This is a genomic window from Stenotrophomonas sp. Ste96, assembly GCF_024519495.1.
Taxonomy (GTDB): Bacteria; Pseudomonadota; Gammaproteobacteria; order Xanthomonadales; family Xanthomonadaceae; genus Stenotrophomonas; species Stenotrophomonas bentonitica_A.
This window is the reverse complement of the sequence record NZ_JALJRX010000009.1, coordinates 1-57,671: the sequence shown is the minus strand read 5'-3', so window position 1 is coordinate 57,671 and position 57,671 is coordinate 1. Positions and strand designations below refer to the sequence as shown.

Here is a 57,671-nt window from a genome sequence, read left to right as displayed (position 1 = left end):
ACGCTGAACCTGGCCAAGAGCGATGAGCCGTTCGAGCTGCCCTCGTGGCCGGACTCGCTGCCGCAGATCGAAATGCCCCTGGCGATCCAGGCCGACACGATCATCATCGATGGCTTCCGCATCACCCAGGCGCAGCAGCCGCTGATCGACATCGCCAAGGTGCGCGGTGGCGTGGAGATCGCCAATGGCGAATTCCGCGCGACCCAGCTCAAGGTCGACAGCGACATGGGCGATTTCCGCGTGGACGGCCGTTACCTGCCACGCAGCGATTACGACACCGACATTACCATCGGCGCGCTGATGCCGGCCCCGCGCGGGCGCACCCCGGCGCGGCTGGGGCTGGTCGCACGCGGCGACCTGGGGCACATGGAAGTGGCGATCGCCGGCAACGCACCGGCGCCGCTGCAGGCCAGCCTGGTCTTTGATGGCCGCACCGATCCGGTCTGGAAACTCACCGCACGCAGCAAGGAACTCGACCTGGCACTGCTGGTGCCGGGGATGGACGCGAGCACCAGCACGCCGATGGCGCTGGATGTGCAGGCCGACGGCAAGGGCGGCCAGGCCAATCTGCAGGGCAGCTTCAAGCAGGGCGACATCGCGGTGGAACTGGCGCCTTCCAAGGTCGGCCTGGCCGACCAGGTGCTGACCGTGGCGCCGCTGCAGGTGAAGGGCTTCGGTGGCCAGGCGAGGCTGGAAGGCATCGCCGATTTCACCGACAAGGAAAACGCGAGCCTGCGGTTCTCCGTCGTCGCCAACGACCTGACCTTCGTGCCCGCCGCCGACACCACCACCCCGGGCGCCGCTGCGCCAGTGCCGGTGACGCTCAAGGAAGCGCGCATGGGCCTGGCCGGCACGCTGAAGGCCTGGGCGGCGGTTGGCCGTGCCTCGGTTGAGCGCGAGAAGCAGGTCGCCGACCTGACGTTCGACGTGCGCGGCAACGACCAGGCCGCCGTGATCAAGCAGCTGCAGGCGAGCACGCCGGGCGGCTCGCTGGATGTCACCGGCCAGGTGGCCTGGGCACCGCAGCTGGATTGGGACGTCGCCGCCAAACTGGCCGGCTTCGATCCGGGTTACTTCGCGCCGGGCTGGGACGGCAAGCTGTCCGGTTCGTTTGCATCGAAGGGCCGCCAGTTGCCGCCGCCGGCCGGCAGTCCGGCCGGTACGGCCGGCAGCTACGAAGCCACCGTCGATGTGCCCGGCATCAAGGGCACGCTGCGCAAGCGCGCGCTGGATGCACAGGGCAGGTTCGCCCTGCGCGGCGAGCAGGGCGAGGGCAACCTCAAGCTCGCGCTGGGCAACAGCCGCCTGACCGCCAAGGGCTCGGTCGGTGACCGCCTGGATATCGATGCACAGCTGGAACCGGTGCAGCTGGCGGACCTGTTGCCCAACAGCACCGGCAGCCTGCGTGGCCACGTGCTGATCAAGGGCGCCCGTACCGCACCGGACATCACCGCCGACCTGGTCGGCAGTGGCCTGCGCTGGGACGACTGGAGCGCCGAGGCAATCAGCATCAAGGGCCGCCTGCCATGGCAGGGCGACAGCGGCACGCTGGCGGTGCAGGGCAGCAAGCTGCAGGTGGGCATGCTGCTGGACACGCTCAACGTGGATGCGCGCGGCAGCCTCTCCAATCTGCGTCTTGATGCACAGACCAAGAACGAGCTGGGTGCTGTCGCGCTGGAAGGTGGCGTGCGCCAGCAGGGCCAGGCCTGGCGCGGTGACCTGACCGCGCTGCGCATCGCACCGATGAAGGGCGATGTCTGGAGCCTGCGTGCGCCGGCCACCTTCAGCGTGCAGGGCAGCAACGTCACCCTGAGCGATGCCTGCCTGGGGGCGGCCACCGGTGGTGCGCTGTGCGCCAGCGCGAACTGGCCGCGCGAAGGCCTGCTCGTACGTGGCGATGCATTGCCGCTGGCGCTGGTGCAGCCCTGGCTGCCGCCGCAGTCCGGCCGCCGCATCTTCCTGCGCGGTGAAGTGAATCTGGACGGGCGCATCCGCCCGCGCGGCAACGCGTGGGAAGGCAGCGCTTCGGTCACCTCGCGCGAAGGCGGCGTGCGCCTGGGCGACAACGCCCGTGGCGAACTGGTGCGCTACGACCAGTTCTCGGTGAACCTGGAGATGACCCCGCAGCAGATCAACGCCAAGCTCGGTGTGGGCTTCCAGGGCGATGGCTTCGTCGATGCCAAGGTGCAGACCGGCTGGGATGCCAACGCACCGCTGACCGGCGAGCTCTACATGAACATCGCGCGCCTGTACTGGCTCGAACTGTTCTCCCCGGACATCGTGCGCCCGACCGGGCTGATCGAAGGCCACGTCAGCCTGCGCGGTACCCGTGGCACGCCCTCGCTGGGGGGCGAAGCCACGTTGAGCAAGTTCAATGGCGAATTCCCCGCGCTGGGCCTGACCTTCGCCGAGGGCAAGGGCAGCTTCACCGCACAGCCGGATGGCTCCGCCAAGATCACCGCCCAGGCCAACTCCGGCAAGGGCACGCTGTACGTCGATGGCGGGCTGTCCTGGTTCGGTGACGCGCAGCCGCTGCAGCTGCATATCCACGGCGAGAACGTGCTGCTGGCCAATACCAGCGAACTGCGCGTGGTGGCCAACCCCAACCTGGACTTCACCCTGGCCGGCAGCGCGATGCAGCTGCGCGGCACGGTGCATGTGCCCGAAGCAGACCTGGACCTGGAGCGCCTGGATCGCGGTACCTCGGTCTCCGAAGACGTGGTGGTGCTGGACCCGGTCGATCCGGAAGAGGGCCCCAGTTCGCCGCTGGACATGGACCTGACCGTCAGCCTGGGCGACCAGGTCAAGATGGCCGGATTCGGGTTGAAGGGCGCCCTGACCGGCAAGATGCAGGTGTGGGCGCGCCCCGGACGCGAGATGACCGCCAACGGCGGGCTCGAAGTCAGTGGCCGCTACAAGGCCTACGGCCAGGATCTGACCATCACCCGCGGCAACTTGAACTGGAACTACAACGCGGTCTCCGATCCGCGCATCAACATCCGTGCCCAGCGCACCGTCGGCGACATCACCGCCGGTATCGATGTGACCGGGCGGGCGCAGTCGCCGCGCGTGGACGTGTGGTCGGACCCGGCCATGTCGCAGTCCGAAGCACTGGCCTACCTGGTGCTGGGTCGCAGCCTCACCGGTGCCAGCAGCGACCAGGCCCAGCAGGTCAACGCGGCCTCGGCGGCGCTGTCGGCCGGCAGTGGCCTGCTCGCTTCCCAGCTGGGGGCCAAGCTCGGCCTGGACGATGCCGGCGTGAGCCAGTCGCGCGCGCTGGGCGGCTCGGTCATCGGCTTCGGCAAGTACATCTCGCCCAAGCTCTACATCGGCTACGGCGTCTCGCTGGTCGGCAGTGGTTCGGTACTGACGCTGAAGTACCTGCTGCGGCGTGGCTTCGATGTGGAGCTGGAATCGAGCACGGTGGAGAACCGTGGGTCGCTGAACTGGCGGCGGGAGAAGTAAGCCGCGGCCGGTGGTTCAGGTGCCCCTGACCATCGGCCGTTGCCCTGCCGGGCCTCAGTGGCTAAGGTCTCGGGCTGTTCTGACGTACCGGAAGTGCCCATGTCTTCACGCAAACCCCTCACCGCCGCGCTGGCGCTTGGCCTGACCCTCGCCGCCGGCGCCCATGCCGACGAAGGCATGTGGATGCCGACCCAGCTGCCGGACCTGGCCAAACCGCTGAAGGCGGCCGGCTTCAAGGGCAACCCGGGCGACCTGGCCAACGTCACCGCGCCGCCGCTGAGCGCGGTGGTGCGGGCCGGTGGCGGCACCGGTTCGTTCGTCTCCGACGACGGCCTGCTGCTGACCAACCACCACGTGGCCATGGGCGTGATCCAGTACAACACCTCGCCCGAGCACAACCTGATCAACGACGGTTTCATCGCCAAGGGCCGCAGCGACGAGCGCGCGGCCAATCCGGATTTCCGCGTGCTGGTCACGGTCGGGTTCGACAAGGTCACCGATGAGGTGCTGCGGGATGCGCGCGGCAAGACCGGGCGGGCGTACTTCGATGCCGTGGACCGCGCCAGCAAGCAGCTGGTGGCCGAGTGCGAGAAGGAAGGCAACGTCCGCTGCAGCGTGGCGGACATGTACTACGGCACCGATTTCTACCGCATCCGCCAGCTCGAGCTGAGCGATGTGCGCCTGGTCTACGCGCCGCCGCGCGCGATCGGCAACTACGGCGATGAGATCGACAACTTCATGTGGCCGCGCCACACCGGCGATTTCACCCTGCTGCGTGCCTACGTCGGCAAGGACGGCAAGCCTGCGCCGTACAGCGTGGACAACGTGCCCTACCACCCGCCGGCGCACCTGAAGATGGCGGTCGACGGCCCGAAGACCGGCGATTACGCGATGTTGGCCGGTTACCCGGGCATCACCTACCGCCATCGCACCGCCGCCGAATTCGCCAGCCAGATCGATGCGGTGCTGCCGCGCCGCGTGTCGGTGTTCCAGCAGATGATCGACACCATCGAGTCGGCCAGTGCCAAGGACGCGCAGGCGCGTACCCGGTACGCCTCGCAGCTGCAGTCGCTGAAGAACAACCGCAAGCGTGCCGCCGGCGAGCTGGAAGGCCTGCTGCGCAGCGATGCCAAGGCCCAGCGCGCCGCGGATGAAGCGGCGATGTTGCAGGCCACCGACGCGCGCTACCAGGGCGACATCCAGTCGCTGCTGACCTCGCTGTCCAGCGGTGCCTCGGTGGGAGAGCGCGACCTGCTGCTCGACCTGGTGGCGGCGCAGAGCCAGCTGCTGCGCTCGGCACTGACCCTGGAGCGCCTGCGCATCGAATCGGCCAAGCCCGACGCCGAGCGCGACAGCGGCTACCAGCAGCGCGATCTGGCGCTGATCGAAGGCGTGCTCAAGCAGGTCCAGCGCCGCTACGATCCGGCCATCGAAAAAGCCCTGCTGACCACGCTGCTGACCCGTTACCAGCAGCTGCCCGACGCGCAGCGCGTGCCCGAGTTCGACGCTGCCTTCGGCCGGACCCCGGCTGCGCTGGCCAAGACCCTGGATACGCTGTACGCCAGCACCCGCCTGGGCGACGAAGCCGAGCGCCTGTCGCGCTTTGCCGCGGCCAAGGAGGGCAAGGCGCTGGCGCGCGATCCGCTGATCGACCTGGCCGGCCCGCTGGTGGCCGCGCAGCTGCGCCTGGATGACGAACGCAAGACCCGCGAAGGCGAGCAGCTGCGCCTGCGCCCGGCCTACATGCAGGCGCTGTTCGCCTGGCGGGCCAAGCAGGGCCGCGCGGTGTACCCCGACGCCAACCGTACGCTGCGCATCAGCTACGGCAAGGTCGAGGCGCTCTCGCCGCGCGATGCCGTGCATTTCGACCCGGTGACCACCGTGGCCGGGATCGTGGAGAAGAACACCAACGCCTACCCGTTCGATGCGCCCAAGCCGCTGCTGGCCGCGATCACCAAGGGCGATTTCGGCTCCACCGCCGACCCGGTGCTCAAGACCCAGACGGTCAACTTCCTGACCAACCTGGACACCACCGGCGGCAACTCCGGCTCGCCGGTGCTCAACGCCAAGGGCGAGCTGATCGGCCTCAACTTCGACAGCAACTGGGAGTCGGTCAGCGCCAGCTGGTGGTTCGACCCGCGCTTCAAGCGCGCGGTGCACGTGGACATGCGCTACCTGCGCTGGCTGCTGGCCAAGGTCTACCCGGCGCCGGAGCTGTTGAAGGAAATGGGCGTCCCCGCCGAGTAAGGGACACCGGCCGGCCCCGTAGCGCCACGACCAACGGTCGTGGCCTACACTGCGGGCTGCTCTTGCGGAAACAACCCTGTGGTTTCTAGCTGGATCCTGCTGCTGGTCTCGGTGGTCTACGCCGCGCTGCTGTTCGCCGTGGCGTGGTGGGGCGACCGCCGCCCGATGTATCCGGACCGGCCATGGCTGCGCCCGGTGGTCTACAGCCTGGCGCTGGCGGTGTACTGCTCGTCGTGGACGTTCTACGGGGCGGTCGGCACGGCGGTGCGCAATGGCATCGGCTATCTGCCGATCTACCTGGGGCCGCTGCTGCTGTGGGTGTTCGGCTGGCGCATCATCGAGCGCCTGGCACTGATCGCACGCAGCCAGAACGTGGTGTCCATCGCCGATTTCATCTCTTCGCGGTTCGGCCGCTCGCGGCGCCTGGCCGCGCTGGTGGCGGTGATCGCACTGATCGGTATCGTGCCGTACCTGGCATTGCAGTACAAAGCCGTGGCGATGAGCCTGCAGGTGCTGACCGGCAACGTCGGCCCGACCGGCTTCTTCACCGACCCGGCGCTGTACGTGGCGCTGCTGATGGCCTTGTTCGCCACGCTGTTCGGCACCCGCCAGGTGGACGCCACCGAGCACCACCACGGCATGATGCTGGCGATCGCGCTGGAATCGATGATCAAGCTGATCGCGATGGTGGCGCTGGGCCTGTTCGCCTACCTGTGGCTCAACGACCGCACCGATGCGGTGATCGAGTCCGCGCATACGCTGTTCACCGGGCTGCCACCGGTCGGCTTCATCTCGCAGACGCTGCTCAGCTTCCTGGCGATCATCTGCCTGCCGCGCCAGTTCCATGTAGCGGTGGTGGAGTGCGGCGACGTGCGCGACATCCGCCGCGCGCGCTGGATGTTCGGGGCCTACCTGGTGATCATTTCGGCGATGGTGATTCCGATCGCCACGGCTGGCGTGACCCTGTTCGGCACAGGCGGCAGCGTCGCCGACGACAGCATGGTACTGGCGCTGCCGCTGGCCGAGGGGCGCAAGTTCCTGGCGCTGGTGGCCTACGTGGGCGGCTTCTCGGCCGCGACCGGGATGGTGATCGTGGCCTCGATCGCGCTGGCCACCATGGTCAGCAACGATCTGGTGATGCCGGTGCTGCTGCGCCGCAGTGGCGACCACCAGGAGGCGGCCGACGTTGCCTCGCGCGTGCTGTGGATCCGGCGCACGGCGATCCTGCTGCTGGCCCTGGTGGCCTACAGCTACTACCGCGGCAGCAGCAACGACAGCACCCTGGCCTCGTACGGGCTGATGGCCTTCGCTGCCGTGGCGCAGTTCGCGCCAGGCTTGATCGGCGGCCTGTACTGGCGGGGAGCGAGCCGCCGGGGCGTGGAGGTCGGCATGCTGTTCGGCTTCGCCACCTGGGTGTACACGTTGCTCTTGCCCGCGCTCACGCATGCCGGCTGGATGGACGAGGCCTGGCTGGTGCACGGGCCGTTCGGGATCGGCTGGCTGCAGCCGCAGCATCTGTTCGGCATGAGCGGCTGGGACCCGTTGACCCACGGCACGTTCTGGTCGCTGCTGGTCAATGTCGCGGCGATGGTGCTGGTTTCCGTGCGCTGGCGCCCGGGCGTGGACGAGCGCCTGCGTGCCGCGCCGTTCCTGGACCCGTACGCGCAGCGGCCTTCGGTGGCCGGTGTGTGGCCCGGCAACGTGCATGTGGGCGACCTGCTGGCGCTGGCCTCACGGGTGGTCGGTGACCGCCATGCGCGCCGGTCCTTCTTCGAGCAGGCGCAGTCGATGGATCGTGAGCTGCAGGCCTCCGCACCGGCGGACCGGGCGTGGGTGCAGTTCACCGAGCGCCTGCTGGCGGCCTCGATCGGCGCCGCCTCCGCGCGCCTGCTGCTGACCAGCCTGCTGCGCGGCTCGGGCATGGACCTGGGGGAAGTGGTGGCGGTGCTCGACGAAGCCGGGCAGGAGCTGCGCTTCAACCGCGAGATTCTTTCCACCACGCTGGAGAACATCAGTGCCGGGGTCAGCGTGGTCGACCCGGACATGCGCCTGACCGCCTGGAACCGCCGTTACCAGCAGATGTTCGGGTACCCCGACGGGATGCTCTACGTCGGCCGCCCGGTGGCCGACCTGATCCGCTACAACGCCGAGCGTGGCGAGCTGGGCGAGGGCGACATCGAGGTGCAGATCAACCGCCGCATCGGCTACATGCGCGCCGGTTCACCGCACATCTTCGAGCGCACCCGCAGCGACGGCAAAGTGATCGAGATGCGCGGCCAGGCATTGCCCGGCGGTGGCTATGTCACCAGCTACAACGACATCACCGACTACAAACACGCCGAGCGCGCGCTGCTGGAAGCCAACGAGACGCTGGAGCAGCGCGTGGCCGAGCGCTCGCACGAGGCCGAGATGGCGCAGCAGTCCAAGACGCGCTTCCTGGCGGCGATCAGCCACGATGTGCTGCAGCCGCTCAATGCCGCGCGCCTGTTCGCCTCGGCGCTGCGTGAGAGCCACCACAACAACGAAGAGCAGCGGCACCTGGCCGAGCGCGTGGATGCCTCGCTGCGCGCGGCCGAGGAGCTACTGGATGGCCTGCTGGATGTCTCCCGCCTGGACGCCGGCGGCCTGCACCCGGTGATCGGCGATTTCGATGTCAGCCTGCTGATGCGCGAGCTGGCGGCGCAGTACTCGCCCGTCGCCGCCGGGCGCGGCCTGCGCATGGATCTGTTCGCGCGCCCGGCCTGGGTGCGCAGCGACCGCCGCCTGCTGCGGCGCGTGCTGCAGAACTTCCTGGCCAACGCACTGCGTTACACCCGCCAGGGGCGCATCGTGCTGGCCGTGCGCCATCGCGGGCCGGAAGTAGAGCTGCAGGTCTGGGATACCGGCCCGGGCATCCCCGAGCACCACATGCAGCAGATCTTCGACGAGTTCCACCGCTACCAGCAGCCGTTCGACTGGGGCGAGCAGGGCCTGGGGCTGGGCCTGTCGATCTGCCAGCGCATCTCGCGCCTGCTCGATCACCGCCTCAACGCCCGCAGCCGCGTGGGCAGCGGCAGCATGTTCTCGATCCTGCTGCCCCTGGTGGCCGCACCGCAGCTGCCGGCCGCGACGTCCTCGCCGGCGCCCAGCCCGGTCACCCGTGCCGATTCGCTGGCCGGGATGCGCGTGCTGTGCGTGGACAACGACCAGGAAATCCTGGACGGCATGCGCGCGCTGCTGGGGCGCTGGCAGGTGCAGGTGATCACTGCCAGTACCGTCGACCAGGCGCTGGAGAAAGTCGTCGAGCGCCCGGATGTGATGCTGGTGGATTACCACCTGCATGACCGCCTGGATGGGCTGGATACGCTGGTGGCGCTGGGCCAGAAGGCCGGCCGTGCGATTCCGGGTGCGCTGCTCACCGCCGATGGGCGCGATGAGCTCAAGCGGATGGCGCGCGACCGTGGCTACCGGTTGTTGACCAAGCCGATCAAGCCGGCCTCGCTGCGCGCCTTCCTGGCGGCCTTCCACGACACCCGCGGCGATCTCTAGCCGCGGGCGTCCTGGGGAGGCGGCGGTAGGCGGTCAGGCCATGGCACCGCTGAGGTGTTCGTACAGGATGGTCGAGCCGATGATGATCAGGATCAGGCCGCCGATGATCTCCGCGCGCTTGCCGACCATGCCGCCCAGCACGCGGCCGAGCATGATGCCCATCGTCACCATGGTCAGCGTGCACAGGCCGATGATCAGCGCCATGACGCCGATATGCACATCGAGGAAGGCCAGGCCGATGCCCACCGCCATCGCATCGATGCTGGTGGCGAAGCCGGTCACCGCCAGGCGCCAGAAGCCATGGTGTTTGCTGGTGTCCTCGTCGTCCGCGCCGTCGTCTGGGCGTAGGCCATTGATGATCATGTGCACGCCCAGCGCACCGAGCAGGCCGAAGGCGATCCAGTGATCGAAGGCCTCCACGTACTGCAGCGCGGCGCGGCCGAGCAGCCAGCCGATCACCGGGGTGATGCCTTCGATGACACCGAAAATGAGGCCGGCGCGCAGCGCGTCGGAGAAACGGGGCTTGCGCATCGCCGCGCCTTTGCCGATCGCCGCGGCGAAGGCATCGGTGGACATGGCAAAGCCGATCAGCAGGATCGAAACAGGCGACATTGGGGTACGCGGCAGGTCGGGCGATATCGAGCAACGGACCGCGAACGCGCCCAACCTGTCGTTGCGCACGCGGACCGCTGGTCTCGCCAACCATGATGGTTGCCCGCACCACGGCGCACTGGCCGAGTATGTTGATGCGGGCGATTCCTGCAGCAGGAATCCGGCTACTCCCCAAGGGGACGCGAAGCTTAGCACCGGGGTTGTGGCGTGGCGCGTTTACCGGCAATTGCGCAGGTCACGCTGGATTTCATAGCCCCGGCTATAAGCCGGGCGGATAGAGCCGACCGTTGGTCGGCAGCACGGCGTGATCGGGCTCTACGCCACCGATCCGCGTGGTGCCCTCACTCCTCTTCGGGCGGCAACACGATCTGCTCGTCATCGATGGCCAGCTTGCCGGCCATCAGCACCGCCTGGGTGCGGTTGGTGACGCCCAGCTTGCGCAGGATCGCGGTGACGTGCGCCTTGATCGTCGCCTCGGAGACATTGAGGTCGTAGGCGATCTGCTTGTTGAGGCGGCCGGCGCCGAGCATCTGCAGCACGCGGAACTGCTGCGGGGTCAGCTCGCGCAGGCGCTGGCCGATCTCGCGCTCTTCGCGGCCGGTCGGTGGCACGTTGTGTGCCTCCGGCGGGGCCCAGGTTTCGCCATCGAGGATGGTGCCCAGCGCATGGCCGATCGTGTCCGAATCGGCGGATTTGGGGATGAAGCCGAACGCACCGTGGTCGAGCGCACGGCGCATCACGGTCGGTTCCTCACGCGCGGAGACCACCACCACCGGCAGCTGCGGGTGCAGGGCACGCATATGGACCAGCGCATTGAAGCCCTGCGCACCGGGCATGTTGAGGTCCATCAGGACCAGGTCGGCGTCGGTGTGCTGGTCGGCCAGCTGGTACAGCGCTTCCACGCTGTCCGCTTCGTACAGCTGCACGCCGGGGATGACACGGCTCACGGCGCCGCGAAGGGCTTCGCGGAACAGCGGGTGGTCATCGGCAATCAGGAGGGTAGGCATGGTGGGGGCCATGTTGCGAAAGGGGTAACACGCTGAAACGGAACGAGTGTATCGAGACGGCAGCCCCCTGAGTCAGGGGGCGGCCGCGCGGCGGCGGGGGTGTGGGTGATCGTGAGAAAGGGCCCACGGTCCGCTTGCGGACCCCTCACTTCACCTTGCGTTCTTCCACCAGCGAGGCCACGACCGACGGATCGGCCAGGGTCGAGGTGTCGCCAAGCTGATCCGGGGCGTTCTCGGCGATCTTGCGCAGGATGCGGCGCATGATCTTGCCCGAGCGCGTCTTCGGCAGGCCCGGGGCCCACTGCAGATGATCGGGCGCGGCGATCGGACCGATCTCCTTGCGCACCCATGCCACCAGCTCCTTGTGCAGTTCATCGCTCGGCGTCTCGTCGGCGATCAGGGTCACGTAGGCATAGATGCCCTGGCCCTTGATGTCGTGCGGGAAGCCGACCACGGCCGCTTCGGCCACCTTGGGATGCGAGACCAGCGCGCTTTCCACTTCGGCGGTACCAATGCGGTGGCCGGAGACGTTGATCACGTCGTCCACGCGGCCGGTGATCCAGTAGTAGCCATCCTCATCACGACGGCAGCCGTCGCCGGTGAAGTAGCTGCCCGGGTAGGTGCGGAAATACGTATCGATGAAACGCTGATGGTCACCGTAGACCGTGCGCATCTGGCCCGGCCACGAATCGCGGATGATCAGGTTGCCTTCGGTGGCCCCTTCCTGGATCTCGCCATCGGCGTTGACCAGGGCCGGCTGCACGCCGAAGAAGGGCAGGGTGGCCGAGCCCGGCTTGAGATCGACCGCGCCGGGCAGCGGCGAGATCAGGATGCCGCCGGTTTCGGTCTGCCACCAGGTATCCACGATCGGGCAGCGGCTGTCGCCGACCACCTCGTAGTACCAGCGCCAGGCTTCGGGATTGATCGGCTCGCCGACGCTGCCGAGCAGGCGCAGCGAACTGCGCGAGGTGCGCTTGACCGGTGCATCGCCTTCGCGCATCAACGCGCGGATTGCGGTGGGGGCGGTGTAGAAGATGGTGACCTGGTGTTTGTCGATCACCTCCCAGAAGCGGGACGTGTTCGGGAAGTTCGGCACGCCTTCGAACATCACCGAGGTTGCGCCATTGGCCAGCGGCCCGTACACGATGTAGCTGTGGCCGGTGACCCAGCCCACGTCGGCGGTGCACCAGTAGATGTCGTCCTCGCGCAGGTCGAACACCGCTTCATGGGTGTAGGCCGCATACAGCAGGTAACCGCCGGTGGTGTGCAGCACGCCCTTGGGCTTGCCGGTGGAGCCGGAGGTGTAGAGGATGAACAGCGGATCCTCGGCATTCATGCGCTCGGGCTCGCACTGGGTCGGCTGCGGGTCCACCACATCGTGGAACCAGCGGTCGCGCGGGGCCTGCATGTCCACCGCGCCGCCGGTGTGGCGCACCACCAGCACCGTTTCCACGGTGGTGGTGCCGGGCAGCTTCAGCGCCGCATCGACGTTGGCCTTGAGCGGGATCTTCTTGCCACCGCGCAGCCCTTCATCGGCAGTGATGATCAGCTTGCTGCCGCAGTCGATGACGCGGTCGGCGATCGAGTTCGGGGCAAAGCCGCCGAACACCACCGAGTGGATCGCACCGATGCGTGCGCAGGCCAGCATGGCCACGGCGGCGTCGACGATCATCGGCAGGTAGATGGTGACCCGGTCGCCCTTCTTGACGCCGAGGTTGCGCAGCGCGTTGCCGAGGCGGCAGGTGCGCTCATACAGCTCGCGGTAGGTCACGCCCTGGGCGGGTGCATCGGGGCTGTCCGGTTCGAACAGCAGGGCGACCTTGTCACCGCGTTTGTCGAGCTGCCGGTCCAAACAGTTGACGCTGGCGTTGAGTTCGCCGTCTTCGAACCACTTGATGCGGAAATCATCGAGCTGGTAGCTGACGTTCTTGATGCGGGTCGGTTTCTTGAACCAGTCCAGGCGCTCGGCGGCCTTGCCCCAGAAGGCGTCCGGGTGCTCCACCGATTCACGGTAGCGCTGCTGGTACGTGTTCCTGTCGATCCGCGATGCCGCGGCGAACGCGGCGTCGACGGGGTAAAGATCAGCCATGGCACCCTCACTTGCACGTTGACTTGGGTTGTGCGGTCGCAGCATAAGCGGCGACCTCTCCCCCTCAGTTTGCCGCATCCACCCGCCTGCGCGGTGTCGAGGTGGTTAGACCATGGTCGAACGCCGCATGCCCTGGTATGAGAGGGCCGTCTAGCCCGGTAGCTCACGACCGTTCGCTGCGGTAGCTCGCGACCATTGGTCGTGAGGCACTGCGTACCGACCAGCGGTCGGTACCTGCGCGGTGCCTGCGGCACCTGCCGGTCGCCTGCCGGCGCCCGGGTCGTACTCGCCCCTTGGGGCGAGTACGACTAATGGCCAATAGCTTCGGTGCGTCAACGCGCCGCACCCTCGGCTCGACCGTGCCCCACGCGCGGCATCACTTTGCCACCCGGGAGAGAGGGCAACATGAGCCACCGTTTGCTGAGGACGACACGCCGGCCGTTGGCCGCCGCCCTGTTCGTCGCACTGATCGCGCCAGGCATGGCGTTCGCTGAAACCGCAAAAGAGAAAGCGCTGGAAGCCCGCGTCGTCGAGCTTGAACGCCAGGTCCAGCTGCTGCTGAACAACCAGCAGCAACAGCAGGCCCAGATCAGCCAGGCCCAGACCGATGTCACCGCCGTGCGCACGGTGCAGGCGCAGCAGCCGGTGGCGGCCACCGTGCCGGCCGGCAAGCAGCCGATCCAGGTCACCACCATCACCCCCGGCGCCGCGCTGGGCACCACGGTCAAGATCGGTGGCTTCATCAAGGCCGACTTCCTGGCCACCCAGACCGGCGATGGCCAGCTGGCCGACGACGCTACCGGTCGCGCGCTGTACCTGCCGGGCCAGACCCCGGTGGCCGGTGCCGGCGGCAGCGGCAAGCGCTCGGACGTGGACTACAACGCCCACGCCAAGTTCTCGCGCTTCAACCTTGGCATCGACAATGTCAGCGAGGCCGGCAACAAGTCCGGTGCGTTCTTCGAGATGGACTTCTTCGGCAACTCGCTGGGCAACCAGACCGCGACCAATACCTACGGTGCGACCCTGCGTCACGCCTACATGTACTGGAACAACTGGATGGCCGGCCAGACCTGGTCGAACTTCATGGATGCGGCCTCGCTGCCGGAAGCGGCCGACTTCGTCGGTCCGACCGATGGCGTGATCTTCGTGCGCCAGGCCCAGATCCGCTACACCCAGGGGGGCTTCAGTGTCGCGCTGGAAAACCCGGAAACCACGCTGCTCACCGGCACCCGCAACCCGGTCACCGGCGTGTGGACCAACGTGGCCAGCAACTCCGACCGTGGCGCACTGCCGGACCTGACGCTGCGGTATGGCTGGAAGGGTGACTGGGGCACCTTCGGGGTCGGCGGCGTGGTTCGCCAGCTCAAGGTCGACAACCAGACCACCGGTGCCGACGCGGACAAGATCGCCGGCGGCCTGACCCTCGGCGGCAAGTGGGTGATGGGCCCGACCGACACCCTGCATTACCAGGTCACCGGCGGCGAAGGCATCGCGCGCTACATCGGCCTGGGTGTCACCGCCGATACCGCGTATGACATCGCCCGTGACGAACTCAACCCGACCGGCGTGCTGGCCGGTTACGTGGGCTGGCGCCACGCCTTCACCCCGAAGCTGCGCACCAACCTGATCTACGCGCGCAGTGATTACGACAACGACGGCAGTCTCGGCCCGCTGGTCACCAAGAGCGTGCAGAGCATCCGCGGCAACGTGTTCTACACGCCGATGCCCAAGGTCGATGTCGGCGCCGAGCTGATGTACGGCGTGCGCGAGATCGAGGATGGCCGCAAGGGCGATATCAGCCGCCTGCAGTTCACTACGAAGTACAGCTTCTAAATGCGTGCCGACCAACGGTCGGCACCTACCAACAACGATTGCTTCGGAGGGGAAGCGTCCCATGTCAACAACACCTGCACCGGCGAAAGCCCAACTCACCCAGGGACACAAGAAGGTCATCTTCGCGTCCAGCCTGGGGACCGTCTTCGAGTGGTACGACTTCTTCCTGTACGGCTCACTCGCCGCGATCATCGCCAAGCAGTTCTTCAGCGGTGTCAATGAAACCACCGGCATGATCTTCGCCCTGCTGGCATTCGCGGCCGGCTTCTTCGTGCGCCCGTTCGGCGCGGCCTTCTTCGGCAGCCTCGGCGACCGCATCGGCCGCAAGTACACCTTCCTGGTCACGATCCTGATCATGGGCATCTCGACCTTCCTGGTCGGCGTGCTGCCAAACTATGCCTCGATCGGGTTCGCCGCCCCGGTGATCCTGATCATCCTGCGCCTGGCCCAGGGCCTGGCGATGGGTGGCGAATACGGTGGTGCCGCGACCTACGTGGCCGAGCACGCACCGGCCGACAAGCGTGGCCTGTACACCAGCTTCATCCAGTGCACCGCCACGCTCGGCCTGTTCATGTCGTTGCTGATCATCCTGGCCTGCCGCTACTTCCTGGGCAATGAAGCGTTCGAAGCCTGGGGCTGGCGTATTCCGTTCCTGGTCTCGATCGTGCTGCTGGGCATCTCGGTGTGGATCCGCCTGCAGCTGAGCGAATCCCCGCTGTTCCAGCAGATGAAGGCTGAAGGCAAGGGCTCCAAGACCCCGTTCCGTGACAGCCTCAAGGACGGCAACCTCAAGCTGATGCTGCTGGTCCTGCTCGGTGCCGCAGCCGGCCAGGCCGTGGTGTGGTACGGCGGCCAGTTCTACGCGCTGTTCTTCCTGAGCAGCATGCTCAAGGTCGACGCCACCACCTCCTATCTGCTGATCGCTGCAGCGCTGGCGCTGGGCGTGCCGTTCTTCATCTTCTTCGGCTGGCTGTCCGACCGTATCGGCCGCAAGAAGATCATCCTGGCCGGCTGTCTGTTGGCCGCGGTCACCTACATCCCGATCTTCAAGGGCCTGACCCACTTCGCCAACCCGGCCATCGAAGAAGCCCGCACCAACTCACCGGCGCTGGTCAATGCCGATCCGAACACCTGCTCGTTCCAGTTCGATCCGGTTGGCCTGCGCAAGTTCACCAGCTCCTGCGACGTGGCCACCGCGGCCCTGACCAAGGCCGGTGTGCCCTATGACGTGAAGCCGGCACCGGCCGGTACGCTGGCAACGGTCAACGTCGGGACCACCGCGGTGACCTCCTACGAGGCTGCAGGCCTGACCAAGGAAGACCTCAAGGCCAAGGGCGATGCCTTCGGCGGCGAGCTCAAGGGTGCATTGGGTGCGGCGGGCTACCCGGCCAAGGCCGACAATGCACGCATCAACATCCCCGGCACGATCTTCATGCTCTGGCTGCTGGTGCTGTACGTGACCATGGTCTACGGCCCGATCGCCGCCTACCTGGTCGAGCTGTTCCCGACCCGCATCCGCTACACCTCGATGTCGCTGCCGTACCACATCGGTAACGGCTGGTTCGGTGGTTTCCTGCCGGCGATCTCGTTCGCACTGGTGGCCGGTACCGGCAACCTCTACTACGGCCTGTGGTACCCGATCATCATCGCGCTGATGACGGTCGTGGTCGGTGGCCTGTTCCTGCATGAAACCAAGGACGTGGACATCACCAAGTAACGGTGATCCACACGGCAGGACGAAGGGGCCGCGATGCGAATCGCGGCCCTTTCTGTGTCCGGGGTAGTGCCGGCCGCTGGCCGGCTCTGCATGAGATTCCGGAGATGCGTGCATGGCTGCCGGCCAGCGGCCGGCACTACCGATCATCACGTTCTGTGCGGCTATAGTCGGCCCATGAGCGATGCCCACACCGATCCTGCCGCGCTTCCCGCGATTCTGCAGCGCCTACGTACCGCCTGGCAGGCCAACCGCCCGACGCTGGAACAGCGCCGCGATGACCTGCAGCGCCTGCGCGCGGCCCTCAAGGCCCGCCTGCCGGAGATGGCCACGGCGATCTCGGCCGACTTCGGCCACCGCTCCACCCACGAATCGCAGATCGCCGACGGCATGACCGTGCTCGGCGACATCGACCATCTGTGCAGCCACCTGCGCGGCTGGATGCGCCCGCGCCGGGTCGGGGTCGGCTGGCGGTTCTGGCCGGCACGCGCCCAGACCCGGCCGGTACCGCTGGGTGTGGTCGGGGTGATCTCGCCCTGGAACTACCCGGTCAACCTGGCATTGATTCCGCTGGCGACCGCGATCGCCGCCGGCAACCATGTGATCCTCAAGCCGTCCGAGCACACGCCGCGCACCAGCGCCTTCCTGCAGTCGCTGCTGGCGGAGGTGTTCCCCTCCGATCGCGTGGCGGTCGTGCAGGGCGATGGAGACCTTGCCAGCGCCGTGGCCGGCTCGCCGCTGGACCACCTGGTGTTCACTGGCTCCACCGCCATCGGCCGCAAGGTCATGGCGGCCGCCGCCGAACACCTGACCCCGCTCACGCTGGAGCTGGGGGGCAAATCTCCGGCCATCGTCTGCAGCGATTACCCGCTGGAGAAGGCGGCCGCGCGGCTGGCCACCGGCAAGTTCTTCAATGCCGGCCAGACCTGCATCGCGCCGGATTACGTGCTGATCGACGGCCATCGCCAGCGCGAACTGGTGCAGCAGCTGCAGACGCAGGTGCAGGCGCGCTATGGCGATTTCAGCGACGCCGCGGATTACACCCGGATCATCCACGACGGCCAGTACCAGCGCCTGCGTGGCTATCTCGAGGAGGCCCGCGCGCGGGGCGTGCCGGTGATCGAACTGGCCACGGTCGATCCCGAGCGTGCGCAGCGCGAGCGGCTGATCGTGCCGACCATCGTGCTCGATCCGCCGGCGGACCTGGCGCTGATGCGCGAAGAGATCTTCGGTCCGATCCTGCCGGTCTGCGCGTATCCGGATTTGGATGCCGCCATCGCAGAGGTGCAGTCCCGTGACCGCCCGTTGGCGCTGTACGTCTTCAGTCACGAACGTGCGCAGGTGGAACGGGTGCTGGCGCAGGTCGTGGCCGGCGGCGTCACCGTCAACGACACCCTGCTGCATTTCGCGGTCAATGGCCTGCCGTTCGGCGGGGTCGGCCCGAGTGGCATGGGCGCGTACCACGCGCGCGCCGGGTTCGACGCGATGAGCAAGCAGCTGCCTATCTTGTGGCAGTCACGTTGGGCGGCCAGCGATCTGCTCAAGCCGCCGTATTCGAAGATCGCCGGGATGTTGAAGGCGATGGTGCGGTGAGGGCCGCCGGCATGGACGCCCGCTACAGACGCCTGAGCGCGGCCAGGAACGCGTCGGGATCCTCCGGGGATACCAGCAGAGTGTAACCGGCCGTCGTCGGCAGGATCACCACCTTCGCGGGATCGGTCACTGCTGCAAATGCTTTCCCCTTGCCGGTGCGGAACCACCCCAGTGAAAGGCCCGGCATGCCGATGCCATTGGTGCGTAGACCCAACGCAGTGTCATCGCTGCCGGGCAGCCGCCGTCGTGCGCCGGCATGATCGATCTGTGCCATCGGAACGGAAACGGAATACGCGCCGCCACCGACGCTCAGGGTCGTGGCGTCCGCCGTCAGCCGGATCGCGCTGAGTTGCCAGACGCCAAGCAGGCCGATGATGACGGCCAGAGAGGTGGCGCCGAGCGCGGCCAACTGGGACATCCTGTCCTGCCCGAGGAAGTAGACCGCCGCGCCGACCAACAGCAGCGGGACGACGCCGATCAGCAGCACCGCAGCGAGTGTCTTGTAATTCAACGCGTGGATCGCGAATTCAGCTGGCATGGATGCGGAACTCCTTCTGGCATATGTCGCGGTCACGGGCGACATCTCGAGAATCTTCCTCCAGTCGACAGCGATGCAAGTGGGGAAGCTCCTCGCTTTCATGTGCGAAAGCACCTACAGAACTGCGAGTCATCTGCAACATTTGCAGTGTGATATTCCCTTGCCCACTGGATAACGTGTTGCGCCGCTGGCCCCGGCACCTCCGCTAGCGAGTGGCGCTGCGGGTCAATCAGGTCATGTGGCGCAAAGCACCCTCAACGCCCCGGCTGCGGCGATCGGTCTTCGTGGAACCACGCATGGGCCGCAGCTTCCAGATCGCCTTCCTCGGCGATCACCGAACCGTCCTCGTCCAGCAGGGTGTAGTGGCGCTGGTCACCGCCCAGCGCAGCGCTGCCATCCAACCCGAGCAGCAGGGTATAGAGGGTGTCGGTGGTGAAGACATCGAGCATCTCCCGCAACAGCTGGGTCTGCTCGGGCGACAGGTCCATCGCGGCGATCCTTGCTGCGCACGCCGTGCCTTCGGTCCATGCCATGGCGAGCAGGTTCGCTTTCTCCGCGTACCACCTTGCTACGAAGGCATCTGCGTTCATTGAATATCTGCGCTACCGGGGGTGGGCCACAGCCTAGCGGCGACGCAGGCGTGTGGCAAAAATCTGGGTGGCCGGACGCGAGAGCCTGCCGGCCAGCAGCCGGCAGGGCGTGCGCCCACCGACCAACGGTCGGTGGCTACCGGTAGAATGCCCGCATGAAAATCGCCTCCTGGAACGTCAATTCGCTCAACGTGCGCCTGCCGCACCTGGAACAATGGCTCACGGCGTTCGCGCCGGACGTGGTCGGCATCCAGGAAACCAAGATGGAGGACCACAAGTTCCCCGATGCGGTGCTGGCCGGGCTGGGCTACCGCAGCGTGTTTGCCGGGCAGAAGACCTACAACGGCGTCGCGCTGCTCTCGCGCGAACCGGCGCAGGACGTGCAGATCGGCATTCCCGGTTTCGAGGATGAGCAGAAGCGCGTCATCGCCGGGACCGTCAACGGCGTGCGCGTCATCAATCTGTACGTTGTCAACGGTCAGGACGTCGGCACCGACAAGTACGCCTACAAGCTGCGCTGGCTGGAGGCCGTGCATGCCTGGGTCGAGGCCGAGCTGGCCAGGTACCCGGAACTGGTGGTGATGGGTGACTTCAACATCGCCCCCGATGCCCGCGACGTGCACGACCCGCTGGTGTGGAACGAGAACCACATCCTGACCTCCACCGCCGAGCGCGGCGCCCTGAACAAGCTGCTGCAGCTGGGCCTGCACGATGCGTTCCGCCTGCACAGCGAGGAAGAAGGCGTGTTCAGCTGGTGGGATTACCGGGCGGCCGGCTTCCGCCGCAACCTGGGCCTGCGCATCGACCTGACCCTGGTCTCCGACGCGCTCAAGGCGCGCGCGCTGGCCTCGGGCATCGACCGCGAACCGCGTACCTGGGAACGCCCCAGCGACCACGCCCCGGCGTGGGTAGAGCTGGCGCCGTAAACAACAAGGCCCGACAGTGCCGGGCCTTGTTGATCGAACGAAGTACGTGAGCGCGTCAGCGGACGCTTCGACGCGTAAACAGATTCACGATCGCGAGCAGGATGACTGCGCCGATCAACGAGAACAGGAACGTGCGGATGGTGATCGCTTCATTGATGCCACCGCCGAACAGCCAACCGGCCAGCAATGCGCCGACGATGCCGACCACGATGTTGAGGATGATGCCTTGCTGCGCGTCCCGCTTCATGATGATGCTGGCAAGCCAGCCCACGATGCCGCCGACGATCAACCAGATGATGATGCCCATAGCGTTGACTCCCTCTGTGCGGATGCGACCTGTGCAGTTGACGGCACACCCCGTGAAGTCGTCGTGCAGCCGGTATGGCGGGGGCGTGGCATGACCCTGCCTGCGACCTTGGACGGCCCCTGGCGCTTCGGCCCGGTCACGGTCTGGCGCCTGCCGCATGTGCCGGGCACCCGCGGCGAGCCCCAGGCCCGGGTCCTGCTGGCCGAGCAGCTGGGCGGGGCGCCGCAGGACCTGCCGCTGCAGCGTGACCCGCGTGGCCGCCCGGCGCTGCATGGTCCGTTGGCCCATGTGGGCACCGGCTGGAGCCACAGCCACGGCCTGCTGCTGGTCGCGATGGGTGAGGGGGTGCGGCTGGGCGTGGACCTGGAACCGCTGCGCCCGCGCCCGCGGATGCTGGAGATCGTGCAGCGCTTCTTCCACCCGGCCGAAATCGCCTGGCTGGAATCGCTGGACGAGAACGCCCGCAACCACTGGTTCTTCCGGGTGTGGTGCGCCAAGGAGGCGCTGCTGAAGGCGCAGGGGCAGGGCATCTCGTTTGGTCTGCACCGGCTGCAGCTGGCCCCCGGCATCGACGGAGGCCTGCACCTGGCCTGGTGCGACCCGGAACTGGGGCCGGCCGAGCGCTGGCACCTGCATGAGTGGCAGGCGGCGGATGATTTCCGCGCGGCGCTGGCCTGGCATGCGATGTGAAATCGAGGGCGTGGCCAATGATTGGGTGTGCGGGCGGAGGCAGCCGACCAACGGTCGGCTCTACCGACCTGCGATAATGGTGCCATGACTGAACACATCCTCCCCGCTGGCGTGGCCGACGCGCTTGAGCGCGGCCTGGCCGCCATGCAGCTGGACGCCGCGCTGGCACCGCCGCTGCTGACCTACCTGACCCTGCTCGACCGCTGGAACCGCACCTACAACCTCACCGCGATCCGCGACCCGCTGGAGATGGTCACCCGCCATCTGCTCGATTCGCTGGCGATGCAGCCGTACCTGGAGAGCGGCACCCTGGCGGACCTGGGCACCGGCCCCGGGCTGCCCGGCATCCCGCTGGCGATCGCGCGCCCGCAGCTGCAGGTGACCCTGGTCGAAAGCAATGGCAAGAAGGCCCGCTTCATGCGCGAGGCCGTGCGCCAGCTGGGCCTGGGCAACGCCCGCGTAGCCGAGTCGCGCGCCGAGGCGCTGGCCGAACCGGCCGCGTATGACCATCTGACCGCGCGCGCGATGGACACCCTGGCCGGGATCATCCGCGTCGGTGGGCACCTGCTGCGCCCGGGCGGCCGCCTGCTGGCGATGAAAGGCGTGTACCCGCACGACGAGATCGCGCAGCTGCCGGCCGGTTGGTCGGTCGAACAGGTGCTGCCGTTGAGCGTCCCTGGATTGACCGGCGAGCGCCATCTGGTGGTGGTCGCCGGCCCGTGAGCCGGTGACTCCCGCGCCCGCATCGCCCGCCCCAGCGTCGTCCCGGCGCCCTCCCGCGGTGGCCCCATGCGGCGCCACCGGCGTGCCCGTGGGCGTCGTTGCGGCATTGCGGCGCATGCCTGCCGCGCATCTCACAGTGCATGACACGCCCCATATACGCATAATGACCAGTCCCACTCCCTGCCGATGAGGCTCACCCGCATGGCCCGCATCATCGCCATCGCCAACCAGAAAGGTGGCGTCGGCAAGACCACGACCGCCGTCAATCTGGCCGCCTCCCTGGCTGCTGCACCCAAGCGCGTGCTTCTTGTCGACCTCGATTCCCAAGGCAATGCGACCATGGGCAGCGGCGTGGACAAGCGCGAAGTCGCCGCCTCCACCTGTGATCTGCTGCTGGGCGAAAGCACCGCGGCCGAGGTCCGGGTCAAGACGCCGGAGGGCTTCGACCTGCTCCCGGGCAACATCGACCTGACCGCCGCCGAGATCCAGCTGATGGACCAGAGCGAGCGCGAGCAGCGCCTCAAGCGCGCGCTGGCCCCGATCCGCGACGAATACGACTACATCCTGATCGACTGCCCGCCGGCGCTGTCGCTGCTGACGCTCAACGCGCTGGCCGCCGCCGATTCGGTGATCGTGCCGATGCAGTGCGAGTACTACGCGCTGGAAGGCCTGAGCGCGCTGGTGGAAACCATCGAAGCGCTGCGCGCCAACCTCAATCCCGCGCTGGAAATCGAGGGCGTGCTGCGCACCATGTTCGATGTGCGCAACAACCTGGCCAATGCCGTGTCGGCCGAGCTGACCGAGCACTTCGGCGAGCAGGTGTTCCGCACCATCGTGCCGCGCAACGTCCGCCTGGCCGAGGCGCCCAGCCATGGCCAGAGCATCGTCGGGTACGACCGTGCCTCGCGCGGTGGCGTTGCCTATCTCGGCCTGGCCGGCGAGATCATCCGTCGCAACAACCAACGCAAGAAGGCCGACAAGGCCATGGAGACCGCCTGATGAGCACCAAGCCTGCCCTCGGCAAGAAACGCGGCCTCGGCCGTGGCCTCGACGCGCTGTTGGGGCCCAAGGGGGCGGTGACACAGGTGCAGGCAGCGGCCGTGGTCGAACCGCAGCCGGGCGAACTCCTGCGCAAGCTGCCGGTGGGCCATCTGCAGCCGGGCAAATACCAGCCGCGCCGCGATATGGACGAAACCAAGCTCGCCGAGCTGGCCGAGTCGATCAAGGCCCAAGGCGTGATCCAGCCAATCCTGGTCCGCCAGCTCGGCCCGGACAGCTTCGAGATCGTGGCCGGCGAACGCCGCTGGCGCGCATCGCAGCTGGCCGGCCTGGACGAAGTGCCGGTGGTGGTGCGCGAGCTGGAAGACCGCACCGTCATCGCGATGGCGCTGATCGAGAACATCCAGCGCGAAGACCTCAACCCGCTCGAGGAAGCCGAAGCCCTGCAGCGGCTGATCAGCGAGTTCGCCCTGACCCATGCCGAGGCCGCCCAGGCCGTGGGCCGCTCGCGTGCGGCGGTGTCCAACCTGCTGCGCCTGCTGGAGCTGCCGATCGCGATCCGCCTGCTGCTGGAAACCCGCCGGCTGGAAATGGGCCATGCCCGCGCCCTGCTGACCCTGGCGCCGGAACTGGCCAGCAAGCTCGCCCAGGAAGCGGCCGACCAGGGCTGGTCGGTACGCGAAGTGGAGCACCGCGCGCAGCAGTTCGCCGCCGGCAAGGTGCCCGGCGCGTTGCGCAAGAAGCCCTCCGCCGCTGCACCGCAGGCCGACATCGCCTCGCTGGAAACCGAACTGTCCGAGTCGCTGGGCGCCCGCGTGGCGATCAACCACGGCCGCGGCGGCAAGGGCAAGCTGATCATCCATTACACCGACCTGGACACGCTGGATGGCGTGCTCGACCGACTTCGCGCACAGAAGGGCTGAGTCCCCCGCAGGCGTCAGAGGATTTCCCCCCAGCAATGAACCCCACCAAGGTCGACCGCAACCATCTGTTGCGTCTGACCGACCTGCCGAATGTCGGGCCGGCCTGTGAGAAAGATCTCCGTCTGATCGGCATCCGCGTGCCAGCGCATCTGCGCGGTCGCGATGCCTATGACATGTACGCGCAGCTGTGCCTGCGCACGGGGGTGATGCACGACCCCTGCGTGATCGATGTATTCCTGTCGGTGCTGCGTTTCATGCAGGGCGAAGCGCCGCGGCCGTGGTGGGATTTCAGCAAGGAACGCAAGGCCACCCTGGCCAAGGAAGCGCCGCTCAGCCTCTGGTGAAGCGGACCACCGGGACGTGTGCAACGCCACGCGGGCGTCCCGGGAAAGCACTGTATTGATACGTGGCAAGTAGGACGGACGGACCCCATGACCATTCTCGTGACCGGCGCTGCCGGCTTCATCGGCGCCAACACCTGCAAGGCCCTGCTCGCGCGCGGTGAGCGCGTCGTCGGCCTGGACAACTACAACGACTACTACGATCCGCAGATCAAGCGTGATCGCGTGGCTGCGCTGTGCCCGCAGGCCGATATCCGCGTGCTCGACCTGACCGACCGCGACGGCCTGGCCGCGCTGTTCGATGAGGTGCAGCCGACCCGGGTCATCCACCTGGCCGCCCAGGCCGGCGTGCGGTACTCGCTGGAAAACCCGCATGCCTACGTCGACAGCAACCTGACCGGCTTCGTCAACATGCTGGAGCTGTGCCGCCACCGCGGCGTGGCCCATCTGGTGTATGCCTCGAGCAGCTCGGTGTACGGCGATTCGGCCACCCCGCCGTTCTCCGAAGACCAGCGCATCGACAAGCCGCGCTCGCTGTACGCCGCGACCAAGGCCGCCAACGAACTGATGGCCTACACCTACGCCCAGCTGTTCGGCCTGCATGCCACCGGCCTGCGCTTCTTCACCGTGTACGGCCCGTGGGGCCGCCCGGACATGGCGCCGCTGCTGTTTTCGCGCGCGGTCCTGGCCGGCCGCCCGATCGACGTGTTCAACGACGGAAAAATGCAGCGCGACTTCACACATGTCTCCGACATCGTGGATGGCATCCTCGGCGCGCTGGCGCATCCGTCCAGCGACACGGTGCCGCACCGGGTGTTCAACCTCGGCAACCACACGCCGATCGAACTGGAGCACTTCATCGGGGTCATCGAGTCCGCCGCCGGACGCCCGGCGCAGAAGGTCTACAAGCCGATGCAGCCCGGCGACATGGTCCGCACGATGGCCGATACCACGCGGGCACATGACGCCTTCGGCTACGAGCCGGCGATGCCGATCGAGCGCGGTCTGCCGCCGGTGGTGGCCTGGTGCCGGGATTATTTCGGGGATCACGCCTGACACACACGCCTCGATTCATCTTCGGATAACCTCGGGTGCGGAAAATGCGCGCTCTTTTTCGATCCTGGCCATTCGCAGAGCCCGACCATGAGCCAACCCCAGTTGTCGGTCGTCGTCCCGGTCTTCAATGAACGCGACAACGTCACGCCCCTGATCAACGAGATCACCACCGCGCTGCGCGGGCAGGTCGATTTCGAAATCGTCTACATCGACGACCACTCGCGCGACGACACCCTGGCGGTCCTGCAGGCCCTGAAGGCCACCACGCCCGAGCTGCGGGTACTGCACCACGTCACCCAGAGCGGGCAGAGCACCGCGGTGCGCAACGGCGTCAAGCACGCCCGCGCGCCCTGGATCGCGACTCTGGACGGTGACGGCCAGAACGATCCGGCCGACATCCCCAAGCTGCTCGCCGCGCGCGCGGCGGCCGCTACCGAGGTCAAGCTGTTCGCCGGGTGGCGTGTAAACCGCCAGGATTCGGGCAGCAAGCGCTGGGCCAGCAAGTGGGCCAATGCGATCCGCGCGCGCATGCTGCACGACGATACCCCCGATACCGGCTGCGGCATCAAGCTGTTCGAGCGTGCGGCGTTCCTGGAGCTGCCGTACTTCGACCACATGCACCGCTACCTGCCCGCGCTGATGCAGCGGGCCGGCTGGAAGAGCACCAGCGTGCCGGTCAACCATCGGCACCGCACCGCGGGTGTGTCCAAGTACAACAACCTGGGCCGCGCGCTGGTCGGCATCCGCGACCTGCGCGGCGTAGCCTGGCTGATCACGCGCAGCAAGCGCACCGCCGTGGAAGAGCGCTGATGGAACTGCACTGGCTCGACCAGCCACTGACGTGGCTTTACTGGACCGGCCTGCACGTCACCGGCTGGAAGTTGATCGGCTACACCGGCGCGCTGATGTTCGGTGGCCGCTGGCTGGTCCAGTTCATCGCCTCGCGCCGTGCCGGCAAGCCGGTGATCCCGCGCCTGTTCTGGTACATGAGCGTGGTCGGCAGCCTGATGACGCTGAGCTACTTCCTGTTCTCGGCCAAGCAGGACTCGGTGGGCGTGCTGCAGAACCTGTTCCCGGCGTTCACCGCGCTGTACAGCCTGAAGCTGGATATCGACCATCGTGGGTGGAAGCGGGACAAGGCGGCGCATTGAGGGCGTGCCGACCGACCAACGGTCGGTGGCTACCTCGCGCCTTCGGCGCTGGGGTCCCAGCCTGCGGCCGGTCCCCGGTCCTGCCCACGACGCGGGCAGGACCTTTGATCCATGCGCGGCCCCTTCGCCGGGTGCCATGATCGGGGTTTGCCGTCCCCCGGGAACCCTGATCGTGAAATCACCGCTCGTTGCTGCGCTGCTGCTCGCCCTGGCCCTTCCTGCCGGCGCCGCCCTGGCCGCGCCTCCAGCTGCCCCGGCCGCCGCCCCGGCCAGCCTGGCCACCGAAAGCCCCGCCGATGCGCAGTTCCGCGCCATCTACGAGAAGGAATGGGCCTGGCGCGAAGCCGGTGGCGGTGAGGCCAGCGAAGACGGCGACGGCCCGGCCAACGCCACCCGCATGCCCGATGTCGGCGCGGCCGCGCAGCAGGGCCGGTTGAAGGTCTGGGACGACGTGCTGGCCCAGCTGGACAAGGTCGACACCCAGGCGCTCTCGGCCGAGAACCGCATCAACTACGCGATCTACCGCGACCAGGTGTTCAACCTGGCCGCCGATGTGCGCCTGCGCGCCTACGAAATGCCGTTCAACGCGGACTCCTCGTTCTGGTCCAACCTGTCCTTCATGGCCCGGCGCGAGATGAAGACCGCGCAGGACTACCGCAACTACATCGCGCGCCTGAACGATGTGCCGCGCTACTTCGACCAGCAGACCGACAACATGCGTGCCGGCCTCAAGCGTGGCTTCAGCGTGCCGCGCGCGGTGCTCGATGGCCGCGAGGTGTCCATCGCCACGGTCTCCGAACTGAAGGACCCGACCCAGTCGCCGCTGTACGCGCCGTTCAAGAAGCTGCCGGCCAGCATCCCGGCCGCCGAGCAGGCACAGCTGCAGGAGCAGGCCCGCCAGGCCATCGGCGGCAGCGTGGTGCCGGCCTTCGCCAAGCTGCGCACCTTCTTCGTCAGCGAGTACGTGCCGCAGGCGCGCACCACCCTGGCCGCCGAAGCGATGCCCGGCGGCAAGGCGTACTACAAGCAGCAGATCCACGAATACACCACGCTGGACCTGACCCCGCAGCAGATCCACGAGATCGGCCTGAAGGAAGTGGCGCGCATCCAGGCCGAGATGGACGGCATCATCAAGCAGGTCGAGTTCAAGGGCAGCTTCGCCGAGTTCCTGACCTTCCTGCGCACCGATCCGCAGTTCTATGCCAAGACCCCGGACGAGCTGCTGCACCGCGCGGCGTGGATCTCCAAGCGCGTGGATGGCGTGATCGGCAAGTACATGACCCTGCCGCGCGCGCGCTTCACCATCGTGCCGGTACCGCCGGACATCGCCCCGTTCTGGACCGCCGGCCGCGGTGGCATGGGCACCTACTGGCTCAACACCTACAACCTGCCGGCACGGCCGCTGTACAACCTGCCGGCGCTGACCCTGCACGAGTCCGATCCGGGCCATGCCCTGCAGGGCGCGCTGGCGGCCGAGCAGGGCGAGCAGCCGGCGTTCCGCCGCAACAACTACATCTCCGCCTACGGCGAAGGGTGGGGCCTGTACTGCGAGAAGCTCGGCGTGGAGATGGGCATCTACGAAACCCCGTACGAGGATTTCGGCCGCCTCACCTACGAGATGTGGCGTGCCGCGCGCCTGGTGATCGATACCGGCGTGCACCACAAGGGCTGGACCCGCGAGCAGGCGCTGTCCTACCTGCGCGACCACACCGCGCTGAGCGAGCATGAAGTGACCACCGAAGTGGACCGCTACATCTCCTGGCCGGGCCAGGCGCTGAGCTACAAGCTCGGTGAGATCGCGATCGTGCGCCTGCGTGCGCAGGCCGAGAAGGAGCTGGGTGACCGCTTCGACGTCAAGGCCTTCCACGACGCCGTGCTGAGCCAGGGCTCGGTGCCGCTGCCGGTGCTGGAGGCGCAGATCCAGGCCTTCATCGCCCAGCGCAAGGCCGCCGCCAGCTGAGGTGCGCGGGGGGCCGGCCCTCGCGCCGGCCCCGCCAACGTGAACCAACCTGCCGGCCTGCGATTGTGTAACGGCTTCACGCCCGGCTACCCTGCGGGCCATGCTCCGTCGTGCCCGCCCGCGTCCGTCCCTGCTGCTCCGCCTGCTGATGCTGGTGGTGGTCGGTGTGGGCGTGTTCGGCAGTTCGCTGGCCTCGGCCCTGGCCGATATCCACCTGAGCGTGCATGCCGACAGCAGCGAGCTGCATGGCAGCGATGACACGGCCGGCACCGCCTCCAGCGACGACGACGGCAACGAAGACTGGCTGCATGCCCTGGTGCATTGCGGCCACTGCCATGGCCACGGCGGCGTGCTGCCGATGGCGGCGATGGCCTGGAGCCTGCCCGCCGCCCCCAGCCACGGCGTCCCTGCCGGGTTGGTCGCGCAACTGCGCACCCAGCCGCCCGAGAACCTGCTGCGTCCTCCGATAGCGATCTGATGCCCTGCGGCCGCGTGCCGCCGTTTGCCATCTGATTGTTTTCTGGAGACTCCCATGTGGATGCGTCTGGCAGCGTTGGCTGCCATTGCGTTCGTGCCGTGCGTATACGCACAGGGCACGACACCTGCTGCACCGTTGACCCTCGACGACGCCATCGCGCGCGTCGCCCAGTACCACCCCGACCTGCGCCTGGCGCAGGCCCAGCGCCCGGTGTGGGAAGCCCGCCGTGACGCGGCCGGCCTGTCGCCGCCGTTGACCGTGGGCGTGGAACTGGAGAACGCGCTCGGCACCGGCGAGGCCCGCGGCGTCGATGCCGCCGAGGTCACCGTCACCCTGGCCGGCGTGCTGGAGCGGGGCGGCAAGCTGGATGCCCGCCGCGCCGTGGCCCAGGCCAACCTCGACAGCCTCGCCCCGCAACGCGAAACCGCGCGGCTGGACCTGATGGCCGAGGTCGCCCGCCGCTACCTGGCGGTGACCGACGCGCGCCAGCAGCTGCGCATCGCCGAGACCGATATCGAACAGCGCAGGCGCGCGGTGGCCGCCGCGCGGCTGCGCCTGCAGGCCGGCGCCTCGCCGGAATCGGTGCTGATGACGGCCCAGGCGATGCTGGCCCAGGCTGAGCTGGACCGCGATCGCGCCACGCAGATGGATCAGTCCGCGCGTGCGGCACTGTCGGCGTTGTGGCGCCAGCGTGATCCTGGCTTCGATGTGGTGAGTGGCGACCCGATGCAGCTGCCCGCGCTGCAGGACTTTGCCGTGCTCGCCGACGAACTCCAGCGCACGCCGGAACTGGCGGTGCTGGCCGGTGAGCGCCGCATCCGCGAAGCGCAGGTGCAGCTGGCCCGAACCGAAGCACGGCCCGACGTCAGCTGGCAGGTGGGCGTGCGCAACAGCCGCGATACCCGCGATACCTCGCTGGTGGCTGGTTTCAGCCTGCCGCTGGGCAGCGTGCGCCGCGCCGAGCCGGAGATCCGCGCGGCCGAGGCCGAGCTGGCGCTCAACAGCGTGGAGCGCGAGGCGCGCGCGCTGCAGCTGTACGCCACGCTCGCTGAAGCGCATGGCCGCTACCTGACCTCGCGATTGGAAGTCACGCGCATGGCGCGCGACGTCCTGCCCCAGCTCAAGCGCGCCGAGAATGCCGCCGAGAAGGCCTGGCGTGCCGGCGCCATCAGCTACATGGAATGGGCCCAGCTGCAGGCGATGCGGATCGAAGCACGCCAGCGCCAGCTGGAAGCGGCCATCGCCGCACAGACCGCCCTCATTGAAATCCAGCGGCTGACCGGCCAGAGCATGGTCGCCGCCACCGACACCGTGTCCACGGAGGACCGCCGATGACCGCTTCCCTGACCCGTACCGTGCTGGCCGGCAGCCTGTTGATCGCGCTGATGGCGCTCGCCGGCTGCGGCAGCAGTGACCCCGCGGCAGCGCCGACCCAGGCCGCTGCGACGGACGCCGGCCATGGCGAGGCCGGGCATGCCGATGATCATGACGACCATGACGCCCCGGAAAGCACCACCATCGCCGCAGCGATGGCCGAACAGGCCGGCATCCGGGTGGCGCCGGTGGTGGCCGGCACCATCGCCGACGAGCACGACGTGCAGGGCCTGCTGACCCCGGTCGATGGCCGTGTCGCGCAGGTGATGGCGCGCTTCCCCGGGCCGATCCGCTCGCTGCGCGCCAATGTCGGCGACCGGGTGCGCGCCGGCCAGGTGCTGGCCAGCATCGAGAGCAACCTGAGTCTCACCACCTACACCGTGACCGCACCGATCGGTGGCGTGGTGCTCGCGCGCCAGGCCCAGGTCGGCGGCGTGGCCGGCGAGGGCACCCCCTTGTTCGAGATCGGTGATCTGTCCACGTTGTGGGTGGACCTGCATATCTTCGGCAACGACACCCAGCACATCACCGCCGGTGTGCCGGTCACGGTGTCGCGGATGACCGACGGCGTCAGCCAGGCCACCACGCTGGAGCGTGTGCTGCCCGGTACCGCCACCGCCAGCCAGAGCACGGTCGCCCGTGCCACGCTGCGCAACGATGACGGTCAATGGCGGCCCGGTGCCGCGGTGAAGGCCCGCATCGTGGTCGCTACCACCTCGGCCGCGCAGGTGGTGCCGCTGAGCGCCCTGCAGACGATGGACGGCAAGGACGTGGTGTTCGTGCGCGAAGGCGAGACCTACACCGCGCGTGCGGTCACGCTCGGTGCGCGCGATGCCGGCAAGGTGGAAGTGCTCGGTGGCCTGACCCTCGGCGAAGAGGTGGTGGTCGAGCAGAGCTACGTGGTCAAGGCCGACATCGGCAAGGCAGGGGCATCGCATGAACATTGACGCCTCGCCACGCCCCGCATCCGGAGGGCGCCGTCATGCTTGAGCGCATCATCCGCGCCGCCATCGCCCATCGCTGGTTGATGATGGCCCTGACGTTGGTGCTGATCGCGCTCGGCAGCTGGAGTTTCACCAAGCTGCCGATCGATGCCACCCCGGACATCACCAACGTCCAGGTGCAGATCAACACCGCCGCGCCGGGCTACTCGCCGCTGGAGACCGAACAGCGCATCACCTATCCGGTGGAAACGGTGATGGCCGGCCTGCCGGCGATGGAGCAGGCCCGTTCGCTGTCACGCTACGGCCTCTCGCAGGTGACCGTGGTGTTCAAGGACGGCACCGATATCTACTTCGCCCGGCAGCAGGTCGCCGAGCGCCTGCAGCAGGTCAAATCGCAGATCCCCGAGGGACTGGATCCGCAGCTGGGGCCGATCTCCACCGGCCTCGGCGAGATCTTCATGTACACCATCGACGCTGATCCCAAGGCGCGCAAGGCCGATGGCACGGCGTACACCGCCACCGACCTGCGCACGCTGCAGGACTGGGTGATCCGCCCGCAGCTGCGCAACGTGCCGGGCGTGACCGAGGTCAACACCATCGGTGGCTTCCAGCGCCAGGTGCACATCACCCCGGACCCGGCACGGCTGCGCGCGCTGGGCTTCACCCTGGAAGATGTCGCCCAGGCGGTGGAAACCAACAACCAGAACGTCGGCGCCGGCTACATCGAACGCAACGGCCAGCAGTTCCTGGTGCGCATCCCCGGGCAGGTCGCCAACCTGGAGGAGATCGGCAACATCGTGCTGGCCCGCCGCGAAGGCGTGCCGATCCATGTGCACGATGTGGCCCAGGTGCAGGACGGCCCGGAACTGCGCAGCGGCGCGGCCACCCAGAACGGCCATGAAGTGGTGATGGGCACGGTGGTGATGCTGATCGGCGCCAACAGCCGTGATGTTGCCCAGGCCGCGGCCGCGCGCCTGCAGCAGGCGCAGGCCAGCTTGCCCGAGGGCGTCACCGTCACCGCCAGCTACGACCGCACCGCGCTGGTCGACCGCACCATCGAGACCGTCGCCAGGAACCTGATCGAAGGCGCCCTGCTGGTGATCGTGGTGCTGTTCCTGCTGCTCGGCAACTTCCGTGCGGCGTTGATCACCGCGGCGGTGATTCCACTGGCGATGCTGTTCACGCTGACCGGCATGGCCCGGGGCGGTGTGTCGGCCAATCTGATGAGCCTGGGCGCGCTGGACTTCGGCCTGATCGTCGATGGTGCGGTGATCATCATCGAGAACTGCCTGCGCCGCTTCGGCGAACGCCAGCACCTGCTCGGCCGCGACATGACCCGCGAAGAACGCTTCGCCGAAACCGCCAGCGCCACCGCCGAAGTGATCCGCCCGAGCCTGTTCGGGCTGGGCATCATCACCGCGGTGTATCTGCCGATCTTCGCGCTCACCGGCGTGGAAGGAAAAATGTTCCACCCGATGGCGATCACCGTGGTGCTGGCCCTGACCGGTGCGATGGTGCTGGCACTGACCTTCGTGCCGGCCGCGATCGCGCTGTTCCTCGGTGGCCGTGTGCAGGAGAAGGAAAACCGCCTGATGGCCTGGGTGCGTCGGCGCTATGAGCCGATGCTGGCCTTCGCCCTGCGGCGCGGCCGCTGGATGGTCGCCGGCGCGCTGGTGCTGGTGATCGGCTGCGGCCTGCTGGCCACGCGGCTGGGCAGCGAGTTCGTGCCGAACCTGGACGAAGGCGATGTCGCCATGCACGCCATGCGCATCCCCGGCACCAGCCTCACCCAGTCCATCGAGATGCAGAAGCAGATCGAGAACCGGCTGGTGCAGTTCGCCGAGGTGGACAAGGTGTTCTCCAAGATCGGCACGCCGGAGGTCGCGTCCGATCCGATGCCGCCCTCGGTCGCCGATACCTTCATCATGATGAAGCCGCGCAAGGCCTGGCCGGATCCGCGCAAGACACGTGCGGCGCTGCTGGCCGAACTGGAAGGCGCGGTCGAACAGTTGCCCGGCAACAACTACGAGTTCACCCAGCCGATCCAGATGCGCACCAACGAGTTGATTTCCGGCGTGCGTGCCGACGTGGCGGTGATGCTGTTCGGCGATGACCTGGAGACGCTGCTGTCGGTCGGCAAGCGCATCGCGGCGGTGGCCGGCAGCGTGCCGGGTGCGGCCGACGTGCGGGTAGAAGAGACGAGCGGCCTGCCACTGCTGACCGTTACCCCCAACCGCACCGCGTTGGCCGGGTATGGCTTGAACCCGGGCCAGGTGCAGTCGACCGTGGCCACTGCGGTGGGTGGCCAGGTGGCAGGGCAGCTGTTCGAAGGCGATCGCCGCTTCGATATCGTGGTGCGCCTGCCCGAAGCGCTGCGCCAGGATCCGGCCGCGCTGGCGGACCTGCCGGTGTCGTTGGAGACTGCACTGGCCGATGACGCTGACGAGTCCAGCCGCCCCGGAAGCTGGACCAGTGGCAGTGCGCGCACGGTGCCGCTGCGTGAGCTGGCGACGCTGAGCAACAGCGAAGGGCCGAACCAGATCAACCGCGAGAACGGCAAACGCCGGATCGTGGTCACCGCCAACGTGCGTGACCGCGACCTTGGTGGATTTGTCGGTGATCTGCAGCAGGCGATCGGGCGCGATGTGCAGGTGCCCAACGGCTACTGGATCGAGTACGGCGGCAGTTTCGAGCAGCTGATCTCGGCCAGCCAGCGCCTGTCCATCGTGGTGCCGGTGACGCTGGCGATCATCTTCGCGCTGCTGTTCTGGGCGTTCGGCTCGGTCAAGGATGCGGCGATCGTGTTCAGCGGCGTGCCGCTGGCGCTTACCGGTGGCGTGCTGGCGTTGGCGCTGCGCGGCATTCCGCTGTCGATCTCGGCCGGTGTCGGCTTCATCGCACTATCCGGCGTGGCGGTACTCAACGGCCTGGTGATGATCAGCTTCGTGCGCAGCCTGCGCGAGCAGGGGATGCCATTGCCGCAGGCGGTACGCGAGGGTGCCTTGGGCCGTCTGCGCCCGGTGCTGATGACCGCATTGGTGGCCTCGCTGGGCTTCGTGCCGATGGCCTTCAACGTGGGCGCCGGCTCGGAGGTGCAGCGTCCGCTGGCGACCGTGGTGATCGGCGGCATCGTCTCGTCCACGCTGCTGACCTTGCTGGTGCTGCCGGTGCTGTATCGCTGGCTGCATCGGAAAGGATGAGGCGGCACAGGTGGTGGGGTAACCCTTCATCGATGGGGTAGCACCCGACCGTTGGTCGGGTGATTCTTCAGACGGCACAGAAAAATATGTGCGCGCCGTGGCCGCTGCTATCGAGGTGACAACCACGCCTCGATGGCAGCGACGCCAGTGCTGACGCCGTTCTCGGCAGTCATCGCGTGACCCAGCGCGGCGGCGCGGGCACGGGTATCGGCACGTTCGGCGAACGCGATGGCCCGCCTCAGTGTCCCTGCGTCCAGGCGCTTCGGCGACAGCGCCGCCGGTGCCACGCCCAACTGCTGCAACCGGTCCGCCCAGAAGAACTGATCCGCGGCGAACGGCATCACCAGCGACGGCACCCCGGCCCGGCAGGCCGAGTGCGTGGTGCCGCTGCCACCGTGGTGGATGACGAGCGAGCAGCGCGGGAACAAGGCCTCATGCGGGGTCGGCCCGATCACGAACACATTGGGCGGCAAGGGAGCGCTGGGCAGCCCGGCCCAGCCCGGGAACAGCAGTACCCGCCGCGGCGCCAAGGCCGCCAGCAGCGCCGGCAGCACCTGGTCGCGATCGAAGCCGGTCATGCTGCCGAACCCGAGGTAGACCGGGGCGGGGCCGGCGTCCAGGAAGGCCTGCAGGGCCGGCGGCGGCTGCCAGCCGTGCTCCGGTGCTCGCCACTGGCCGCAGATTCGGTGGTTGGTGGGCCAGTCCGGCGGCGGGGGCAGCAGGCTGGGCGAGATGCCGTACAGCATCGGCAGATCCCGCCAGGGCGAGGCGCGCCCCGGCATGCCCAATGCCCGTCGCGCGGCGTTGATCGGACCGCGGAAGGTGCGCCATACCGCCTGGTTGACCAAGGTGTAGCTGAGGCGATTGAGCGCGCCGGGCAGGCGCAGCCGTGGCAGGAACGGAGAGGGGAAGCCGGCGGTCGGGGTCAGCGGAATCATCCCGGTGCCGATCACCGGCAGCCCATGGTGTTCGGCCACGGCCAGGCCCACGAACGCGGCCAGCCCGCCGGTCAGCACCGCATCGCACCCGGCGGCCGCCGCGTCGGCCTGGCGCATCCAGCCGGGCACGTGCCGTTGCGCCATCCGCGCCAAGCCCCGCGAGGCCGCAAGGCGGGCGTTGCCGCGCGACACCAGCGCCACCACCTCGTCATGGATGTCGCCCTCCAGCGCGGCATGCGGGACGCCCAGCAGGCGCGCGGTATCCAGCGTGCCGCGCTCGGCCAGCAGCAGCACCTCATGGCCGGCGCCGATCAGCCCATGACAGAGCATCACCAGCGGGCGGGTGTCGCCTTCGGTGCCGTAGGTCAGGGCGAGCAGCTTCATGAAAGGCCGCGGGCGAGGGGGAGGGGAGGCGTTGGGGTCATCTATTCAGTCCGGGTTCGATGCCCGGGCAGCCTAGCGGAGGGGCCGTCATGGAACCGGCATGGCTCCGCCGGGCCATGCCAGCTTGCCGCAGGCCCTTCAAGCGGGCATAATGCGCGGCTCGCTGTGTCCAAAAACCTTTGGATCGGTGGCCGGGAACACGTCATCCGGCCCGCCCTCGACAGCGTAACCCTTTGATTCTCATGACGTGTGGCGGGAAACCGCCGAGGCCGCCGTCGCCCGGGCTATGGGCTGACAACTACTTTATCGAGGTGCGCAATGTCCCGCGTATGCCAAGTTTCCGGCAAGCGAGTGCAGACGGGTAACAACGTCTCGCACGCCAACAACAAGACCCGTCGTCGTTTCCTGCCCAACCTGCACGAGCGCCGCTTCTGGGTTGCCAGCGAGAACCGCTGGGTCAAGCTTCGTGTTTCCGCGCATGCCCTGCGCACCATCGACAAGAACGGCATCGACTCCGTTCTGGCTGAGCTGCGTTCGCGCGGCGAAAAGGTCTGAGGAGTAAACGATCATGGCAGGCAAGCGCGATAAGATCCGTCTGATTTCGACGGCCAACACTGGCCACTTCTACACGACGGACAAGAACAAGAAGAACACCCCCGGGAAGATGGAATTCCTGAAGTACGATCCGGTCGTGCGCAAGCACGTCCTGTACAAGGAAGGCAAGATCAAGTAATCCGCGAGGATGCTTGAGCTTCCCGAAAAAACCCGCCCCTCGTGGCGGGGTTTTTCATGGGCCGTGCCCGGCCCCGCACCCGGCATGAGCGGTTGCATGCAGCGACCCATGGCAGAATGCGGTTCCCCTCCCGACGGGCGACGCGATGCTGTTCGAGTGGCTGCTGGGTTCGTGGTTGTTGATGCTGGATTGGCTGATCCGGCTGGCCGCGCTGTTCTGGATTCCCAGCCGCACCACGCCCGGTGCCGCGCGCAGCTGGCTGCTGCTGGTCGGCTTCGTGCCGCTGCTCGGGCTGCCGCTGTACCTGCTGTTCGGCCACCCTTGGCTGTCGCGCCAGCGCGTGCAGCGCCAGGCCGAGGCGTCCCAGGTGATCCGCGAGGAACAGGCCCTGCAGCCGCCGCTGCGCTGGACGCCCGCGCCGGATACCGCCACCGCCGAGATCGTGCCGCTGATCGAGCGCCAGGGCGATTTCATGCCCATCCACGGCAACGCGGTGGATCTGCTCAACAACTACGACGCTTCGCTGCAGGCGCTGATCGAAGACATCGACCAGGCGCGCGAACGCGTCCACCTGCTGTACTACCTGATGTTCGACGATGCGGTCGGTGAGGCCATCGTGCAGGCACTGCAGCGCGCCGCGGCGCGTGGCGTGCACTGCCGGTTGCTGCTGGATGCTGTCGGCGCCAAGCGCGGGCTGCGCCACTATCGCCACCGCCTGCAGGCGATCGGCGTGGATGTGCGCGCGATGTTGCCCGGTGGCCTGCGCTGGCGCCGCAGTGGCCGCATGGACCTGCGCAACCACCGCAAGATCGCGGTGATCGACAACCGCGTCGGTTACATCGGCTCGCAGAACCTGGCGCGGGCGCAGTTCGTGGCCGGGTTCCCGAACAAGGAACTGGTCGCGCGCGTGCGTGGGCCCGTAGTCGCCCATCTGGAGGCCGTGTTCGCCAGCGACTGGTACATGGAAACCGGACAGCGCCTGGATGTGCTGACCGCAGTGCCGGTGTGCTCGGCCGATGTCCCGACCCAGCTGCTGCCCAGCGGCCCGGCGTATCCCTTCAGCAACGCGCGCGATGCGGTGAACGCGCTGATCCATCTGGCCCGCCGGCGGATCGTGCTGGTCACGCCCTATTTCGTGCCCGACGAAGCGACCTTGAGCGCGCTGCGCATCGCCGCGCTGTCCGGCGTGCAGGTGCAGCTGATCCTGTCGGCCAGCACCAACCAGCGGCTGACCTCCTGGGCGCAGGAGGCCTACTACGACGAGCTGCTGCGCAGTGGCGTGCGCATCGCGCTGTACGCACCCAACTTCCTGCACGCCAAGCACCTGACCGTCGATGAGGATATCGCGCTGGTCGGCTCGATCAATCTTGATATCCGCTCGTTCGCGCTCAATGCCGAGATCGGCATGCTCTGCTACGACGCCGGCATGGTGCGCCAGCTGGCGCAGATCGAAGCGGACTATCTGGAGCAGTCGCGTCAGCTGGATCTGGCGACGTGGCGCCAACGTCCGGCCTGGAAGCGCAGCCGCGAAGGCATCGCGCGGCTGGCCGATGCCTTGATGTAGTCCGCTGTGACGCACGTGGACGGCCGGTCCACGTGCATCGCCTACAATCGGGGCATGACTGCGTCCGATACCCATCGCCAGTGTGATCTGGCCATCGTCGGCGGCGGCGCTGCCGGCGTCCTTGTCGCACTGCAGGCGCTGCGCCATGCCGAGCGGCCGTCACGCATCGTGCTGTTCGAGCCGGCCTCGGTGCTGGCCGAAGGCATCGCCTACGCCACTCCGTGGCCCGAGCATCTGCTCAATGTGCCGGCCGGCAAAATGAGTGGGCTGCCGGACCAGCCCGCGGATTTTCTCGATTACCTGATCGACAGCGAGGCGATCGCCGATGTGCCGCGCGAGGTGCTGGCCGAACAGTTCGTGCCGCGCCGCCATTACGCTGCCTACCTGCGCCAGCGCCTGGAACAGGCGCGCGAACGCAGCGTGGCGGTGCTGGAGGTGGTCGAACAGCCGGTCTTCGCGCTGGTTCCCCACGCACAGGGCGTGCAGCTGCGGCTCGATGACGACGTGACCTGGAGCGCACAGCGCGTGGTGCTGGCCTGCGGCAACAGCATGCGCCCGCTGCCGGTGCCCGGTGCCGACGCACTGCCGCCCGCGCAGGCGGTGGAAGCCTGGGATTACGACGGCGTGCGTGTTCTGGCCGGCGATGACGATCTGGCCATCATCGGCTCGGGCCTGAGCATGGCCGACAGCGTGGTCGCCCTCGCCGCCGCTGGTCACCGTGGGCGCATTTTCGTGCTCTCGCGTCATGCGTTGCTGCCGTTGCCGCAGGCGCATGGCGCATCCGTCACCTTCGATCCGCAGCCACTGCTGGCGATGTCGCTGCGCCAGCGCATGCGGGAGCTGCGTGCGCAGGCCGATGCCGCCGTGGCGCGGGGCATTCCGTGGCAGAGCGTGATGGACCGCATCCGGCCGATGGGCCAGGCGCTGTGGCTGAGCTTGAGCGAGGCCGACCAGCGCCGTTTCCTGCGCCACGTGGTGCGCTATTGGGACGTACACCGCCACCGCATCGCCGAATCGGTGCACGCCCAGGTGGCCGAACTGGAGCGTCGTGGCCAGCTGCAGCGCCACCGCGCCCGCCTGGACACGCTGCTGGTGCAGGAAAGCGGGCTGCAGCTGCACGGCCGCAGCCCGGACGGTGGCCTGCCGCCATTGACCGTGGCCGCGGTGATCAACGCCACCGGGGTGGAGACGCGCGCACTGTCCATGCGCAATCCACTGATCCGGCAGCTGCTGGCCGACGGGCATGCCCGCCCGGGCCCGCATGGCCTGGGCCTGGATACCACGGAGGAGGAGGGCGGCCTGATCGACGGCCGTGGCCAGCCGCAGCCGGCGATCCGGGTGGTCGGCAGCCTGCGCATCGGCACCCTGTGGGAAAGCCTGGCGATCCCGGAGCTGCGGGTGCAGGCCGAACAGGCCGCGCGACGCAGCCTGGGCTGACGGCGACATCCTTCCCGGGGCCGCGCAACCAGCCGCAGAGCCACCTCATGCCTCCCTTTCGAAATCTGCATTGGTGATGGGGTGGAGACGGCTCTAGGCTCGTGTGTTTCACAGAGGGAAATGCCCATGTCGTCCAGCCCCGACCGGACCGCCACCCCTGCCCCTGCGAGGGCCACGCTGCGCGCACTCACCTTGCTGGGCGCCATGCTGGGTCTGGCCGCCTGCCATCGTCAGGCACCTGCTGATGGCGCTGTTGCGACCGCTCGGGGTGCCGAGGCAGCGGCCGCCGCCACCGCGCTGGGCGACATTCCCGCCTGTCCGGCGGGTGCGAGCGTGATGGAGGGATGGAACGATCGTGCCCCGCCGCGGCGTATCTTCGGCAATACGTGGTACGTGGGCACCTGTGGCCTGGCGGCCGTGCTGGTGACGTCCGATCAGGGCCATGTGCTCATCGATGGCGGCACGACACCGGCTGGCCCGCTGATCGAGGCCAATATCCGCACGCTGGGCTTCGACCCGCGCGACGTGACGTACCTGCTGAACTCGCACGAGCATTACGATCACGCCGCCGGCCTGGCGCATCTGCAGGCGGCCACCGGTGCACCGCTGCTGGCGCGGGCCCCTGCCGTGGCCACCCTGCGCAACGGCAGAAGCGACCGCAATGATCCACAGTACCTTGAGGAAGGCGCGGCATTTCCACCGGTAGCGCAGGTTCGGGCCATCGGCGATGACGAGGTCGTCCGCGTCGGTCCGCTGGCATTGACTGCCCACGCCACCCCGGGCCATACGCCGGGCGGAACCAGCTGGACCTGGCGTTCATGCGACGCTGGGCGCTGCCTGGATATCGCTTACACCGACAGCGTCAGTGCGATCTCCGATGCGCAGTACCGCTATATCGATCACCCGCGGATGGTGGAGGCCTTCCGGCGCGGCCTGGACCGCTTGGCCGCGCTTCCCTGCGACGTGCATGTCACGCCGCATCCACTGGGCAGCGACCTGTTCGCCCGTCTGCAGGACGACGCGGCCTCTCCGCTGGTCGATGCCGGCGCCTGCCGCCGCTACGCACAGCAGGGGCGCATCAACCTGGACAAACGGCTTGCCGAGGAAGCGGCCGGACGCGCGCCCTGACGCAGGGGCGGCCCGGAGGGCGTAAAATGGGGACATGGATGTTTCCCACTTGCTCGACGGGTTGAACCCCGCCCAGCGCGAAGCTGTGTCCGCCCCGCCCGGCCACCATCTGGTGCTTGCCGGTGCCGGTTCCGGCAAGACCCGCGTGCTTATCCACCGCATCGCCTGGCTCAATGAAGTCTGCGGCGTGCCGACCCATGGCATTTTTGCGGTGACCTTCACCAACAAGGCCGCCGGGGAGATGCGTCACCGCATCGACCTGCAGCTGCCGCAGGGCAGCCGCGGTGCCTGGATCGGCACCTTCCACGGCCTGGCCCACCGCCTGCTGCGCCTGCATTACCAGGACGCCAAGCTGCCCGACAGCTTCCAGGTGATGGACTCGGACGACCAGCTGCGGCTGGTCAAGCGCGTGGTCCAGCAGCTGGAGATCGACGACGGCAAGTTCCCGCCAAAGCAGATCGCCTGGTGGATCAACGAGCAGAAGGACGAGGGCCGCCGCCCACAGCACATCCAGCCCGAGCCGCATGATGCGTGGCTGGAGACCATGCGCCAGGCCTACGCGGCCTACCAGGAGCGCTGCGACCGTGCCGGCCTGGTCGATTTCGCCGAGCTGCTGCTGCGCGCGCATGAACTGCTGCGCGACAACCCGGCCCTGCTGGCCCACTACCGTTCGCGCTTCCGCGAAATCCTGGTGGACGAGTTCCAGGACACCAACGCCATCCAGTACGCCTTCGTGCGCGTGCTGGCCGGCGACAGCGGCCACGTGTTCGTGGTCGGCGACGACGACCAGGCCATCTACGGCTGGCGCGGCGCCAAGGTCGAGAACGTCCAGCGCTTCCTGAAGGATTTCCCGGGTGCGCAGACCGTGCGCCTGGAGCAGAACTACCGCTCCACCGCCAACATCCTCGGCGCGGCCAATGCGGTGATCGCGCACAACCCGGACCGCATCGGCAAGGAGTTGTGGACCGACAGCGGCGATGGCGATCCGATCGATCTGTACGCGGCCTACAACGAAATGGACGAGGCGCGTTACGTGGTCGAGCGGGCGCGCCAGTGGGTGCGCGATGGCGGCAGCTACGGCGACGTGGCCGTGCTCTACCGCAGCAACGCACAGTCGCGCGCGTTCGAAGAAGCACTGCTCTCCGAGCAGGTGCCGTACCGTGTGTATGGCGGCATGCGCTTCTTCGAGCGCGCCGAAATCAAGGACGCGCTGGCATACCTGCGGTTGATGACCAACCGCAACGATGACGCCGCCTTCGAACGCGCGGTCAACACGCCGACGCGCGGCATCGGCGACCGCACCCTGGATGAAGTGCGCCGGTTGGCGCGCGCCCAGGCGATCTCGCTGTGGGAAGCGACCATGCTGACCACCCAGGGGAATGCGCTGGCCGCACGCGCACGCAACGCGCTGGCCGGTTTCCTGGTGCTGGTCAATCAGCTCCAGGCCGAAGCGGACACGATGACCCTGGCCGAACGCATCGACCACGTGCTGATGCGCTCGGGCCTGCGTGAGCACTGGTCCAAGGAAAGCCGCAATGCGCTGGATTCGGAATCGCGCGCGGACAACCTGGACGAACTGGTCTCGGTGGCCTCGCGCTTCGTGCGTCGCGAGGATGATGTCGAAGAAACCCAGGACATGAGCGAGCTGGTCGCCTTCCTCGCCTACGCCTCGCTGGAGGCTGGCGAAGGCCAGGCCCAGGCTGGCGAAGAGGGCGTGCAGTTGATGACGCTGCACGCCGCCAAGGGCCTGGAATTCCCGCTGGTGTTCCTGGCCGGCATGGAAGACGGCCTGTTCCCGAGTGCACGTTCGCTGGAAGAAAGCGGCCGGCTGGAAGAAGAGCGTCGTCTGGCCTACGTGGGCATCACGCGCGCGCGCCAGAAGCTGGTGCTCTGCTACGCCGAATCGCGCCGCATCCATGGCCAGGACAACTACAACGTGCCCTCGCGTTTCCTGCGCGAGATCCCGCGTGAGCTGGTGAACGAAGTGCGCCCCAAGGTGCAGGTCTCGCGCGGCACCTCGCTGGGCGCCAACCGGGTGATGGGCCATGCGGCGCTGGAAGCACCGCCGCTCAAGCTGGGCGCGATGGTCAACCATCCCAAGTTCGGCGAAGGCATGGTCACCGACTACGAAGGCAGCGGCCAGCACGCCCGCGTGCAGGTGGAATTCATCGAGGCCGGCAGCAAGTGGCTGGTGATGGCGTATGCCAACCTGACGGTGATCTGATCACCGTCGGGGGCCGGGAATTCCTGTAGAGCCGAGCCATGCTCGGCTCCTCAACAGCGGTCGATCGTCAGCCGGTCGTGAACGTCTCCACGGCTGCCACCACCCCGGCGCGTTCCATCAGCTCTTCATGCTGACGGTTTTGGATCAGCACATAGCGCCCTTCCTCCGGCGACAGCACTTCGATCACCTCGTCGCGATAATTGGTGATCTCGATGAAGCCATCGCTCACTCCGTTGAGGTTTTCGATCTCGGCCATCAGTGTCTCAAGACTCACGATGGCCCCGTCCTTGTCCGCTCCGCCGCCAGTCCGGGGGTTGTCGAAATACAGGCTGATCTTCGGTTGCCTGATCCTGCGCCAGTTGTTGACGTCGACGATGTGATGCGTGGACCACTTGAAATCCTCTTCTGATTCGTTGCCGCTGAACTCGCACTGGAAGATCGGCAGACACAGGAACAGGTCGGTTCGATTCGCACTGCGGTTCAGGAGCCCGTGATACGTGCTGGGAACCGCTATCGCGTGGGTGAATCCATAGATGTTTGGTGGAATAGCAAAAATCGTCGGTCTGTCATGAGACAGGTGGGACGGCGCGCTCAGCCCTACGCTGGAAGCGAACTGCGGATCATGGATGTCCTTCGAGGTGATCGCCAGATCATGCCCGTCGGCGTTTCGCAGGCAGCAATAAAGCGTGTACGTCGCAACGACGTATTTGCCAACGTAGCAACCATGGGCTTGGCCGACCTCGCCAAATTCCCTCAACAGCTCATCTCTGGTGATCATGGTTATCTGGACGGTGGGGAAGCCCATGATGGCTGTCGGAACCTTCGTCAGCAATGCAATTTGTTTAGATTGTCCTGTGGAGTCAGATCCCTTTTCCGATGGAAAAGGAATCCGCCCCCGATTACGCTGCGAGCCATGACCCGCAACGTACTTTTCCTTTGCAGCCAGAACCGCCTGCGCAGCCCGACGGCCGAGCAGGTATTTGCCGATTGGCCCGGTATCGAGACCGCCTCGGCAGGGCTGCTGGCCCACGCCGAGGAAGTGCTCAGTTCGGAACTGTTGCAGTGGGCCGACCTGGTCTTCGTGATGGAGAAGGCGCACCGCAACCGGCTGTCCAGTCGCTACAACGCATGGCTGGGCGGCAAGCGGGTAATCTGCCTGGATATCCCGGACGACTACGAGTACATGGACCCGGTGCTGGTGGAGTTGCTCAAACGTAAGGTGGCGCCGTTCCTGCGTTGACCGCGCTGTTGTAGCGCCGAGCCATGCTCGGCTGCTTACTGCCGAAAGGCAGTCGAGCACCGCTCGACTCTACACATGGGAGCCGGCCAGCGGCCGGCACTACAATGGGCGGCATTCCTTTCGCGCAGGCCCCCGCCATGACCGATTCGCCGCTGCACGTCACCGTGAAGTTGAACGCCAAGCTTCAGCCCGAGCATCGCCACGAGCTGTTCGAAGATCCGCTGGATGCCCTGCTGGGCACTGCCGAACTGGGCGAGATCACGGGCGGTGGCACCGCGCTGACCGACGACGGCGAAGTGGACTATGGCGATATCGAGATCGCGCTGAACGATCCGGCCTCGCTGCCCGGCGTGATCGAGCTGCTGCAGCAGCTGGGTGCACCCAAGGGCTCGCTGATCCAGCGCGAAGGCGTTGCCGATCAGCCGTTCGGTGTCACCGAGGGCCTGGCGTTGTACTTGAACGGCACCGACCTCCCCGATGAGGTCTACGAGCAGTGCGATTCGAACTACGTGTTCGAGCAGATCGTCGAGCGTATCGAAGGCCACGGCGAGATCTGCAGCTGGTGGCAGGGCCGGACCGAGACGGCGCTGTATCTGTATGGCGCCTCGTTCGACACGATGCACGAGCGTATCGTCGATCTGCTGGCGAGCTACCCGCTGTGCCAGGGCGCGCGCGTGGTACGCACCGCCTGATCGATCAACACGCCGGCGCGTGGCCTGCCGCATAGCGCAGGCCACGGCGCAGCTGCGCGCGGACATTCGGGTCGGCATACACCGCCGCGTCGTGGCCCAGCCCGGTGTACCAGCTGCGGCCGCCATCGAAGGGCCGGCACCAGGCGATGGGATGATCGGCGCCCATGCTGCCGCCGTCGTAGCGCGATTCGTCCACCGTCGCGATGACCTGCACCATCCCACGGGGATTGCGCCGGTAGTTGTAGAGCTCATCGCGGATCGGCCAGGCCACTCCGGAAGCCTTCCCGTCCCGTTCGGGCTGCACCAACGTGTCCTGCAGACCTTCCGGGTGTTTGTGGAACCACGCGCCCACCAGCTCGCCATACCACGGCCAGTCGTACTCGGTATCCGCGGCAGCGTGTACGCCCATGAAACCGCCGCCGTTGCGGATGAACTGCTCCATCGCGGCCTGCTGCGTGGCGTCGAGCACATCGCCGGTGGTGTTGGCGAAGACCACGGCGCGGTAGCGGGCGAGGGTGTCGGCGCGGAAGTCGCGCGGATCCTCGCTGTGGTCCGCCGTGATCCCGGCCTCGGTGCTCAGCTGGCGCAGCGTCGCCACGGCCACTGGAATCGAGTCGTGGTGGAACTTGGCGGTGCGGGTGAAGATCAGGATGCGGTCGGCGCCGGGTGGGGCGGCAGGCCCGGCCATCGGGAGCAGGAGCAGCGAACACAGCAGGGCGATGAGCAGTCGGCGCATGCGCGGAGTCTGTCACGGGCCGTGGCGCCTGGCGTCCTGCGCTGCAGCACGGGCAACGCATGCGTGCGCGATCGGGCAGGGGGCGGGGCGGGCGGGCACGCTTCATCCCGGATCCTCCCCGGCTCATCCCGGATTTCACGCGCTTCGTCGCGTGCCGCTTGTCGCTTCCAAGGGCGGCGCCCAGAGTCTGCCCCTGTCCGCTGGGAGCGCACTCGTGAACAAGGGAATTCCGTATCTGCTTGCTGCACTGGTCCTGCTGACGTGGTCGGCAGGCTGGGCCGAGCCGGTGCTGGCCCTGGTCCACCACGCGCAGAGCTGCCTGGCCGGCGGCGGCGACTTCGATCTGCTGCGCCTGCGCTGCCAGCCACAGCCCAGCGTGGTGTGCATCGGCCCCGCAACGTTGTGGTTCTGGCTGAGCGGCGTCGTCTTCGCGGTGGTGGCACTGCTGGGCACACGGCGCGGCGCACGCTGACACGCGCGTGGGCAACCGGCATCATCGGGCTCTGTCTGATGGAGGCCACATGGGTCCGAGCGAAAAGGAAAAGATGCTGTCCGGGATGCCGTATCGTCCGGGCGACCCGGAACTGCAGGCCGAGATGGCGGCGGCCAAGGTCTGGATGGTCCGTTACAACGCCGCCCTGGCCGAGAGCCCGGCCGTGCGCCGCGCGCTGTTGCGCGAGCAGCTCGGTGCGGTCGGCGAAGGCGCGGTGATCCGGCCGCCGTTCCACTGCGATTACGGCAGCAACATCCGCCTGGGCCAGGGCGTATTCCTCAACTACAACTGCGTGATCCTGGACGTGGCCGAGGTCAGCATCGGTGATGGCACCCAGATCGGCCCGGCGGTGCAGATCTATGCGGCCGACCATCCGCGCGACCCGCAGGCACGCGCGCAGGGCCTGGAGTCGGCCAGGCCGGTGCGCATCGGCCGCAATGTCTGGATCGGCGGGGGCGCGATCATATTGCCCGGCGTGACCATTGGCGATGACGCGGTGGTCGGTGCCGGCAGCGTGGTCACCCGCGATGTACCGGCCGGTGCGACGGTGGTGGGCAACCCGGCACGGGGAGTGACTGCACGCACCCACGGCGATTGATCCAGCTCAAGGCACCGCGTCCACATCGGGTGTGCAATGGTGATGTTCCCATTGCCACCCCAAGGAGCTCTGCCATGTACAAGCGCATCCTGATCGCCACCGATGGTTCGGAGCTGGCTGAAAAAGGCCTGGCCAAGGGCCTGGAGCTGGCCAGGGACCTCGATGCCGAGGTCGATATCGTGACCGTCTCCGAACCGTGGGCGGTGGGCATGTACGACGCCATGGGCTGGAGCGTGGGCTACATGAACACGCCCGAGTACAAAGCCGACCGCGAAGAGACCGCGCAGAAAGTGTTGCAGCCGGCCAAGGCCGCCGCCGAGGCGCAGGGACTGCGCACCACCACCGTGCACGTGCTTGACCGCTATGCCGCCGACGGCATCATCGATACTGCCACTGAACGCGGCAGCGACCTGATCGTGATGACCTCGCATGGCCGCCGTGGCGTCACCCGCGTGCTGCTCGGCAGCCAGACCGCCGAAGTGCTGGCACGCAGCACCGTACCGGTACTGGTCATCCGGTAATGGGGAAAGCGGTAGTGCCGGCCGCTGGCCGGCTCCCAGGTTGGCCCGATGCACGCGCAGCCGGCCAGCGGCCGGCACTACCTCCTCTTCGTCGCAAAGCGTGCGCGTCCGATCAGTCGCGCAGCTTCAACGTCTGCGATTCATCCAGCGTGCCATCGGGCTGCAGCACCACATAGCGCTCGCCGTGGCGGTCGAACAGTACCGGGATCGGGTCGCGGAACAGCGGGCGGCGCACGAAGCGCAGCTGCCAGCCGAAATGCTCCAGCGTTTCCACCGCCTGGCGCTGCTCCGCCGTCAGGCCGGCGCGCAGTTCAGCCGGGTTCGGGGCAGTGCGGCGTTCGGGTGTGGTCATCGAGCGTAGGCGTGCAGGGACGGGCGTGTTGCCCCGGCCACCGCGTGCGGACACGGGGCGGCCGGGCGGACAACGCCGCGGTTCACCAGCTGTAGAGCTTCCAGTAGACCGGCGAGACGCCGTCCTTGTCACTGTCCATGCGGCCATCGCCGTTCTGGTCATACATGTAGAACGGGGCACCGCGCGACGGGGTCACCTTGACCATCCGCAGCTGGCCACCCACCCGGTATTCCTCGATGGTGTCGCCGTTGTCCTGGACCGTCTTGACCACGTCGGCACCGGTGACATCGACCGGGGGCCTGCCGCCGCCACCGGTGGCACAGCCGGCCAGCGCGAGCAGGCCTGCGAGCAACAGAATCTTCATGGGCCGGGAGTCCTTGGGCGAAGAGGGCCTGATTATGCCCGATGGATCGTGAGCCCGGCGCCGACGACGGTCAGGGCCGGGCGCGTAGAATCGTCGCATGAGCCGATTAGTCCTGATTGACGGGTCCAGTTACCTGTATCGCGCGTTCCACGCGCTTCCGCCGCTGACCAACGCACACGGTGAACCCACCGGCGCGTTGTTCGGTGTGGTCAACATGCTGCGCGCCACCCTGAAGGAGCGCCCCGAGTACGTCGCTTTCGTGGTCGATGCGCCGGGCAAGACCTTCCGTGACGACCTGTACGCCGACTACAAGGCCAACCGCCCGCCGATGCCCGACGACCTGCGCCCGCAGATCGAGCCGATGTGCCGCATCGTCGAAGCGCTGGGCCTGAGCATCCTGCGCATCCCCGGCGTGGAAGCCGATGATGTGATCGGCACGCTGGCCCTGCAGGGCCACCGCGATGGCCTGCAGGTCACCATTTCCACCGGTGACAAGGACTTCGCCCAGCTGGTCCGCCCGGGCATCGAGCTGGTCAACACCATGACCGGCAGCCGCATGGATTCGGACGCGGCGGTGATGGAGAAGTTCGGCGTGCGTGCCGACCAGATCGTCGACCTGCTGGCGCTGATGGGCGACGCGGTGGACAACGTGCCGGGGGTGGAAAAGTGCGGCCCCAAGACCGCCGCCAAGTGGCTGGCCGAGTACCAGCACCTGGACGGCGTGATCGCCGCAGCCCCGACCATGAAGGGCAAGATCGGCGAAAACCTGCGCGCGGCGCTGGAGCGCCTGCCGCTCAACCGCGAGCTGGTCACGATCCGCACCGACGTGCCGCTGGAAGTGACGCCGCAGACGCTGCCGCTGCGCGAGCCGGATGTGCCCTCGCTGAGCGAGCTGTACCTGCGCTACGGTTTCACCCAGGCCCTCAAGGAGCTGGGCGGCCCGGTGCCGGCCCCCGCCGCCGCCAGCGATGCCCCGGTCAGCCTGCGCGGCACCGCGGCCGGCTACGCCCGCGGCACGGCGGAGGAGGCGGTGGTGCCGGTCGACCCGGCGCTCTCCGCCCCCGGTGAGTACGAGATGGTGCTGACCACTGAACAGCTGGACGCCTGGGTGCAGCGCCTGGCCACGGCCGAACTGATCTCCTTCGATACCGAGACCGACGCGCTGGACGCCATGCGCGCCAACCTGGTCGGTATCAGCCTGGCGGTCGAGCCGGGCCGGGCGGCCTACATCCCGGTCGGCCACGATTACCCGGGTGCGCCGGCCCAGCTGCCGCGCGAGCAGGTGCTGGCAGCGCTGCGCCCTGCCCTGGAAGACCCCACCAGGAAGAAGCTTGGCCAGCACGGCAAGTACGACCTGCACGTGCTGCGCCGCCACGGCGTGAACCTGCAGGGGTACCACGACGACACCATGCTGGAGAGCTTCGTGCTCAATTCCACCGCCACGCGCCATGACATGGACTCGCTGGCGATGCGCTACCTGGGCTACACCACGATCAAGTTCGAGGAGGTGGCCGGCAAGGGCGCCAAGCAGATCTCGTTCTCGCAGGTGGGCCTGGACGAAGCGTGCCGTTACGCTGCCGAAGATGCCGACGTGACCCTGCGCCTGCACCACGCGCTGCAGCCACAACTGCAGGCCACGCCCTCGCTGGACGGCGTCTACCGCGACATCGAGATGCCGCTGGTGCCGGTGCTGGCGCGGATCGAAGCCAATGGCGTGCACATCGACATGGCCGAGCTGCGCCGGCAGAGCCAGGACCTGGGCTCGCGCATGCTGGCCGCCCAGCAGAAGGCCACCGAGCTGGCCGGGCGCACCTTCAACCTGGATTCGCCCAAGCAGCTGCAGGCCGTGCTGTTCGACGAACTGCAGCTGCCGGCACTGGTGAAGACGCCCAAGGGCCAGCCCAGCACCAACGAAGAGGCGCTGGAGGCGATCGCCGAGCAGCATGAACTGCCGCGGGTGATCCTGGAGTACCGCGGGCTGGCCAAGCTGCGCAGCACCTACACCGACAAGCTGCCGGAGATGATCAACCAGGACACCGGGCGGGTACACACCAGCTACCACCAGTCCGGCGCCGCCACCGGCCGGCTGTCCTCGTCCGACCCGAACCTGCAGAACATCCCGATCCGCACCGAGGACGGCCGCCGCATCCGCCGCGCCTTCGTCGCCCCGCCGGGCCGCAAGATCCTGGCCTGCGATTACTCGCAGATCGAACTGCGGATCATGGCCCACCTCTCCGAAGACCCCGGCCTGGTGCGGGCCTTCGAGCAGGGCGTGGACGTGCACCGGGCGACCGCGGCCGAAGTCTTCAGCCGCAGCCTGGAGGAGGTCACCTCCAACGAGCGCCGGGCCGCCAAGGCGATCAACTTCGGGCTGATGTACGGCATGAGTGCGTTCGGGCTGGCCCGCAACCTGGGCATCGACCGCGGCCAGGCCCAGGATTACGTGGCGCTGTACTTCAGCCGCTACCCGGGCGTGCGTGATTTCATGGAACGGATGCGCCAGCAGGCCCGGGACCAGGGCTACGTGGAGACCCTGTTCGGCCGTCGGCTGTACCTGAACGACATCAACGCCCGCAACCAGGGCCTGCGCGCCGGGGCGGAACGCGCCGCCATCAATGCCCCCATGCAGGGCACGGCGGCCGACATCATCAAGCGCGCCATGGTGAAGGTGGACAGCTGGCTGCTCGACCACAGCGACCAGGCCAAGATGATTCTGCAGGTACACGATGAACTGGTCTTTGAAACCGAAAGTAGTTTCCTCGATACCTTGCGTTTGAAAGTCGTTGAATTGATGTCGTCAGCGGCCGAACTGCGGGTACCGCTGGTGGTGGATGCCGGCGTCGGTGATAACTGGGATGAGGCACATTGAGGCCTGAATCACAGTCAAAAGGCTGAATCGGTTCATTGCGCCACGATAATCTGACTGTTGGATGAATGTTTCCGGGATGAGGGGCGGATTAATTGGGCCCCTTCACGAACTATCAATGTTCGGAGTGCTTTGATAGACCTCGACAGGCGCAATGCCTGTTGTGGATCTCTCCCATCCCCTGGAGCAGATCTCGGAACGGGGGCTCCTCCCCAAGCGCCCGTTCCCCGGCCCCGCTAACCTCCCCCTGGTTGGCGGGGCTTTTTATTTGTGGCGCCGAAAGCAGCCCGTCCGCGCCGCCCGGCCATTGCCTCGCAGCGGGTGCCGGCCCATGCTGGCTGGACCAGTCCGGGGAAAGGCGATGAGCGACCTGTTTGCATTGGCCATGCCGTGGTGGGAATTCATCCTGCGCGCGGTGGTGGTGTACGTGGTGGTCCTGGGCATGGTCCGGCTGTCCGGCAAGCGCGCGCTGGGCCAGATCACCCCGTTCGACGTGCTGTTGATCGTGTTGCTCGGCAACGCGGTGCAGAACGCCCTGCTGGGCCAGGACACCTCCCTGGGCGGCGGCCTGCTGCTGGCGGCGACGCTGATCTCGATCAACTACGGCGTGGGCTGGCTCAGCACGCGCAGCCGACGGGTGGAAACCCTGGTTGAAGGCGAGCCGATCCTGATCGCGCGCGATGGCAAGGTGCTCGATTCCGTGCTCAAGCGCGAACTGGTCACCCCGGCCGACCTGGACGCGGCGATGCGTCAGCAGGGCTGCCTGTCCATCGACGATGTCGCCCTGGCGGTGCTGGAGATCAACGGCCACATCACGATCGTGCCGAAGAAGGGGTAGCGCTCCGGCCGCTGCGGTGCCGCGGCCGGTTACACCCAGTCGCGCGGCACGAGATAGTCGGCCAGACGCGCCTCGTCGCTGCCGGCCTCCGGCTGGAAGCCATACTCCCAGCGCACGCGCGGGGGCAGGCTCATCAGGATGCTCTCGCTGCGCCCGCCGCTCTGCAGCCCGAACAGGGTGCCGCGGTCGTAGACCAGGTTGAACTCGACATAGCGGCCGCGCCGGTACAGCTGGAATTCGCGCTCGCGCTCGCCATACGGCGTGTCCTTGCGGCGCTCGACCAGCGGCAGATAGGCGTCCATGAAGCCGTCGCCGACCGCGCGCAGATACGCAAAATCGCGCTCGAAGTCGCCATGCAGGTCGTCGAAGAACAATCCGCCTACGCCCCGCGTCTCGTTGCGGTGGCGCAGGAAGAAATACTCATCGCACCAGCGCTTGTGCGCCGCATAGCGCTCTTCGCCGAAAGGCGCGCACAGATCGTGCGCAACCTGGTGCCAGTGCCGCACGTCTTCGTCGATCGGGTAGAACGGGGTGAGGTCGAAGCCGCCGCCGAACCAGGACGCCACCGCCACGCCATCGCGCTCGGCGCGGAAGTAGCGCACGTTGGCGTGCGTGGTCGGCAGATAGGGATTGGCCGGATGGAACACCAGCGAGACGCCGGTCGCGCGCCATGACGCGCCGGCCAGCTCCGGCCGGTTCGCCGAGGCCGATGGCGGCAGGCGGGTACCGGCCACATCGGAAAACCCGATCCCGGCCTGCTCGAACACCGCGCCGTCGCGCAGGATGCGGGTACGGCCACCGCCACCCTCCGCACGCTGCCAGAGATCTTCGGCAAAGCGGGCCTGGCCGTCGGCGGTTTCGATCGCCGCACAGATGCGGTCCTGCAGGTCGGTCAGATACGCGCGGACGCGGTCGAAGTCGTTCATGGCGCTACTTTACCGCAGGCCGGTGCACGGCCTGCGTGTGCTCAGTGGCCGCTCTTGCGGTTGCGGTTGCTGCTGTCCTTTGTCGCGGCAGGGGCCTGGGCCGGCGCATCGGCATCGTCGTCCGCCTCGGCCTCGGCGGCCATGCGCTCGGCGATCTGCTCCAGCCCGGCGCTGACCTGCAGCAGGCCCCAGTTGCGGGTCGCGTGCACATCGCAGGCGACGTGGGTGCCGTTGCCGTCCTTTGCGCAGATCGCGGCCATCTGCTCGGGCAGCGCCTCGTCACCGGTGTGTTCGTAGACGCTGGCCAGGTTCTCGCAGCCCTCGCGCACGCCGGCGGTGCACAGCGTCAGATAGAACGGCGACGCCTCGGCCCAGCGGTTGCGCAGCGCCAGCTGATGACCGGCGGCATTGCAGCCCTGCAGCTTGCCGGCCGCGCAGCACGCCTGGGCACCGCCTTCGCGGGCCAGCGTCGGGCAGTCCTGCGGCAGCGGGGTTTCGACGAAGACCACCGGCGCGCTGCACTGCTGCGCCTCGCCGGTGTGTGCGTAGTAGCTGAAGCGGTTCCAGCTGTCCATGCCGATGAGGTTGCCATTGGCCAGGCGCTTGAAGACGAAATCGTCGCCCTGGTCGTGACGTACGCGGATGTCGCCATCGACCAGGCGCGCGCGCAGCTTGCCGCCGAAGCCGCTGTCGATCATGCCGCCATCGCCGAACGGCAGATGGTCCATCAGGCCCTGGCTGGCCACATAGCTGCCGCAGGGCAGGGACGTGGCTGCCACCGGGCTCAACGCCGTGGCGTCCAGCCCCGCCAGCGGGGCGGCCCGCTCACAGGCGCGCGGGTCGTGGCCCCGGGTGCAGGCCCGATGCAGTGCATCGCGGGCGGGAACCAGGCGGCCGGCGTCCCACAGTGCTTCGGCGGCCTTGGCGCAGAACGTGCCGCTGGTCTGTGCCTGGCAGAGCGCGGTGATCTCATCCAGTTGCGCGGCCGGCAGCGGCGAGGCATCGGCGGTGAGGCCGCCGAGCAGAGCCTTGGCAAAGGCTTGGCTCACGGCTTCGCGCGCGGCCTCCAGGCAGGCGTCCTCGTCATACTGAGCGGATTCGGGCTTGCAGACGTCCGGTTCGGGCGGCTCTGCGGCAATGCTCTGTCTCGCGACCACCCTGTCGGCCTCGCGCGCTTCGGTCTGGAAGTTGGCCAGCAGGCGCTTGCAGGCGGCCGGGACATCCTCGTGGCACCACTGGCGGAGGCGGTCGTTGCTGGCGAAAAGCATGTCGTCCAGGCAGGTGCCGATCTCGGCCCGGCAGGACGCAGCGGGGAACACCGTGGCGGGGCGACAGGTGGCGGCCTTCTGCAGGCGGTACGCGTTGAAGCGGTCGCTGAGCAGGCGGCCGCCGTCCTCTACGGTCAGCGCGCCGACGCCGCCATTGTCCAGGTCGGCCAGCTTCAGCTCGTCGCCGAGGCGGCTGAGGAGGTACGGCTCGGGTGCCTGGCCGGGAATCTGCCGCACGCCTTCATTCGCACTGTGCAGGGTCAACGTGGTGCCGGTGTCCTCGGAGACGAACGTGCCGCACACCATCGCCTGGGCGGCTGCGGTCGCGGGCAGGCTGACCGCCGTGAGCAGGGTGAACAGGGTCGTGCGCCAGCCGTGGCGGCGCAGAAGGGGGAGGGAAACGGTCACACCATCATCCTTGCAGGTCGTGCAGCGCACGGTGGCGCTGCGGGGGAAATGTCAGCGGCGGAACAGGGCACGCACATCGGCCGCGCACAGGCGCACGATCAGCCAGCCCTGCAGGACCGCGAAGGCCAGCGCGGTCATGCCGGCAAGGCCGCTGCAGATCACGCGCTGCACGCGCAGTTCACTGCGCAGCTTGAGCAGTTCAATCGACATCGTGTCGTCGGGTATCTGCGCCAGCAGGTGGCCGAACGCATCGTCCAGCAACCACGCGGCGATCACGTTGAGCACGGCGGTGACCGCCAGCAGCACGATGAACAGTGCCCATGCCCAGCGCCAGCGACGCAGCATCCCCCAGCACGCCGCACTGCCCAGCAGGCTGGACATGCACAGCAGCACGTTGGCGAGCACCGGGTGGGTCAGCAGCCAGCGCAGCGAGCCGGGCAGCCAGTGCAGCTCCTCATCGGCCAGCAGCGCCTGCAGCGCCTCCGCGCCCGACAGTGGAATGGCAACCAGGGCCAGGACGGCCCACATCGCGGCCGAGGCCAGGCAGACCAGCAGGACGGACTTGAGCAGGGGGGCGAGAAAGGCAGGGGCGCCATCCCCGCTGGGCCGGGGCATGGAGGAAGGCAATTGCGGGGGAAGCGACGCTGACATCCGGTGTCCTGGTTGGGCAGGCCGCAACGTCTAGGTCGCCGCCACCGCGTTTGCGGCCGCGGGCAGGATATGGTCTGCGCTCAACGGTGCCAAGCGCCGCCCATGCGGCGGGCGCAACGGCACCCAGGCCAGTTCGGCGATTTCCGCCTGTGGCCGCGGCGTCCCGGTGATCGTGACCAGGAACGCATGGGCCCGTACGCGATGCCCGGCTTCGTGCACCGCCCACGCCTCGAAGCAGCCCAGCGCCACGGCGCTTCCAGCCACCAGGGTGACGCCGAGTTCTTCGTCCAGCTCACGCGCCAGGGCGGCCAGCGGCGCCTCGCCCGGCTCGGGCTTGCCACCCGGCTGGATGAAGGTCGCCGAGCCCTGTTTGCGCACCACCAGCACGTGGCCACCGGCATCGAAAACGACCGCGGCGACGATATCGATCGTCGCCGCGGCGTGCTGCACGTCAGTGGGCACCGACGTCATCGCTGGCTTACTTCAGGTTCTCTTCGAACAGCTTGAGGATGCGCTTGTACTGGTCCAGCCAGGAATCGGCACGCACATAGCCGTGGCGTTCCAGCGGGTACGGCGCGATCGACCAGTTGTCCTTGTGCAGCTCGATCAGCTTCTGGGTGAGGTTGACCGAGTCCTGGAAGAACACGTTGTCATCCATCATCCCGTGCGCGATCAGCAGGTGGTCCTGCAGGCCGTCGGCGTATTCGATCGGCGAGGACTTGCGGTACGCCTCCGGGTCGATGTCCGGGGTGTTGAGGATGTTGGCGGTGTAGCCGTGGTTGTACTGGTGCCAGTCGACCACCGGGCGCAGCGCGGCGCCGGCCTTGAACGTGCCCGGCGAGCGGAACAGCGCCATGAAGGTCATGAAGCCGCCGTAGGAGCCGCCGTAGATGCCGGCGTGGTCACGGTCGCCCTGCTTGGTCTGGACCAGCCAGTCCAGGCCGTCCTTGTAGTCTTCCAGTTCCGGGTGGCCCATGTTGCGGTAGATCGCCGTGCGCCAGTCGCGGCCGTAGCCGGCGCTGCCGCGGTAATCCATGTCCAGCACCACGTAGCCCTTCTGCACCAGCAGGTTGTGGAACATCTGCTCGCGGAAGTAGGCCGGGTATTGCTGGTGCACGTTCTGCAGGTAACCGGCGCCGTGCACGAACATGGCGATCGGGTACTGCTTGCCCGGCTCGAAGGTGTCCGGGCCGTAGTACTTGGCCCAGACCACACCGGCACCGTGCTTGGACGGCACCTGCACCAGCTTGGGCTGGATCCACTCGCGCGCCTTGAACTCGGCGGTGCGGGTGTCGGTCAGCACCTTGGCCTGGCCACCGGCGGCGGGCACCACGGCCAGCTGGGTCGGCAGGTAGGCACCGGAGTACCGCACCAGCAGCTGCTGGCCGTCTGGGGAGAGAGAGAAGTCCTCGACACCGTTGAGCGCGGTCAGCTCACGCACCTGCCTGCTGGCGGTATCGACCGCGCACACTTCGTAATCGCCCGGCGACTGCTGGTTGCACAGGAAGTAGAAGCCACGGCCATCGGCGCTGGGCACCGGCATCGAGGTTTCCCACTTGCCACCGGTCAGCGCCTGCGGCTTGGCCGTGCCCTGCTGGGTGTACAGGTGCGAGTAGCCGGATTCTTCGGACAGCAGCCACAGCGTACGGTTGTCGTTGGACCAGCCGAAATCGTTGAAGCTCCAGTTGATCCAGGCGCTGTCGGTCAAGCGATGACGCGTCTCCAGCTTGGCGCTGGCCGGGGTCACGCTGGCGATCCAGCGGTCCTTGTTGTCATTGGCGCGCAGCATGATCGCGGCCTGCTGGCCATCGGCGCTCCAGCGGATGCCGGGCGCGCCGGGGCCGCCCAGCACTTCCACCGGGCGATTGCCTTTCAGCGCGTCCTTGCCGGCGGCCTTGCGCAGCGCGGCCAGCGGGTCGGTGGCGATGCCCGGCAGACCGTCCAGCGACAGCGGCTTGACCGTGCCGGCCACGGCATCGACCAGCCACAGCGCGTTCGGCTCGGGATCGTTGCGGCCGACGCGGGTGCGGGTGTCTTCGAATTCTTCGTAACCCGATTCGGTCACGTATTTGGGCATCTTGCCGCCGCGGCCTTCATCGAAGCTCTTCGGCTTGGTGACCACGATCAGGGTGCGCGCATCGGGCGAGAGCACGCTGTCGACGATCTCCACATCGGCGCCCAGATACACCGGACCCGGCGCACGGGTGCCGTCGGCACGGCGCCAGCTGGCTTCCTGCGCCTTGAGCGCCTCGCGCTGGGCGCGATCGTTGCGCAGCGTGGCCAGGGTGCGCAGCTGCTGCTCGCGCAGGGTGTCGGCCTTGGGCGCGTCGTCCGGGTTCTTTTCGGCCTTCAGGCTGGCGACCTGCTGCACGCCGGCGGCGGCCGTCCAGTGGAACCAGTTCTGGCCGGTGCGCCAGATCACGCCGCCATCGCGGGCGAAATTGACCGCGCCGGATTTTTCGGTGCTGCGGGTCAGCTGGGTCAGCGCGCCACTGCGCAGGTCACGCACGAACACATCGCCATTGCGCACGAACGCCGAGCGCTGTCGCGCGCTGTCGTAGACCGGGCTGTCCACGTCCAGGGTGCCGCGCTGGTCATCGCCAACCTGCGCCGCCACCCCACCGGCGACCGGCTGGCGGAAGGTGTCGCGCACCGGGCTGCCAGTGCGCTTGAGCTGGTACTCCACCTGCTGGCTGTTCCACGACCACCAGGCGCTTTCGACCGGGGGGCCGATCCAGTCCGGGTCGGCCATGGCCTGCTCGATGGTGATCGGCGTCGGCGCCGCAGGGGCAGCGCCGCCAAGGGCGGCGAGCAGCAGCAGGGACAAAGGCAGCGTTCTGGGCATTGCGGGCGGCACCAATGAGGAAAACCCGGCAAGCGTAGCAGCCGCAAGGGCCGCGGGAAGGGGCCACAGGTCATGGGCGTGCGCTCATGAGCGACGGCCGGTGGGTCGGGCGCTGGGCCCCCATACCCTTTCCGGCGAATGTCCTCCGGCGTCGGCCTGCGGCCGCCCCCTCCCCCT

General features: G+C 67.8%; 49 protein-coding genes and 1 riboswitch (1 of these 50 running past the window's edge). Of the genes, 33 read left to right on the top strand and 16 right to left on the bottom strand.

The window, feature by feature from the left end; genetic code table 11:
• The 3 genes from OC373_RS17345 to OC373_RS17335 form a co-directional block, all read left to right on the top strand.
• On the top strand, positions 1–3,465 hold the 3' portion of the coding sequence (locus tag OC373_RS17345; protein WP_261998180.1) for a translocation/assembly module TamB domain-containing protein. The gene continues 381 nt to the left of window position 1, outside the view; 3,465 of the gene's 3,846 nt are visible here — the last part of the coding sequence; its start codon lies off the left edge, out of view; its stop codon occupies positions 3,463–3,465.
• 99 nt (positions 3,466–3,564) lie between these two features.
• The gene (locus OC373_RS17340) at positions 3,565–5,712 is read left to right on the top strand and encodes a S46 family peptidase (protein ID WP_261998179.1); all 2,148 of its coding nucleotides are present in this window, start codon (positions 3,565–3,567) and stop codon (positions 5,710–5,712) included.
• Between the two features lie 78 nt (positions 5,713–5,790).
• On the top strand, positions 5,791–9,240 hold the full coding sequence (locus tag OC373_RS17335; protein ID WP_070426242.1) for a PAS domain-containing hybrid sensor histidine kinase/response regulator: 3,450 nt from the start codon (positions 5,791–5,793) through the stop codon (positions 9,238–9,240).
• A 33-nt stretch (positions 9,241–9,273) separates the two neighbouring features.
• On the opposite strand, the gene mntP is transcribed toward OC373_RS17335, so the two are convergent.
• The 3 genes from mntP to acs all read right to left on the bottom strand — a co-directional run bounded on the left by mntP (position 9,274) and on the right by acs (position 12,948).
• Entirely contained in the window at positions 9,274–9,852 is a 579-nt protein-coding gene (mntP, locus tag OC373_RS17330) for a manganese efflux pump MntP (protein WP_019185602.1), read from the bottom strand.
• Positions 9,853–9,940: 88 nt separating this feature from the next.
• A riboswitch (yybP-ykoY riboswitch) is annotated at positions 9,941–10,031 on the bottom strand.
• A gap of 162 nt (positions 10,032–10,193) precedes the next feature.
• The gene (locus OC373_RS17325) at positions 10,194–10,859 is read right to left on the bottom strand and encodes a response regulator transcription factor (RefSeq protein WP_019185603.1); all 666 of its coding nucleotides are present in this window, start codon (positions 10,857–10,859) and stop codon (positions 10,194–10,196) included.
• Between the two features lie 145 nt (positions 10,860–11,004).
• A complete protein-coding gene (gene acs, locus OC373_RS17320; protein ID WP_070470066.1) occupies positions 11,005–12,948 on the bottom strand; it encodes an acetate--CoA ligase in 1,944 nt (647 codons plus the stop codon).
• A 405-nt stretch (positions 12,949–13,353) separates the two neighbouring features.
• On the opposite strand from acs, the gene OC373_RS17315 reads away from it, so the two are divergent.
• The 3 genes from OC373_RS17315 (at position 13,354) to OC373_RS17305 (ending at position 18,088) form a co-directional block, all read left to right on the top strand.
• Positions 13,354–14,781, top strand: a complete 1,428-nt coding sequence (locus OC373_RS17315; protein ID WP_261998178.1) for a porin — start codon at positions 13,354–13,356, stop codon at positions 14,779–14,781.
• Between the two features lie 61 nt (positions 14,782–14,842).
• On the top strand, positions 14,843–16,498 hold the full coding sequence (locus OC373_RS17310; protein WP_261998177.1) for an MFS transporter: 1,656 nt from the start codon (positions 14,843–14,845) through the stop codon (positions 16,496–16,498).
• Between the two features lie 174 nt (positions 16,499–16,672).
• On the top strand, positions 16,673–18,088 hold the full coding sequence (locus OC373_RS17305) for a coniferyl aldehyde dehydrogenase (RefSeq protein WP_261998176.1): 1,416 nt from the start codon (positions 16,673–16,675) through the stop codon (positions 18,086–18,088).
• A 22-nt stretch (positions 18,089–18,110) separates the two neighbouring features.
• On the opposite strand, the gene OC373_RS17300 is transcribed toward OC373_RS17305, so the two are convergent.
• Positions 18,111–18,626, bottom strand: a complete 516-nt coding sequence (locus OC373_RS17300; RefSeq protein ID WP_261998175.1) for a PH domain-containing protein — start codon at positions 18,624–18,626, stop codon at positions 18,111–18,113.
• 254 nt (positions 18,627–18,880) lie between these two features.
• On the bottom strand, positions 18,881–19,114 hold the full coding sequence (locus OC373_RS17295) for a hypothetical protein (protein ID WP_156785711.1): 234 nt from the start codon (positions 19,112–19,114) through the stop codon (positions 18,881–18,883).
• Between the two features lie 257 nt (positions 19,115–19,371).
• On the opposite strand from OC373_RS17295, the gene xth reads away from it, so the two are divergent.
• A complete protein-coding gene (gene xth / locus OC373_RS17290; protein WP_261998174.1) occupies positions 19,372–20,142 on the top strand; it encodes an exodeoxyribonuclease III in 771 nt (256 codons plus the stop codon).
• Between the two features lie 55 nt (positions 20,143–20,197).
• Here the strand turns inward: xth and OC373_RS17285 are convergent, their stop codons facing one another.
• Complete coding sequence (locus tag OC373_RS17285; protein WP_070426235.1) at positions 20,198–20,449, bottom strand: GlsB/YeaQ/YmgE family stress response membrane protein; 252 nt, start codon at positions 20,447–20,449, stop codon at positions 20,198–20,200.
• A gap of 90 nt (positions 20,450–20,539) precedes the next feature.
• Between OC373_RS17285 and OC373_RS17280 the strand changes: the two genes are divergently transcribed.
• The 13 genes from OC373_RS17280 to OC373_RS17220 all read left to right on the top strand — a co-directional run bounded on the left by OC373_RS17280 (position 20,540) and on the right by OC373_RS17220 (position 34,288).
• Positions 20,540–21,139 (top strand): 4'-phosphopantetheinyl transferase superfamily protein, encoded by a 600-nt coding sequence (locus tag OC373_RS17280; RefSeq protein WP_070470055.1) that lies wholly within the window; start codon positions 20,540–20,542, stop codon positions 21,137–21,139.
• Positions 21,140–21,223: 84 nt separating this feature from the next.
• Positions 21,224–21,862: a 16S rRNA (guanine(527)-N(7))-methyltransferase RsmG gene (gene rsmG, locus OC373_RS17275; RefSeq protein WP_261998173.1), complete on the top strand. Its 639-nt coding sequence runs from the start codon at positions 21,224–21,226 to the stop codon at positions 21,860–21,862.
• Positions 21,863–22,063: 201 nt separating this feature from the next.
• Positions 22,064–22,861 (top strand): ParA family protein, encoded by a 798-nt coding sequence (locus tag OC373_RS17270; protein WP_019185613.1) that lies wholly within the window; start codon positions 22,064–22,066, stop codon positions 22,859–22,861.
• The gene (locus OC373_RS17265; protein ID WP_019185614.1) at positions 22,861–23,784 is read left to right on the top strand and encodes a ParB/RepB/Spo0J family partition protein; all 924 of its coding nucleotides are present in this window, start codon (positions 22,861–22,863) and stop codon (positions 23,782–23,784) included. Before OC373_RS17270 ends, OC373_RS17265 begins: the two co-directional genes overlap by 1 nt.
• Before the next feature lie 35 nt (positions 23,785–23,819).
• Positions 23,820–24,128 (top strand): helix-hairpin-helix domain-containing protein, encoded by a 309-nt coding sequence (locus OC373_RS17260; RefSeq protein ID WP_019185615.1) that lies wholly within the window; start codon positions 23,820–23,822, stop codon positions 24,126–24,128.
• 87 nt (positions 24,129–24,215) lie between these two features.
• On the top strand, positions 24,216–25,181 hold the full coding sequence (locus OC373_RS17255) for an SDR family NAD(P)-dependent oxidoreductase (RefSeq protein WP_070426232.1): 966 nt from the start codon (positions 24,216–24,218) through the stop codon (positions 25,179–25,181).
• 87 nt (positions 25,182–25,268) lie between these two features.
• Positions 25,269–25,991, top strand: a complete 723-nt coding sequence (locus OC373_RS17250) for a glycosyltransferase family 2 protein (protein WP_070426231.1) — start codon at positions 25,269–25,271, stop codon at positions 25,989–25,991.
• A complete protein-coding gene (locus tag OC373_RS17245; RefSeq protein ID WP_019185618.1) occupies positions 25,991–26,332 on the top strand; it encodes a lipid-A-disaccharide synthase N-terminal domain-containing protein in 342 nt (113 codons plus the stop codon). Before OC373_RS17250 ends, OC373_RS17245 begins: the two co-directional genes overlap by 1 nt.
• Positions 26,333–26,504: 172 nt before the next feature.
• Complete coding sequence (locus OC373_RS17240; protein ID WP_019185619.1) at positions 26,505–28,292, top strand: DUF885 family protein; 1,788 nt, start codon at positions 26,505–26,507, stop codon at positions 28,290–28,292.
• Between the two features lie 100 nt (positions 28,293–28,392).
• Entirely contained in the window at positions 28,393–28,770 is a 378-nt protein-coding gene (locus tag OC373_RS17235; RefSeq protein ID WP_070426229.1) for a DUF2946 family protein, read from the top strand.
• A gap of 54 nt (positions 28,771–28,824) precedes the next feature.
• Complete coding sequence (locus OC373_RS17230) at positions 28,825–30,105, top strand: TolC family protein (RefSeq protein WP_261998172.1); 1,281 nt, start codon at positions 28,825–28,827, stop codon at positions 30,103–30,105.
• Positions 30,102–31,091: an efflux RND transporter periplasmic adaptor subunit gene (locus tag OC373_RS17225; RefSeq protein WP_261998171.1), complete on the top strand. Its 990-nt coding sequence runs from the start codon at positions 30,102–30,104 to the stop codon at positions 31,089–31,091. The genes OC373_RS17230 and OC373_RS17225 overlap by 4 nt, the downstream gene beginning before the upstream one ends.
• 35 nt (positions 31,092–31,126) lie before the next feature.
• Positions 31,127–34,288: a CusA/CzcA family heavy metal efflux RND transporter gene (locus tag OC373_RS17220; protein WP_261998170.1), complete on the top strand. Its 3,162-nt coding sequence runs from the start codon at positions 31,127–31,129 to the stop codon at positions 34,286–34,288.
• Positions 34,289–34,395: 107 nt separating this feature from the next.
• Here the strand turns inward: OC373_RS17220 and OC373_RS17215 are convergent, their stop codons facing one another.
• Positions 34,396–35,610 (bottom strand): glycosyltransferase, encoded by a 1,215-nt coding sequence (locus OC373_RS17215; protein WP_261998169.1) that lies wholly within the window; start codon positions 35,608–35,610, stop codon positions 34,396–34,398.
• Between the two features lie 318 nt (positions 35,611–35,928).
• On the opposite strand from OC373_RS17215, the gene rpmB reads away from it, so the two are divergent.
• The 6 genes from rpmB to uvrD all read left to right on the top strand — a co-directional run bounded on the left by rpmB (position 35,929) and on the right by uvrD (position 42,696).
• Positions 35,929–36,165: a 50S ribosomal protein L28 gene (gene rpmB / locus OC373_RS17210; protein WP_019185625.1), complete on the top strand. Its 237-nt coding sequence runs from the start codon at positions 35,929–35,931 to the stop codon at positions 36,163–36,165.
• Between the two features lie 10 nt (positions 36,166–36,175).
• Positions 36,176–36,343, top strand: coding sequence for a 50S ribosomal protein L33 (gene rpmG / locus OC373_RS17205; RefSeq protein ID WP_172407465.1), 168 nt, complete (start codon positions 36,176–36,178; stop codon positions 36,341–36,343).
• A 145-nt stretch (positions 36,344–36,488) separates the two neighbouring features.
• A complete protein-coding gene (gene cls / locus OC373_RS17200) occupies positions 36,489–37,907 on the top strand; it encodes a cardiolipin synthase (RefSeq protein WP_019185626.1) in 1,419 nt (472 codons plus the stop codon).
• 36 nt (positions 37,908–37,943) lie between these two features.
• Positions 37,944–39,344, top strand: a complete 1,401-nt coding sequence (locus tag OC373_RS17195) for an FAD/NAD(P)-binding protein (protein ID WP_070427492.1) — start codon at positions 37,944–37,946, stop codon at positions 39,342–39,344.
• Between the two features lie 126 nt (positions 39,345–39,470).
• On the top strand, positions 39,471–40,472 hold the full coding sequence (bla, locus tag OC373_RS17190; RefSeq protein ID WP_216636712.1) for a subclass B3 metallo-beta-lactamase: 1,002 nt from the start codon (positions 39,471–39,473) through the stop codon (positions 40,470–40,472).
• A gap of 34 nt (positions 40,473–40,506) precedes the next feature.
• Entirely contained in the window at positions 40,507–42,696 is a 2,190-nt protein-coding gene (gene uvrD, locus OC373_RS17185) for a DNA helicase II (protein ID WP_019185629.1), read from the top strand.
• 67 nt (positions 42,697–42,763) lie between these two features.
• Here uvrD and OC373_RS17180 read toward each other — a convergent pair whose 3' ends face one another.
• Positions 42,764–43,501 carry a hypothetical protein gene (locus tag OC373_RS17180; RefSeq protein WP_261998168.1) on the bottom strand — a complete coding sequence of 246 codons (738 nt, stop codon included), beginning with the start codon at positions 43,499–43,501 and terminating at the stop codon, positions 42,764–42,766.
• 108 nt (positions 43,502–43,609) lie between these two features.
• On the opposite strand from OC373_RS17180, the gene OC373_RS17175 reads away from it, so the two are divergent.
• Together OC373_RS17175 and OC373_RS17170 are read left to right on the top strand one after the other, a co-directional pair.
• Positions 43,610–43,936 carry a low molecular weight protein tyrosine phosphatase family protein gene (locus OC373_RS17175; protein ID WP_261998167.1) on the top strand — a complete coding sequence of 109 codons (327 nt, stop codon included), beginning with the start codon at positions 43,610–43,612 and terminating at the stop codon, positions 43,934–43,936.
• A 137-nt stretch (positions 43,937–44,073) separates the two neighbouring features.
• Entirely contained in the window at positions 44,074–44,628 is a 555-nt protein-coding gene (locus tag OC373_RS17170) for a hypothetical protein (RefSeq protein ID WP_261998166.1), read from the top strand.
• Positions 44,629–44,632: 4 nt separating this feature from the next.
• Here the strand turns inward: OC373_RS17170 and OC373_RS17165 are convergent, their stop codons facing one another.
• Positions 44,633–45,364 carry a ThuA domain-containing protein gene (locus tag OC373_RS17165; protein WP_261998165.1) on the bottom strand — a complete coding sequence of 244 codons (732 nt, stop codon included), beginning with the start codon at positions 45,362–45,364 and terminating at the stop codon, positions 44,633–44,635.
• Between the two features lie 214 nt (positions 45,365–45,578).
• Here OC373_RS17165 and OC373_RS17160 point away from each other — a divergent pair, with 214 nt between their 5' ends.
• From OC373_RS17160 to OC373_RS17150, 3 genes are all read left to right on the top strand, one after another.
• Positions 45,579–45,836, top strand: a complete 258-nt coding sequence (locus OC373_RS17160; RefSeq protein WP_019185634.1) for a hypothetical protein — start codon at positions 45,579–45,581, stop codon at positions 45,834–45,836.
• A 49-nt stretch (positions 45,837–45,885) separates the two neighbouring features.
• Positions 45,886–46,455, top strand: a complete 570-nt coding sequence (locus OC373_RS17155) for a sugar O-acetyltransferase (RefSeq protein ID WP_070426221.1) — start codon at positions 45,886–45,888, stop codon at positions 46,453–46,455.
• A 74-nt stretch (positions 46,456–46,529) separates the two neighbouring features.
• Positions 46,530–46,976 (top strand): universal stress protein, encoded by a 447-nt coding sequence (locus OC373_RS17150; protein WP_019185636.1) that lies wholly within the window; start codon positions 46,530–46,532, stop codon positions 46,974–46,976.
• A gap of 112 nt (positions 46,977–47,088) precedes the next feature.
• On the opposite strand, the gene OC373_RS17145 is transcribed toward OC373_RS17150, so the two are convergent.
• Positions 47,089–47,328, bottom strand: coding sequence for a hypothetical protein (locus tag OC373_RS17145; RefSeq protein ID WP_019185637.1), 240 nt, complete (start codon positions 47,326–47,328; stop codon positions 47,089–47,091).
• A gap of 82 nt (positions 47,329–47,410) precedes the next feature.
• Positions 47,411–47,692 carry a DUF2782 domain-containing protein gene (locus OC373_RS17140; protein WP_019185638.1) on the bottom strand — a complete coding sequence of 94 codons (282 nt, stop codon included), beginning with the start codon at positions 47,690–47,692 and terminating at the stop codon, positions 47,411–47,413.
• Positions 47,693–47,789: 97 nt separating this feature from the next.
• On the opposite strand from OC373_RS17140, the gene polA reads away from it, so the two are divergent.
• Both polA and OC373_RS17130 read left to right on the top strand, forming a co-directional pair.
• The gene (polA, locus tag OC373_RS17135) at positions 47,790–50,561 is read left to right on the top strand and encodes a DNA polymerase I (RefSeq protein ID WP_070426219.1); all 2,772 of its coding nucleotides are present in this window, start codon (positions 47,790–47,792) and stop codon (positions 50,559–50,561) included.
• 358 nt (positions 50,562–50,919) lie between these two features.
• The gene (locus OC373_RS17130; RefSeq protein WP_070426218.1) at positions 50,920–51,396 is read left to right on the top strand and encodes a YetF domain-containing protein; all 477 of its coding nucleotides are present in this window, start codon (positions 50,920–50,922) and stop codon (positions 51,394–51,396) included.
• A 29-nt stretch (positions 51,397–51,425) separates the two neighbouring features.
• On the opposite strand, the gene hemF is transcribed toward OC373_RS17130, so the two are convergent.
• From hemF to OC373_RS17105, 5 genes are all read right to left on the bottom strand, one after another.
• Complete coding sequence (gene hemF, locus OC373_RS17125) at positions 51,426–52,322, bottom strand: oxygen-dependent coproporphyrinogen oxidase (protein WP_019185641.1); 897 nt, start codon at positions 52,320–52,322, stop codon at positions 51,426–51,428.
• A gap of 41 nt (positions 52,323–52,363) precedes the next feature.
• A complete protein-coding gene (locus OC373_RS17120; protein WP_070426217.1) occupies positions 52,364–53,998 on the bottom strand; it encodes a hypothetical protein in 1,635 nt (544 codons plus the stop codon).
• A gap of 51 nt (positions 53,999–54,049) precedes the next feature.
• Positions 54,050–54,613 carry a hypothetical protein gene (locus OC373_RS17115; protein WP_070426216.1) on the bottom strand — a complete coding sequence of 188 codons (564 nt, stop codon included), beginning with the start codon at positions 54,611–54,613 and terminating at the stop codon, positions 54,050–54,052.
• Between the two features lie 66 nt (positions 54,614–54,679).
• Entirely contained in the window at positions 54,680–55,099 is a 420-nt protein-coding gene (locus OC373_RS17110; protein WP_070427489.1) for an NUDIX domain-containing protein, read from the bottom strand.
• Positions 55,100–55,127: 28 nt separating this feature from the next.
• Positions 55,128–57,494, bottom strand: a complete 2,367-nt coding sequence (locus OC373_RS17105; RefSeq protein WP_261998164.1) for a S9 family peptidase — start codon at positions 57,492–57,494, stop codon at positions 55,128–55,130.
• Positions 57,495–57,671: the final 177 nt, after the last annotated feature.

Coding starts and splice junctions, on each gene's coding strand:
- OC373_RS17340 (WP_261998179.1), top strand. CDS start 3,565: ATGTCTTCACGCAAACCCCTCACCGCCGCGCTGGCGCTTGGCCTGACC.
- mntP (WP_019185602.1), bottom strand. CDS start 9,852: ATGTCGCCTGTTTCGATCCTGCTGATCGGCTTTGCCATGTCCACCGAT.
- OC373_RS17325 (WP_019185603.1), bottom strand. CDS start 10,859: ATGCCTACCCTCCTGATTGCCGATGACCACCCGCTGTTCCGCGAAGCC.
- acs (WP_070470066.1), bottom strand. CDS start 12,948: ATGGCTGATCTTTACCCCGTCGACGCCGCGTTCGCCGCGGCATCGCGG.
- OC373_RS17315 (WP_261998178.1), top strand. CDS start 13,354: ATGAGCCACCGTTTGCTGAGGACGACACGCCGGCCGTTGGCCGCCGCC.
- OC373_RS17310 (WP_261998177.1), top strand. CDS start 14,843: ATGTCAACAACACCTGCACCGGCGAAAGCCCAACTCACCCAGGGACAC.
- OC373_RS17305 (WP_261998176.1), top strand. CDS start 16,673: ATGAGCGATGCCCACACCGATCCTGCCGCGCTTCCCGCGATTCTGCAG.
- OC373_RS17300 (WP_261998175.1), bottom strand. CDS start 18,626: ATGCCAGCTGAATTCGCGATCCACGCGTTGAATTACAAGACACTCGCT.
- OC373_RS17295 (WP_156785711.1), bottom strand. CDS start 19,114: ATGGACCTGTCGCCCGAGCAGACCCAGCTGTTGCGGGAGATGCTCGAT.
- xth (WP_261998174.1), top strand. CDS start 19,372: ATGAAAATCGCCTCCTGGAACGTCAATTCGCTCAACGTGCGCCTGCCG.
- OC373_RS17285 (WP_070426235.1), bottom strand. CDS start 20,449: ATGGGCATCATCATCTGGTTGATCGTCGGCGGCATCGTGGGCTGGCTT.
- OC373_RS17280 (WP_070470055.1), top strand. CDS start 20,540: ATGACCCTGCCTGCGACCTTGGACGGCCCCTGGCGCTTCGGCCCGGTC.
- rsmG (WP_261998173.1), top strand. CDS start 21,224: ATGACTGAACACATCCTCCCCGCTGGCGTGGCCGACGCGCTTGAGCGC.
- OC373_RS17270 (WP_019185613.1), top strand. CDS start 22,064: ATGGCCCGCATCATCGCCATCGCCAACCAGAAAGGTGGCGTCGGCAAG.
- OC373_RS17265 (WP_019185614.1), top strand. CDS start 22,861: ATGAGCACCAAGCCTGCCCTCGGCAAGAAACGCGGCCTCGGCCGTGGC.
- OC373_RS17260 (WP_019185615.1), top strand. CDS start 23,820: ATGAACCCCACCAAGGTCGACCGCAACCATCTGTTGCGTCTGACCGAC.
- OC373_RS17255 (WP_070426232.1), top strand. CDS start 24,216: ATGACCATTCTCGTGACCGGCGCTGCCGGCTTCATCGGCGCCAACACC.
- OC373_RS17250 (WP_070426231.1), top strand. CDS start 25,269: ATGAGCCAACCCCAGTTGTCGGTCGTCGTCCCGGTCTTCAATGAACGC.
- OC373_RS17245 (WP_019185618.1), top strand. CDS start 25,991: ATGGAACTGCACTGGCTCGACCAGCCACTGACGTGGCTTTACTGGACC.
- OC373_RS17235 (WP_070426229.1), top strand. CDS start 28,393: ATGCTCCGTCGTGCCCGCCCGCGTCCGTCCCTGCTGCTCCGCCTGCTG.
- OC373_RS17230 (WP_261998172.1), top strand. CDS start 28,825: ATGTGGATGCGTCTGGCAGCGTTGGCTGCCATTGCGTTCGTGCCGTGC.
- OC373_RS17225 (WP_261998171.1), top strand. CDS start 30,102: ATGACCGCTTCCCTGACCCGTACCGTGCTGGCCGGCAGCCTGTTGATC.
- OC373_RS17220 (WP_261998170.1), top strand. CDS start 31,127: ATGCTTGAGCGCATCATCCGCGCCGCCATCGCCCATCGCTGGTTGATG.
- OC373_RS17215 (WP_261998169.1), bottom strand. CDS start 35,610: ATGAAGCTGCTCGCCCTGACCTACGGCACCGAAGGCGACACCCGCCCG.
- rpmB (WP_019185625.1), top strand. CDS start 35,929: ATGTCCCGCGTATGCCAAGTTTCCGGCAAGCGAGTGCAGACGGGTAAC.
- cls (WP_019185626.1), top strand. CDS start 36,489: ATGCTGTTCGAGTGGCTGCTGGGTTCGTGGTTGTTGATGCTGGATTGG.
- bla (WP_216636712.1), top strand. CDS start 39,471: ATGTCGTCCAGCCCCGACCGGACCGCCACCCCTGCCCCTGCGAGGGCC.
- uvrD (WP_019185629.1), top strand. CDS start 40,507: ATGGATGTTTCCCACTTGCTCGACGGGTTGAACCCCGCCCAGCGCGAA.
- OC373_RS17180 (WP_261998168.1), bottom strand. CDS start 43,501: ATGGGCTTCCCCACCGTCCAGATAACCATGATCACCAGAGATGAGCTG.
- OC373_RS17175 (WP_261998167.1), top strand. CDS start 43,610: ATGACCCGCAACGTACTTTTCCTTTGCAGCCAGAACCGCCTGCGCAGC.
- OC373_RS17170 (WP_261998166.1), top strand. CDS start 44,074: ATGACCGATTCGCCGCTGCACGTCACCGTGAAGTTGAACGCCAAGCTT.
- OC373_RS17165 (WP_261998165.1), bottom strand. CDS start 45,364: ATGCGCCGACTGCTCATCGCCCTGCTGTGTTCGCTGCTCCTGCTCCCG.
- OC373_RS17155 (WP_070426221.1), top strand. CDS start 45,886: ATGGGTCCGAGCGAAAAGGAAAAGATGCTGTCCGGGATGCCGTATCGT.
- OC373_RS17150 (WP_019185636.1), top strand. CDS start 46,530: ATGTACAAGCGCATCCTGATCGCCACCGATGGTTCGGAGCTGGCTGAA.
- OC373_RS17145 (WP_019185637.1), bottom strand. CDS start 47,328: ATGACCACACCCGAACGCCGCACTGCCCCGAACCCGGCTGAACTGCGC.
- OC373_RS17140 (WP_019185638.1), bottom strand. CDS start 47,692: ATGAAGATTCTGTTGCTCGCAGGCCTGCTCGCGCTGGCCGGCTGTGCC.
- polA (WP_070426219.1), top strand. CDS start 47,790: ATGAGCCGATTAGTCCTGATTGACGGGTCCAGTTACCTGTATCGCGCG.
- OC373_RS17130 (WP_070426218.1), top strand. CDS start 50,920: ATGAGCGACCTGTTTGCATTGGCCATGCCGTGGTGGGAATTCATCCTG.
- hemF (WP_019185641.1), bottom strand. CDS start 52,322: ATGAACGACTTCGACCGCGTCCGCGCGTATCTGACCGACCTGCAGGAC.
- OC373_RS17115 (WP_070426216.1), bottom strand. CDS start 54,613: ATGCCCCGGCCCAGCGGGGATGGCGCCCCTGCCTTTCTCGCCCCCCTG.
- OC373_RS17105 (WP_261998164.1), bottom strand. CDS start 57,494: ATGCCCAGAACGCTGCCTTTGTCCCTGCTGCTGCTCGCCGCCCTTGGC.